Annotated in this window: 51 protein-coding genes (2 of these 51 only partly in view); 33 read left to right on the top strand and 18 right to left on the bottom strand. The window is 73.6% G+C overall.

Features of this window, described 5'->3' with window-relative positions; genetic code table 11:
- Positions 1-150: the 3' portion of a hypothetical protein gene (locus tag IH48_RS0101015; RefSeq protein ID WP_030897742.1), read on the top strand. 60 nt of this gene lie to the left of the window's left edge; only the last 150 of its 210 coding nucleotides appear in the window; the start codon falls outside the window, past its left edge; its stop codon occupies positions 148-150.
- 165 nt (positions 151-315) lie between these two features.
- Here IH48_RS0101015 and IH48_RS0101010 read toward each other — a convergent pair whose 3' ends face one another.
- The 3 genes from IH48_RS0101010 to IH48_RS0101000 all read right to left on the bottom strand — a co-directional run bounded on the left by IH48_RS0101010 (position 316) and on the right by IH48_RS0101000 (position 6130).
- Entirely contained in the window at positions 316-4014 is a 3699-nt protein-coding gene (locus tag IH48_RS0101010; RefSeq protein WP_030897739.1) for a S41 family peptidase, read from the bottom strand.
- Positions 4015-4123: 109 nt separating this feature from the next.
- Positions 4124-4531 carry an SsgA family sporulation/cell division regulator gene (locus tag IH48_RS0101005; RefSeq protein WP_030897737.1) on the bottom strand — a complete coding sequence of 136 codons (408 nt, stop codon included), beginning with the start codon at positions 4529-4531 and terminating at the stop codon, positions 4124-4126.
- Positions 4532-4633: 102 nt separating this feature from the next.
- Entirely contained in the window at positions 4634-6130 is a 1497-nt protein-coding gene (locus tag IH48_RS0101000; protein WP_051838922.1) for an MDR family MFS transporter, read from the bottom strand.
- Between the two features lie 82 nt (positions 6131-6212).
- Here IH48_RS0101000 and IH48_RS0100995 point away from each other — a divergent pair, with 82 nt between their 5' ends.
- Positions 6213-6839, top strand: coding sequence for a TetR/AcrR family transcriptional regulator (locus IH48_RS0100995; RefSeq protein WP_051838920.1), 627 nt, complete (start codon positions 6213-6215; stop codon positions 6837-6839).
- A gap of 66 nt (positions 6840-6905) precedes the next feature.
- Positions 6906-8063 (top strand): serine hydrolase domain-containing protein, encoded by a 1158-nt coding sequence (locus tag IH48_RS0100990; RefSeq protein WP_030897729.1) that lies wholly within the window; start codon positions 6906-6908, stop codon positions 8061-8063.
- A 485-nt stretch (positions 8064-8548) separates the two neighbouring features.
- Here the strand turns inward: IH48_RS0100990 and IH48_RS0100980 are convergent, their stop codons facing one another.
- Entirely contained in the window at positions 8549-9319 is a 771-nt protein-coding gene (locus tag IH48_RS0100980; RefSeq protein ID WP_030897726.1) for an SDR family NAD(P)-dependent oxidoreductase, read from the bottom strand.
- A 464-nt stretch (positions 9320-9783) separates the two neighbouring features.
- Between IH48_RS0100980 and IH48_RS0100975 the strand changes: the two genes are divergently transcribed.
- Genes IH48_RS0100975 through IH48_RS0100930 form a run of 10 tightly spaced genes read left to right on the top strand, consistent with a single transcriptional unit; the run spans position 9784 to position 20355 of the window.
- Positions 9784-10623, top strand: coding sequence for an ABC transporter ATP-binding protein (locus tag IH48_RS0100975; RefSeq protein WP_051838918.1), 840 nt, complete (start codon positions 9784-9786; stop codon positions 10621-10623).
- On the top strand, positions 10595-11428 hold the full coding sequence (locus IH48_RS0100970) for an ABC transporter permease (protein WP_030897722.1): 834 nt from the start codon (positions 10595-10597) through the stop codon (positions 11426-11428). Before IH48_RS0100975 ends, IH48_RS0100970 begins: the two co-directional genes overlap by 29 nt.
- A gap of 15 nt (positions 11429-11443) precedes the next feature.
- Complete coding sequence (locus IH48_RS0100965) at positions 11444-12460, top strand: ABC transporter substrate-binding protein (RefSeq protein WP_030897718.1); 1017 nt, start codon at positions 11444-11446, stop codon at positions 12458-12460.
- A 20-nt stretch (positions 12461-12480) separates the two neighbouring features.
- Positions 12481-13938, top strand: a complete 1458-nt coding sequence (locus IH48_RS0100960) for a UbiD family decarboxylase (protein WP_037840747.1) — start codon at positions 12481-12483, stop codon at positions 13936-13938.
- Positions 13935-14675, top strand: a complete 741-nt coding sequence (locus tag IH48_RS0100955) for a GntR family transcriptional regulator (protein WP_199809866.1) — start codon at positions 13935-13937, stop codon at positions 14673-14675. The genes IH48_RS0100960 and IH48_RS0100955 overlap by 4 nt, the downstream gene beginning before the upstream one ends.
- On the top strand, positions 14672-15211 hold the full coding sequence (locus IH48_RS0100950; RefSeq protein ID WP_199809865.1) for a (2Fe-2S)-binding protein: 540 nt from the start codon (positions 14672-14674) through the stop codon (positions 15209-15211). Before IH48_RS0100955 ends, IH48_RS0100950 begins: the two co-directional genes overlap by 4 nt.
- On the top strand, positions 15211-17571 hold the full coding sequence (locus IH48_RS0100945; RefSeq protein ID WP_051838915.1) for a xanthine dehydrogenase family protein molybdopterin-binding subunit: 2361 nt from the start codon (positions 15211-15213) through the stop codon (positions 17569-17571). The genes IH48_RS0100950 and IH48_RS0100945 overlap by 1 nt, the downstream gene beginning before the upstream one ends.
- Positions 17568-18497, top strand: a complete 930-nt coding sequence (locus tag IH48_RS35605) for an FAD binding domain-containing protein (protein ID WP_030897696.1) — start codon at positions 17568-17570, stop codon at positions 18495-18497. Before IH48_RS0100945 ends, IH48_RS35605 begins: the two co-directional genes overlap by 4 nt.
- On the top strand, positions 18494-19342 hold the full coding sequence (locus IH48_RS0100935; RefSeq protein WP_030897694.1) for an alpha/beta fold hydrolase: 849 nt from the start codon (positions 18494-18496) through the stop codon (positions 19340-19342). Before IH48_RS35605 ends, IH48_RS0100935 begins: the two co-directional genes overlap by 4 nt.
- Positions 19339-20355: an amidohydrolase family protein gene (locus IH48_RS0100930; protein ID WP_051838913.1), complete on the top strand. Its 1017-nt coding sequence runs from the start codon at positions 19339-19341 to the stop codon at positions 20353-20355. The genes IH48_RS0100935 and IH48_RS0100930 overlap by 4 nt, the downstream gene beginning before the upstream one ends.
- A gap of 528 nt (positions 20356-20883) precedes the next feature.
- Here IH48_RS0100930 and IH48_RS0100925 read toward each other — a convergent pair.
- The 3 genes from IH48_RS0100925 to IH48_RS0100915 all read right to left on the bottom strand — a co-directional run bounded on the left by IH48_RS0100925 (position 20884) and on the right by IH48_RS0100915 (position 23641).
- Positions 20884-21678, bottom strand: coding sequence for a GntR family transcriptional regulator (locus IH48_RS0100925; protein WP_199809864.1), 795 nt, complete (start codon positions 21676-21678; stop codon positions 20884-20886).
- Positions 21679-21752: 74 nt separating this feature from the next.
- A complete protein-coding gene (locus IH48_RS0100920; RefSeq protein WP_078849449.1) occupies positions 21753-22184 on the bottom strand; it encodes a YrdB family protein in 432 nt (143 codons plus the stop codon).
- 32 nt (positions 22185-22216) lie between these two features.
- On the bottom strand, positions 22217-23641 hold the full coding sequence (locus IH48_RS0100915) for a CoA transferase (protein WP_420705429.1): 1425 nt from the start codon (positions 23639-23641) through the stop codon (positions 22217-22219).
- Positions 23642-23825: 184 nt separating this feature from the next.
- Between IH48_RS0100915 and IH48_RS0100910 the strand changes: the two genes are divergently transcribed.
- Positions 23826-24728: a GNAT family N-acetyltransferase gene (locus IH48_RS0100910; protein WP_030897687.1), complete on the top strand. Its 903-nt coding sequence runs from the start codon at positions 23826-23828 to the stop codon at positions 24726-24728.
- Positions 24729-24738: 10 nt separating this feature from the next.
- Here IH48_RS0100910 and IH48_RS0100905 read toward each other — a convergent pair whose 3' ends face one another.
- Positions 24739-25605: an EamA family transporter gene (locus IH48_RS0100905; RefSeq protein WP_030897685.1), complete on the bottom strand. Its 867-nt coding sequence runs from the start codon at positions 25603-25605 to the stop codon at positions 24739-24741.
- Complete coding sequence (locus IH48_RS0100900; protein WP_030897683.1) at positions 25602-27305, bottom strand: penicillin-binding transpeptidase domain-containing protein; 1704 nt, start codon at positions 27303-27305, stop codon at positions 25602-25604. The genes IH48_RS0100905 and IH48_RS0100900 overlap by 4 nt, the downstream gene beginning before the upstream one ends.
- 223 nt (positions 27306-27528) lie before the next feature.
- Here IH48_RS0100900 and IH48_RS0100895 point away from each other — a divergent pair, with 223 nt between their 5' ends.
- Positions 27529-28152, top strand: coding sequence for an RraA family protein (locus tag IH48_RS0100895; RefSeq protein ID WP_030897680.1), 624 nt, complete (start codon positions 27529-27531; stop codon positions 28150-28152).
- On the opposite strand, the gene IH48_RS0100890 is transcribed toward IH48_RS0100895, so the two are convergent.
- Together IH48_RS0100890 and IH48_RS0100885 are read right to left on the bottom strand one after the other, a co-directional pair.
- Positions 28140-28514, bottom strand: coding sequence for a hypothetical protein (locus IH48_RS0100890; RefSeq protein ID WP_158710218.1), 375 nt, complete (start codon positions 28512-28514; stop codon positions 28140-28142). The genes IH48_RS0100895 and IH48_RS0100890 overlap by 13 nt on opposite strands.
- A 125-nt stretch (positions 28515-28639) precedes the next feature.
- Positions 28640-29377 (bottom strand): GntR family transcriptional regulator, encoded by a 738-nt coding sequence (locus tag IH48_RS0100885; protein ID WP_030897675.1) that lies wholly within the window; start codon positions 29375-29377, stop codon positions 28640-28642.
- Between the two features lie 117 nt (positions 29378-29494).
- Between IH48_RS0100885 and IH48_RS0100880 the strand changes: the two genes are divergently transcribed.
- Together IH48_RS0100880 and IH48_RS0100875 are read left to right on the top strand one after the other, a co-directional pair.
- Complete coding sequence (locus IH48_RS0100880; RefSeq protein ID WP_030897672.1) at positions 29495-30304, top strand: class I SAM-dependent methyltransferase; 810 nt, start codon at positions 29495-29497, stop codon at positions 30302-30304.
- A gap of 53 nt (positions 30305-30357) precedes the next feature.
- A complete protein-coding gene (locus IH48_RS0100875) occupies positions 30358-31200 on the top strand; it encodes an inositol monophosphatase family protein (RefSeq protein ID WP_051838909.1) in 843 nt (280 codons plus the stop codon).
- Here the strand turns inward: IH48_RS0100875 and IH48_RS0100870 are convergent.
- The 3 genes from IH48_RS0100870 to IH48_RS0100860 form a co-directional block, all read right to left on the bottom strand.
- On the bottom strand, positions 31150-32058 hold the full coding sequence (locus IH48_RS0100870; RefSeq protein WP_051839080.1) for an endo-beta-N-acetylglucosaminidase H: 909 nt from the start codon (positions 32056-32058) through the stop codon (positions 31150-31152). The two genes, IH48_RS0100875 and IH48_RS0100870, sit on opposite strands and share 51 nt — an antisense overlap.
- A gap of 75 nt (positions 32059-32133) precedes the next feature.
- The gene (locus IH48_RS0100865; RefSeq protein ID WP_030897664.1) at positions 32134-33228 is read right to left on the bottom strand and encodes an NADH:flavin oxidoreductase/NADH oxidase; all 1095 of its coding nucleotides are present in this window, start codon (positions 33226-33228) and stop codon (positions 32134-32136) included.
- Positions 33228-34025, bottom strand: coding sequence for an alpha/beta fold hydrolase (locus IH48_RS0100860; RefSeq protein ID WP_030897662.1), 798 nt, complete (start codon positions 34023-34025; stop codon positions 33228-33230). Before IH48_RS0100860 ends, IH48_RS0100865 begins: the two co-directional genes overlap by 1 nt.
- 147 nt (positions 34026-34172) lie before the next feature.
- On the opposite strand from IH48_RS0100860, the gene IH48_RS0100855 reads away from it, so the two are divergent.
- Positions 34173-34754 carry a TetR-like C-terminal domain-containing protein gene (locus IH48_RS0100855; RefSeq protein WP_037840743.1) on the top strand — a complete coding sequence of 194 codons (582 nt, stop codon included), beginning with the start codon at positions 34173-34175 and terminating at the stop codon, positions 34752-34754.
- Between the two features lie 15 nt (positions 34755-34769).
- Here the strand turns inward: IH48_RS0100855 and IH48_RS0100850 are convergent, their stop codons facing one another.
- Positions 34770-36497: a dolichyl-phosphate-mannose--protein mannosyltransferase gene (locus IH48_RS0100850; RefSeq protein ID WP_030897658.1), complete on the bottom strand. Its 1728-nt coding sequence runs from the start codon at positions 36495-36497 to the stop codon at positions 34770-34772.
- Positions 36498-36535: 38 nt separating this feature from the next.
- Between IH48_RS0100850 and rsmI the strand changes: the two genes are divergently transcribed.
- The 12 genes from rsmI (at position 36536) to galK (ending at position 51918) form a co-directional block, all read left to right on the top strand.
- Positions 36536-37585, top strand: coding sequence for a 16S rRNA (cytidine(1402)-2'-O)-methyltransferase (gene rsmI / locus IH48_RS0100845; protein ID WP_078849377.1), 1050 nt, complete (start codon positions 36536-36538; stop codon positions 37583-37585).
- A 465-nt stretch (positions 37586-38050) separates the two neighbouring features.
- The gene (locus tag IH48_RS34670; RefSeq protein ID WP_030897654.1) at positions 38051-38533 is read left to right on the top strand and encodes a hypothetical protein; all 483 of its coding nucleotides are present in this window, start codon (positions 38051-38053) and stop codon (positions 38531-38533) included.
- Positions 38534-38614: 81 nt separating this feature from the next.
- Positions 38615-39433, top strand: a complete 819-nt coding sequence (locus tag IH48_RS0100835; RefSeq protein ID WP_030897649.1) for a TatD family hydrolase — start codon at positions 38615-38617, stop codon at positions 39431-39433.
- A 9-nt stretch (positions 39434-39442) separates the two neighbouring features.
- Complete coding sequence (rsmA, locus tag IH48_RS0100830; protein ID WP_030897647.1) at positions 39443-40327, top strand: 16S rRNA (adenine(1518)-N(6)/adenine(1519)-N(6))-dimethyltransferase RsmA; 885 nt, start codon at positions 39443-39445, stop codon at positions 40325-40327.
- A 68-nt stretch (positions 40328-40395) separates the two neighbouring features.
- A complete protein-coding gene (locus IH48_RS0100825) occupies positions 40396-41340 on the top strand; it encodes a 4-(cytidine 5'-diphospho)-2-C-methyl-D-erythritol kinase (protein ID WP_030897646.1) in 945 nt (314 codons plus the stop codon).
- A 555-nt stretch (positions 41341-41895) separates the two neighbouring features.
- Positions 41896-43719: an ABC-F family ATP-binding cassette domain-containing protein gene (locus IH48_RS0100820; protein ID WP_030897644.1), complete on the top strand. Its 1824-nt coding sequence runs from the start codon at positions 41896-41898 to the stop codon at positions 43717-43719.
- A 197-nt stretch (positions 43720-43916) separates the two neighbouring features.
- Entirely contained in the window at positions 43917-45815 is a 1899-nt protein-coding gene (locus IH48_RS0100815) for a PQQ-binding-like beta-propeller repeat protein (protein ID WP_030897642.1), read from the top strand.
- A gap of 55 nt (positions 45816-45870) precedes the next feature.
- Entirely contained in the window at positions 45871-47601 is a 1731-nt protein-coding gene (locus tag IH48_RS0100810; protein ID WP_030897640.1) for a PQQ-binding-like beta-propeller repeat protein, read from the top strand.
- A gap of 165 nt (positions 47602-47766) precedes the next feature.
- Positions 47767-48456 carry a helix-turn-helix transcriptional regulator gene (locus IH48_RS0100805; protein WP_030897638.1) on the top strand — a complete coding sequence of 230 codons (690 nt, stop codon included), beginning with the start codon at positions 47767-47769 and terminating at the stop codon, positions 48454-48456.
- A 269-nt stretch (positions 48457-48725) separates the two neighbouring features.
- On the top strand, positions 48726-49769 hold the full coding sequence (gene galT / locus IH48_RS0100800) for a galactose-1-phosphate uridylyltransferase (RefSeq protein ID WP_030897636.1): 1044 nt from the start codon (positions 48726-48728) through the stop codon (positions 49767-49769).
- Positions 49766-50728 (top strand): UDP-glucose 4-epimerase GalE, encoded by a 963-nt coding sequence (galE, locus tag IH48_RS0100795; RefSeq protein ID WP_030897635.1) that lies wholly within the window; start codon positions 49766-49768, stop codon positions 50726-50728. Before galT ends, galE begins: the two co-directional genes overlap by 4 nt.
- Positions 50701-51918, top strand: a complete 1218-nt coding sequence (gene galK / locus IH48_RS0100790) for a galactokinase (RefSeq protein ID WP_030897634.1) — start codon at positions 50701-50703, stop codon at positions 51916-51918. Before galE ends, galK begins: the two co-directional genes overlap by 28 nt.
- Positions 51919-52562: 644 nt before the next feature.
- Here the strand turns inward: galK and IH48_RS0100785 are convergent.
- Positions 52563-53009 (bottom strand): GNAT family N-acetyltransferase, encoded by a 447-nt coding sequence (locus IH48_RS0100785; protein WP_030897632.1) that lies wholly within the window; start codon positions 53007-53009, stop codon positions 52563-52565.
- A 248-nt stretch (positions 53010-53257) separates the two neighbouring features.
- On the opposite strand from IH48_RS0100785, the gene IH48_RS0100780 reads away from it, so the two are divergent.
- Positions 53258-54160: a response regulator transcription factor gene (locus IH48_RS0100780; protein WP_030897630.1), complete on the top strand. Its 903-nt coding sequence runs from the start codon at positions 53258-53260 to the stop codon at positions 54158-54160.
- On the opposite strand, the gene IH48_RS0100775 is transcribed toward IH48_RS0100780, so the two are convergent.
- Positions 54113-54616, bottom strand: coding sequence for a MarR family winged helix-turn-helix transcriptional regulator (locus tag IH48_RS0100775; protein WP_030897627.1), 504 nt, complete (start codon positions 54614-54616; stop codon positions 54113-54115). The two genes, IH48_RS0100780 and IH48_RS0100775, sit on opposite strands and share 48 nt — an antisense overlap.
- A gap of 157 nt (positions 54617-54773) precedes the next feature.
- Here IH48_RS0100775 and IH48_RS0100770 point away from each other — a divergent pair, with 157 nt between their 5' ends.
- Both IH48_RS0100770 and IH48_RS0100765 read left to right on the top strand, forming a co-directional pair.
- Entirely contained in the window at positions 54774-55601 is an 828-nt protein-coding gene (locus IH48_RS0100770; RefSeq protein ID WP_030897626.1) for a trans-aconitate 2-methyltransferase, read from the top strand.
- Positions 55601-55978 (top strand): VOC family protein, encoded by a 378-nt coding sequence (locus tag IH48_RS0100765; protein ID WP_030897625.1) that lies wholly within the window; start codon positions 55601-55603, stop codon positions 55976-55978. Before IH48_RS0100770 ends, IH48_RS0100765 begins: the two co-directional genes overlap by 1 nt.
- 6 nt (positions 55979-55984) lie before the next feature.
- Here IH48_RS0100765 and IH48_RS32870 read toward each other — a convergent pair whose 3' ends face one another.
- Positions 55985-56284, bottom strand: partial view of a Uma2 family endonuclease gene (locus tag IH48_RS32870; RefSeq protein WP_324604271.1) — the 3' portion only. The gene runs 72 nt beyond the window's last position; only the last 300 of its 372 coding nucleotides appear in the window; the start codon falls outside the window, past its right edge; it ends in the stop codon at positions 55985-55987.

The raw sequence follows: 56284 nt of genomic DNA, 5'->3' as shown, positions 1-56284 counted from the left end.
CGCATGGGCGGCAAGGACGCGGACAAGTCGTCCGACCGCGCCCAGAAGGGCCAGGGCCAGGCCGAGGACCGCATGAAGCACGGCCGCGACCAGGCGGAGGGCCGTATGGACGACGCCCGCGACGAGTACGACGACCGCTTCGACGGCTGACGGCGGACGCCACGCAGCCGCCGCAGCCGCGGCAGACGCGGGGGCCGCATCCGGGACGCCGGGTGCGGCCCCCGCGCACGTGCGCGGGGCCTACGGTCTGCCGGGCGGCAGCGGGTGGATCAGCCGGCTCGCTGTCGCGCACCGGGCCGCTACGGCACGGTGCTCCTACCGCTCCGGGCGGGGCGGCAGCGGCGGGCGCCTGCGATCGGGCACCGCCTGGTAGCCGGGCGGCTGCGCGGCCGGCTTCGCGGCCAGCAGGTCGAGCGCCACCCACACCGCGTCGTCGAGCTGCGCGTACCGGCCCTCCGCCCAGTCGAGCGGGGTGCGCAGCGCCTCGATGTCCGGCTCGACGCCGTGGTTCTCCACGGACCAGCCGTAGTCGTCGAACCAGGCCGCGTTCATCGGCACGGTGATCACCGTGCCCTCACCCAGGCGGTGCCTGCCGGTCATGCCGACCACCCCGCCCCAGGTGCGCTGCCCGACGACCGGCCCGAGTCCGAGCAGCCGGAACGCCGCCGTGATCATGTCGCCGTCCGACGAGGTCGCCTCGTCGGCGATCGCGACGACCGGCCCGCGCGGGGCGTTCGACGCGTAGGAGACGGGCTGCGCGTTGCGGGTGAGGTCCCAGCCGATGATCCGGCGGCTCAGCTTCTCCACCACCAGTTCGCTGATGTTGCCGCCCGCGTTGCCCCGCACGTCCACGATCAGTGCCGGGCGTGACATCTCCCTGCGCAGGTCGCGGTTGAACTGCGCCCAGCCGGAGCCCTGCATGTCCGGGATGTGGAGATAGCCGCACCGGCCGTCGCTGAGCTCGCGCACGACCTCGCGGCGCTTGGTGACCCAGTCCTGGTAGCGCAGGGGGCGTTCGTCGATGAGCGGTACGACGGCGACGCGGCGCGCGGGCCGCTCGCGCCCGGCACCGGCGTCGGGCGCCTCGGCGCCGGTGTGCTCCGTTCCGGCGGGCGCGGCCGTGCGGAACGTCAGCTCCACGGTCGTGCCGCCCGCCGCGGACAGCAGCGGGCCGGGGCCCGCGACCGGGTCCACCGGGCGCCCGTCGACGTGGGTGAGGACGGCGCCCTCGCGGATGCCCGTACCCGCGAGCGGCGAACGGGCCCTGGAGTCCGACGAGTCGCCCGGCAGGATCCGCTTCACCATCCAACCCCCGTCCCTGCACACCAGGTTGGCGCCGAGCAGTCCCATGGGCCGCTGGTAGTGCGGCGGTCCCTCGTCGCGCCGCGCGGGCGACACGTACGCGTGCGAGGTGCCCAGCTCGCCGAGGGCCTCGCGCAGCAGGTCCGCGAACTCGTCGGGGGAGGCGACCCGTTCGACCAGCGGCCGGTACTGGTCGAGCACCGCGTCCCAGTCGATGCCGCTCATCCCCGGGTCCCAGAAGTACGCGCGCACGATGCGGCCCGCCTCGTCGAACGCCTGGCGCCACTCGGCCTCCGGGTCCGCCTCGTGCAGGATGCGCCGAAGGTCGAGGTAGGCGGAGCCGTCACTGTCGTTCGCGTCGGTGGCGGACATGACGCGCAGCTCCCCGTCGTCCACGACCACCAGCCGCGTCCCGTCCCCGCTCGGCGCGAACCAGTCGAGATGGTCGACGAGTTCACTCCTGCGTGCCTTCGCGATGTCGAAGTGTTCGAGCGTGGGACGCCCCGACGTGTCGGCCGGGTTGACGAACGTCTCACCGAGCGCGCCGGAGATCGGCCAGCGCAGCCAGACCAGACCGCCGCCGCTGACGGGGTGGAGCGAGGAGTACTTGGACGCGGCGACGGGGAACGGTGTGACCCGGCTCGCGAGACCCTCCACCTCGACGATGACCGCGCCGCCCTCCGCCTCGTCGTCGAGGGGATCGAGGCCGCCCGCCGCGGGCCGCCCCTCGGGCGAGAGGGCGAACGGGGACGGGGTCGTGGACGACAGCGGCACCAGGTAGGGGCGGCAGCCCAGCGGAAAGGACAGGTCGCCGGTGTGCACGTCGTACACCGGGTCGAAGCCGCGCCAGGAGAGGAAGGCGAGGTAGCGGCCGTCGCTGGTGAAGACGGGGTTCTCGTCCTCGAAGCGGCCGTCGGTGACGTCCACGACGGTGTGTGCGCCCATTCCGCCGATACGCGCCATCCTGATCTGGCGCAGGGACCGGCCGACGGTGGGCTGGGACCAGGTGATCCAGTCGCCGTCGGGGGAGAAGGCCAGGTCGGTGACGGGGCCGTTGAGGGAGCGCACGACCTCGGTGACCCCGGCGGCGCGCCGCGCCCGCGCGAGCCCGTCCGGGTCGGACGGAGGCATGCCCGTCGCGCCGGGCTCCGCGCCCGCCGCGTCCGGGGCCGGGGGGCCCGCGTCCGCGTCGGTCGCGCCGGAGTCCGCCGTGTGCGGGGCCGGGGGGCCCGAGTCCGGGTCGGTGGCGCCTGGTTGCGTGCCCGCCGTGTTCGCGTCCGCCGTGTCCGGGTCCGGTGCGTCCCGGTCCGCTGCGTCCGGGGCCGGGGGGCCCGCGTCCGCGTCGGTCGCGCCGGAGTCCGCCGTGTGCGGGGCCGGGGAGCCCGCGTCCGGGGCGTCCGCCTCCGCGTCCGGTCCGGCGGTGGGCACGGCACCGCCGGGCCCGACGGCCGCGTCCTCCGTCACGTCGAGGAGGAGCAGCCGCCCGTCGTGGGTCGACAGGGCGACCCGCCCGCCCTCCGGGTCCGGCTCCATCTCGTGGACCCGCCCGAGCAGCCCCGCCGCCAGCCTGCGCGGCGCCCGGTACCCGCTCGCGCGCGGCAGGTACGCGATCTCGACGGCGTCGTCCCCCTCCGCGTCCGTGACGTACGCCACGCGTCCGCCGCTGCCGAGCATCGCGGGCAGCCGTACCCGCACACCCGGCGTGTCGGCGATCGCGCGCGCCGGGCCGTCCCGGTGCGTCAGCCAGTAGAGGCTGCCGCGTACGGAGACGGCGCTCGCCCTGCCGGTGGTGTCGACGGAGATCGCCCCGAGGTGCGCGGCCGCCGGGATCTGGTACGAGCGGCGGCCCGTGCGCGGCCCGCCGAGGCGCACGTCCAGCCTCCTCGGGCGCGAGTCGGCGGCCAGCCCGTCGACCATCCACACGTCGCCCGCGCACTGGTAGACGACCCGGCGTCCGTCGGACGACGCATGCCTGGCGTAGAACGCGTCGTGGTCGGTGTGGCGCCGCAGGCCCGTGCCGTCGGGCAGGCAGGAGTAGAGGTTGCCGACCCCCTCGTGGTCGGAGAGGAAGGCGATGCGGCCGCCGACGAACATCGGGCAGTCGAGGTGGCCGTCCAGGTCGGCCAGCAGCCGCTCGCCGTGCAGCCAGAGGCGGCCGGTGGCGCCGCCGCGGTACCGCTTCCAGTCGGCCGGCTCGTGCGGCGGCTTCCCCGTGAGCAGCAGAGTCCTGTGCTCGCCGCCGATGTCGCCGACGGCGATGTCGGAGACCGGGCCCCACGGCAGCTTGCCGCCGGGGGAGCCGTCGGTGGGGACGCCGTAGGCCCACGAGTAGTACGAGAAGGGCTGGCCGTGCGAGGACACGGCGAGGATGTGCGGGGTGGCCGCGGGGTCGGTCGGCTCGGGGGCGCTCCAGCCGCAGACCCGCGTGTCGGTCGATCCCCAGTAGGTCAGGCGGCGCGACGGCCCGCCCTCGACGGGGGCCAGATGGATCTCCGGATCGAGGCTGCGCCAGTTCGTGTAGGCGATGGACCGGCCGTCGGGGGAGAACCGTGGGTGCCCCACCCTGAGCCGGTCCGCGGTCACCCGCCAGGCGCGCCCCGGCCGTGCGCCCTCGGGCACGACGGGGGCCACCCAGATGTCGTCCTCGGCGGCGAAGCAGACCAAGTCCTCGTGCAGATGCGGGAAGCGGAGATACGCGGCGTCGTCACTCACGGTCCAATGCTTTCCGCGGGCGGTGCCGCGGGCAACTCGTGATGGCGACTTCTTCGCATCTGTTCGAGCGCCGGCGTGCACCGGCCGCCGCACCTCGCGCCCGCCCCGCTCAGACGATGAGGCTGCCGATGTGCTGCTCCACTTCGAGGTGGTCGGCCTCCTGGCCCGCCGGGACGACGGCGAACGAACTCCGCAGGAAGCGCCGCAGCGACGCGTTGTCGAACTGGACGAGCGCGACGCCTTCGGGTGCGCTGAACTCGAAGACCGTCTGCGCCCGGCCGCAGGGCCAGACATGGACGTCACCGTCGCCGGCGGGCTCGCGCAGGCCCACCTCGACCAGCTCACGGGCGAAGACCCACACGACCTCGCTGTCGTCGAGCGAGACCTCGGGCGGGAAGACGATGCGCACGGCGAGGGGGTCGGAGCCGTCGTAGCGCAGCAGCACGGAGACGGTACGGGGATGCGGGGCGTCGCTTATCAGGCGGGCTTTGGCGGACTGCTCGACCACGGGTGACATCGGCGACTCCTCAGAACGACGTCCGGTGGTGGTGACCCGGACTCCCAAAGCACCTCTCAATGGTACAAACAACCTGAAATCTCGCATTCCCGGATCGGTGGATCAGCGGCCCGCCTCCGGCGCGGACGGTGATGCGGACGGGGACGGCGCCGGGGACGGGGCGGCGCCGGGGACGGCCGGCCTGCCGCGGAGCGGGACCTCCTGCACGCACAGCGCCGCGACGAACGCCGCCGCGCACACCACGGAGCCCGCGAGGAAGATCACGTGGGTCGCGTCGGCGACGGCGCCGGGCGCGGCCCCCGTGTCGGCGCCGCCCGTCGCCCGGGCGAAGAGCCCGCCGAACACCGCGACGCCCAGCGAACCGCCCGCCGTGCGGAAGAGGTTGGAGGCGGCCGACGCGGCGCCCAGGTCGCGCGGCTCCACGCTGTTCTGGGCGATGGTGCTCACCATCTGCATCTGGCACCCGATGCCCACGCCCACCAGCACCATGAACCACGCCGTCGTGGCCCTGGACGTGTGCGCGTCCATCGTGGAGAGCAGGAACATGCCCACCGCCATGCACGCGGCGCCCGTCACGGGGAACGCCTTGTAGCGGCCGGTCGCCGACATGACGCGCCCGCCGATCTGCGACACGACGACCACGGGGGCCAGCATCGGCAGCAGCAGGAGGCCTGATCCCGACGCGGACGCGCCCTGCACCGTCTGCTGGTAGAGCGGCAGGTAGAGGGAGCACCCGAACATCACGACGCCGGTGGCGAGGATCAGTCCCGAGGCCAGCGCGAAGTTCCGGTGGCCGGTGAAGATCCGTGGCGGCATGAGCGGCTCCTCGGCGCGCCGCTGCCGGACGACGAACGCGGCGAGGCAGGCCGCGGCGGCCACGAGGAGCCCGATGACCTGCCAGGAGGTCCAGGCGCAGGTGGTGCCGGCCCGGTCGGCGGCGAGGACGAACGCGCAGACGGCGGCCGTCAGCGATGCGACGCCCGGCCAGTCCAGGCGGGCGGACACGTGTCCCGGCCGCGCTTGGACGCGCGGGTCGGGCGCCGGCAGGTGAAGCGTCACGGCGCACCAGACGAGGGCGACCGCGCCGAGCGGCAGGTTCAGCAGGAACGCCCAGCGCCAGCCCGCGTGGCCGGTGACGAAGCCGCCGACCAGCGGGCCGCCGATGGTGCCGAGGGCCATCACCGACGCCGTCATGCCCTGGTAGCGGCCCCGCTCGCGGGGCGGCACGAGCGCGCCGATCAGGGCGAACGCGCCCGCGCCGATGCCGCCGGCGCCGAGTCCCTGGATGACGCGGAAGGAGATCAGCTCGGACATGGAATCGGCGGCCCCGGAGAGCCCGGAGCCGATGACGAACAGCGCCACGGCCGCGAGGTAGGTGTGCTTGCGCCCGTAGAGGTCGCCGCACTTGCCCCAGACGGGCGTCGAGGCGGCGGTGGCCAGGGTGTACGCGGTGACGACCCAGGCGATGTGGTCGAGGCCGCCGAGGTCGCGCACCACCGTCGGCATCGCGGTTCCGACGATCGTGTTGTCGAGCATGGACAGGAGCATGGCGAGCATGACACCGAGCAGCGCCGTTCGCACGTTCTTGGGTTCCGTCATGGCGCACAGAAAAGCAGACTCGATAAAAAAGTGCAATGAATCAACTTTCTGACTCGTGCAACCGAGACGGTAGAGTGATGCCATGAGCGAGACACAGGCAGACATCCGCACCGAGCCCGGCGCCACGGTCGGGCGAAGGGAGCGCAAGAAGGCCGCCACCCGCAAGGCGCTGTCCGACGCCGCGCTCAGGCTGTTCCTCGAGCGCGGCTACGACGACGTCAGCGTCAAGGACGTGGCGGAGGCGGCGGACGTGTCGACCACGACCCTGTTCAAGCACTTCTCGGGCAAGGAGGCGCTGCTCTTCGACGAGGACGAGTCCCTGGAGTCCGCGCTCGTCGCCGCCGTGAGCGAGCGTCCCCCGGGCCAGTCGGTCCCCGCCGCGCTGCGGGAGCACGTCCTGCGCACACGCCTCGACGCGAGGCCCGAGTTCGCGCGGTTCCTCGCGCTGGTCGACGCGACCCCCGCGCTGCGGGAGCAGGCGCGGCGCATGTGGATCAGGCACGAGGCTGCACTCGCGCGTGCCATCGCCGCCGACGTCGGGGCGCCCGAGGACGACGCGTCCTGCCGTGCGCTGGCCCGTTTCGCGCTGGAGGTGCCCAGCCTGGTGCGCGGCACGCGGGACCCGCGTGCCGCCATCGAGCGCGCCTTCGCTCTCCTCGAGCACGGCTGGGGGCCCGGTCCTGACCTCTCAGGAAACGTTGCACCATAGAGGGTGCGGCACCGCACCCGGTGCCGCGCGGTACGCCGAAGTGGAATGACGAGCGGGAGTGCGGGCGTGGACGTCCAGGGCATGGTGGCGGCCGGCTTCGAGCCGGTCAGGGACGCCTTCGTACGGAACTTCGAGCGCCTCGGCGAACGCGGCGCGGCCGTCTCCGTCTACCGCGACGGCCGCAAGGTCGTCGACCTGTGGGCGGGCGCGCGCGACGCCGCGGGACGTGAACCGTGGGCCGTCGACACCGCGCAGGTCGTACGGTCCGCGACGAAGGGCATCGCAGCCGCCGTACCGCTGCTGCTGCACCAGCGCGGCCGGATCGACCTGGACGCCCCCGTCGGCACGTACTGGCCCGAGTTCAAGGCGGCGGGCAAGGAACGCGTCCTTGTGCGGCACCTGTTGTCCCACCGTGCGGGCGTACCGGTGGTGGACGTCCCGCTGACCCCTGCCGAGGCGCTCGACGGCGAGTCGGGGCCGCGGGCGCTGGCCGCGCAGCGACCCGTGTGGGAGCCGGGCACCGACCACGGGTACCACGCGCACACGTACGGCTGGCTGGTCGGGGAGCTCGTGCGGCGCGCGACCGGACGGTCCGTCGGGTACTGGGTCGCGGAGGAGATCGCGCGGCCGCTGGGCCTCGACTTCTGGATCGGGCTGCCGGACGGGGAGGCGCGCAGGGTCGGCAGGATCGGCGAGGTGGCCGAGCCGCCCGCGTCCGGTGGCGCACCGCGGCTGCGGCCGAAGCGGTCGGTGGCGGAGGCGTACGCGGACCCCGGCTCGCTGACGCGACGGGCGTTCGGCGTGATCCGGCCCGCCGTGGACGAGAACGCGCCGGAGTACCACGCCGCGGAGATGCCCGCGTCGGGCGGCATCTCGACGGCTCGGGCGCTGGCGCGCGCGTACGCGGCGATGATCGGCCCGGTGGACGGCCACCGGCTGTTCGCCCCGGCCACGTTGACGCTCGCGCGCACGGAGGAATCGGCGGGCCCCGACCGTGTGCTGGTCGTCTCGACGCGCTTCGGCCTCGGCTACATGCTGCACGGCCCGGCGGCGCCGATGCTGGCGAAGGGGTCGTTCGGGCATCCCGGCCGGGGCGGCTCGCTGGGATTCGCCGACCCGGAGTCGGGGATCGCCTTCGGGTACGTGACGAACGGGATGCGCAAGGGCGTCACGGCGGACCCGCGGGCACAGGCCCTGGTACGGGCGGTGCGCGCGGCGCTCTGACGGCCGCCGCGACCCGACACGGGGGGCGTGGACCGCGAGCGCGGCCATGCGCGCTCGGCCGGCTTGGTCGTTGCGCCGAGTGCGCCGAGTGCACCGCGAGCGCCCGTCGCACCGCGAGCGCCCGTCGCGCCGCGCGGGCCCTTCGCGCCGCGCGGGCCCGGCGGTCGGGTTCGACCGTGCTGCCTGCCGCGCTCAGCGGGGTTGCGCGTGCGCCGAGCCGATTGCGCCTCACGGGCCCGGCGGTTGAGCTGTGTGGCGCGTTCCGCGCACCGTGGCCGGGCCTGCGCCGCGTGTACGCCGGGCCTGCGCCCTCCCCTGCCGCGCCCCGACGGCCGGGGCGGGCGTGCCGCACGCGTCGCGAGGCAGCCGCGCGCGCCCGCGACCCAGGCGTTGCCGGCGCCCGGACCGCCGCCTGGACCGCCGCCCGGGCACGCTCGGCGACGCGCCGCAGCAGGGCGGCGGAGGCTGCCCCGGCGGGCGCTCCATCAGTCCTGGCCGGCCACGGCCCTGCGGAAGCCGAGTTGCGCCGTGAGGATCCCGCCGTCGACCGGCAGCGCCACCCCGGTGATCCACGCCGCGTCCCGCGACGCCAGGAAGGCCACGGCCGCCGCGATGTCGTCCGGCCGCCCCACACGCCCCAGCGGGTACAGCGCGGCCGCCCGTTCGAGCACGGCCTCGCGGCCGGCCCAGCCCTCCGTGTGCACCGTCCCCGGCTCGACGAGGTTTACCCGCACGCCCCTGGGCGCGGCATGACCCGACAGTGTCCTCGTCAGGCTCGCGAGGCCCGCCTTCGCCGCGCTGTAGGCGTGATTGCCGAAGTCCTGCTCGCCGTTGACCGAGCCGATCGAGACGATGGCCCCGCGCCCCGACGCGACCAGGTGCGGCAGCGCGGCACGCGCGCAGCGGAACGCGCCGGTGAGCGTGAGGTCGAGGTCGCGGGCCCAGGCCTCGTCGGTCTCGTCCTCGAACCGCGGCTCGTCGGGGGTGCACGAGTAGGCGTTGTTGACCAGCACGTCGAGCCGTCCGAACCGCTCCACCGCGTGCGCGACGGCCGCCTCGACCGACACGCGGTCGCCCACGTCGCAGCGGAACGGCTCCGCGCCCTCGATGGCCGCGGCGGTCGCGCCGGCCCGTGCCTCGTCCACGTCCGTCACGAGGACCCGCGCGCCCTCGCCGGCGAGCCGCCTCGCGACAGCGGCCCCGATGCCGCGTCCCGCGCCGGTGATCAGTACGCCGTATCCGTCGAATCGCTCCATCGGACGATGAGATCACCGCACGCACCCGGTGCACCAGAGGCCGTGCCGCTCGGTTTGACCGGCACGGGCGGGCGTGGCCGATCCTCATCAAGTGTCGACACTAGATCGTGTGCCGCTCCTGCGTCGGCCCCACTTCCGCGCCGAGTGATTCCCCATCCCGGCGACGGGTGGCGGGGAAGGGTGCGACGAGCCCGGTGGAGGCAGTGGGGCTTGTTTGCTCCGCTTGGTCCCGCTCTGAGGTAGGGCATTCCCGTATTCATCCGCACCATGCGGGTGGCGGCCAGTCGGCGGACGGAAGGGATCCGGCGCGTCAACCCGGCGACACCCGAACAACTTGAACGGGTGTTCGCCGCCCTATGGACATCGACCGAGGCCGCTGCTTGAATCAGAGTGTCGACACTTCGGGTGCGAGACGGCCCGGGTGCTCGGCCGCGTGACCGGCTCTCCCCTCGGAGGAGGTATCCGTGAACCATCCATCCCAGAAACTGGTCGTCGACGACGTACGGCTCGGGCACTGGTCGTCCCGCACCGCAGCGTTCTCCCTCGCGTGCGACGGGCTGTCGTTCGAGATCGCGGAGAACGAGTTCGTGGCCATCGTGGGCCCGAGCGGCTGCGGGAAGACCACGTTCCTGACGGCGCTGGCGGGCCTCACGCCGGTGTCCTCGGGCCGCCTGGAGCTGAACGGCGCGCAGATACAGGGCCCTTCGCCCGACCGATCCCTCGTCTTCCAGCACGCGTCGCTGTTCCCGTGGCGGACGGTCGAGACGAACATCGAGTTCGGACTCAAGGCGCAGAAGCGGCTCGACACGGCCGGCAGGGCGCGCGTCGCCGATCTGGTGCGGCTGGTGGGGCTCGCGGGCAAGGAGGCCACCTATCCGCGCGAGCTGTCCGGCGGCATGAGCCAGCGCGTCAACCTGGCACGCGCCCTGGCGACCGACCCCGACCTGCTCCTGCTCGACGAGCCGTTCTCCGCGCTCGATGCGCAGACGCGCGAGGTCATGCAGGAGGAGCTGACCCGCATATGGCAGGCGGACGGCGCCGGCAAGGGCAAGACCGCCGTCTTCGTCACGCACGACGTGCCGGAGGCCGTGTTCCTCGCCGACCGCGTCGTCGTGTTCTCCAGCGGCCCCGCCCACCTCGTCGAGGTCGTCGATGTCGATCTGCCGCGCCCGCGCGAGGCGGCCGTCAAGCGCTCACCCGAATTCCAGGAGATCAGCGACTACATCCTCCGGCTCGTCATGAGCCAGACCCAACCAGGCCGAAGGGCGAGTGACCATGGCAGCAACGCAACTGTCGTCGGATAGGGTCCAGGCCCCGCTCCGCGAGGCGAGGACGGGCCCGCGCCGTCCGGCCGGCCGCCACCTCAACCTGGCCCTCGGGGCCGTGGGCCTGATCGTGGTGCTGGCGGCCTGGCAGGTCTGCGCCTCCACGGGCATCGTCGACCCCAACTTCAGCAGCTCGCCGGCCGGCGCGTTCACGGCGCTGGTCGACTCGATCGCGTCGGGCACGATCTGGGGGCCCCTCGGGTCGACGCTGTCGATCGTCGCGCTCGGCATGGCGATCTCCGTCGTCGTCGGGATACCGGTCGGCCTGCTGATCGGCCGCAACAGGTACCTCTTCGGGCTGACGGACCCGCTGATCAGCATCATGTACTCGGTGCCCTACGTGGTGTTCCTGCCGATGCTGATCTTCTGGTTCGGCATAGGGACGCAAGCACGCCTGGTGATCGTGGTGTGGAGCTCGATGTTCCCGCTGCTCATCAACGTCATCGCCGGCACGCGCAACCTCGACCCGGCGTACACGCAGGTCTCCCGCGTCTACTGCGCGTCCCGCATGTACACCCTGCGGTCCGTCGCCTTTCCCGCGACGCTCCCGTACATCCTCGCCGGCGTACGGCAGGCGGTGGGGCGCGCCCTGATCGGTGCCATCGTCGCCGAGCTGTTCATGGGTTCGTCTGGCCTCGGCTACCAGGTGCAGTTGCAGACGTCGAACTTCGAGATGGACGACGCGATGGCCTCCATCGCCGTGATCGCCGTCGTGGCCATCGTCCTCACCCGGGGCGTCGGACAGCTCGAGCGGCGTTTCACGTTCTGGTCGGCCACGGACTGAGTGAGGAGACCGTCCATGCGCATGCGCGCCACGAGAAGGCTCTCCGTTCCGCTGGGTGTTGTACTCGCGCTGACCGCCTCGGGCTGCGCGGTGTCGGGATCCGCCTCGGTGCGGCCGGCCAGTATGAAGATGACGATCGGCTACACCGCCATCGGCGCCGCCTACTCGGACCTCTACGTCTGCCAGGACTACGGCGTGTTCAAGAAGAACGGCCTCGACGTCAAGCTCACACTGCTCAACAGCTCGTCGCAGCTGGTGGCCGCGCTGGTGAGCAACAGTGTGCAGATCGGTGTCGGCGCCACCACGGCGACGGCGGCGGGCGCGATGAATCTCAAGGGCGTCGACCTGCGGTACATCGCGCTGCCCATCAAGCGCTACTACATGGAGATGTGGGGCAGGAAGTCGCTGCGCCCCGGTGACGGCATCAAGGGCGCGAAGATCGGGCTGAGTTCGCCCGGCTCACTCGGCGATGCGGCGATGGACGCGCTCATCAAGAAGAACGGCTGGTCGAAGAAGGACGTCCAGAAGGTCTATCTGAAGTCCACACCGGCCGAGGTGTCGGCCCTGGAGAACGGCGCGGTCGACGCGATCGTGACCCAGCCGCCGACCGGCACCAAGACCCGGCGCAAGGGATTCAAGAAGATCATGGACTTCACGGACCTGCCGGTCGCGGCCAACGCCTACACCGTGCGGACCGACTACCTGTCCGCCAACGGCAAGGCCGTCGCCGCCTTCACCAAGTCCGAGGCACAGTGCCTCGCACTGCTGCACAACAACCGTCAGGCGGCGGTGCGCAGCATCATGAAACACAGCGGAGTCGACAACAAGGCGCTCGCCGAGTACTCGTACGACTTCTTCAACCGGCTGTGGGCGAAGGACCCGAGGGTCGATCCCGGGCTCGTCCACGACGCCTTCGCCGCCACGGTCGCCAAGGGCGTCGGCACGATGCCGAAGAACACCGACGTGTTCATCGACAACTCCTACGTCGACAAGCTGAAGGCGTCCGGCTTCATCGGCTCCCTGTACAAGTGACGGAACGGAGGGCGAGTGGCGTGGGATCACTCGACGACATCGACGACCTGCGGGACTGGCTCGCGCTCGCCGAGAAGCTGGGCGAGGTCAGGGCGGTCGAAGGCGCCCACTGGGACAAGGAGATCGGCGCCGTGTCCCAGGCCAACTACCAGCGCCACGACCCGCCCGCGCTGCTCTTCGACGACATCGTCGGCCACCGGCGCGGGCAGCGGGTGCTGACGGCGTCCATGAGCAACGCCCGCCGCCTCGGCATGACGCTCGGGCTCGGCACGGACCTGGACGACAAGGCGCTGGTGGAGGCGCTGCGCAGCAAGCCGGGCGAGTGGGCCGCGAACGCCTCCCGCTACCCGGTGCGCGAGGTGGCGACGGGCCCCGTCGCACAGAACGTCCTCGGGCCCGACGACATCGACCTGCTGCAATTCCCGGTGCCGCTGTGGCACGAGGCGGACGGCGGGCGCTACATCGGCACCGGCTGCGCGGTGTTCACGACCGACCCCGGCACGGGCGTGCTCAACGCGGGCGCGTACCGGATGCAGGTGCAAAACGACGGGCGTGCGGCGAGCATCAACATCGAGGCGGGCAAGCACGGCGCCGCCCACGTGCGGGAGTGGTTCGCCCGGGAGGGCAGGGCGCCGGTGACGGCGTCGCTCGGACACGACCCGCTGCTGCTGGTCGTCGCGGGCACGGAGGTGCCGGCCGGCACCTCCGAGCTGGAGTACGCGGGCGCCGTGCGCGGCAGGCCCGTCGACGTCGTCAAGGGAGAGGTCACCGGCCTGCCGATCCCGGCGGGCGCCGAGATCGCCGTCGAGGGGTGGCTCCGCCCCGGCCGGCGTGAGCAGGAGGGCCCGTTCGGCGAGTGGACGGGCTACTACAGCGGCGGCGCCGAGCCCGTCCTGACCCTGGACGTGGAGCGCGTCTACTTCCGCGACGACCCCATTCTGCTGGGCGCTCCCCCCGGCAAGCCCCCGCACGACTACTCCTACATGCGCAGTGTCATGAAGTCCGCCATGATCCAGGACGCCCTCATCCGGTGCGGGCTGCCGGGAGTCGAGGGAGTGTGGGCCCACGAGGCGGGCGGTGGACGCCAGTTGCTGGCCGTGGCGATCGACCAGCGGTACGCGGGGCACGCCCGGCAGGCCGGCTACCTGGCTGCCCAACTGCCCGCCGCCGCCTACATGAACAAGTTCGTGGTCGTCGTCGACGCCGACGTCAACCCGCGCAGCCTCAGCGACGTGGTGTGGGCGATGTGCACCCGTACGGACCCGGCGGAGGACATCGAGACGCTGCGCAAGACCTGGGGCAGCCGCGTCGACCCGCTGCGCGAGCGGGACGCACCACCCTTCAACAGCCGGGCAGTCATCGACGCGTGCAGGCCCTGGTCCCGGCTCGGATCCTTCCCCAGGGTCGCGGAGGCCGACCCGGCCCTGCTCGACCAGGTCGTCAAGCGCTGGCCCGACGTGCTGGGCGGGCCGCGGTGAGCACTGCGCCGAGCCGCCCGCCGTACCCGAAGATCGGGGACAAGGCCGGGTGGCACGAGCTGACACGGATGCTGGGCCGCGGCGTGCCGGGTGCCAGCATCGCCGACGAGATAGCCGTCGCGGTCGCGGCGGAGATCATCGAGGGCAGGCTCTCGCCCGGTGACGACCTCAACTCGGTCGAGCTGGCACGGACGTTCAACAGCAGCAGGACACCGGTGCGGGAGGCACTGCTCGTGCTGGAGCGCGAGGGCTTCGTCCAGATCACCGCGCGCCGCAGGCCCAGAGTGGCGCGGTTGCTGCTGAGCGAGGTGCGCGAGCTGTACAACCTGCGGGCCGAGCTGTACGCGGTGGTGAGCCACCTGGTGTGCAAGGTCGCCACCGCCGATGACCTCGACGCGCTGCGCCGCCACCAGCACGCGCTCGACCTGGCGGCCGCCGAGGACGATGTGGACCGCTACTTCTGGGTCAACGTCCAGTACCGCAACAAGGAGGCGGCCATCGCGCGGGACGCGACCCTGCGCAGGGTGCTGGACACGCTCGGGCTGCGCGCGCTCCAGCTGCGCCACCTCAGCCTGTCGCAGCCCGGCAGGCTCGGCCCCTCCGCCAAGGACCACGCGCGCCTGCTGCGCGCCTACGAGGAGCGCGACGCCGACCTGGCGTCCGCGCTCACCCAGTCGCTGGTCAGAGGCGGCTTCGCGGCCATAGAGCGGTCCGGCTGGACGGGGGAGGAGCCATGACCGCACGGACGCCGAAAGGCGGCGGCCCGTACACAGGCGAGACAGAGGCGAGGAAGGCGATGTCCGTACCACTGCGTTTCCGGCTCAACCACGAAGACGTCGAGATCCATGTCGACGACCCCGGCAGGCCGCTCCTCGACGTTCTGCGCCACGACCTGGACCTGACCGGCACGAAGTCCGGCTGCGAGATCGGGTACTGCGGCGCCTGCACGGTCATCGTGGACGGGGAGGCAGTGCCGTCCTGCCTGAAGATGGTGGGCCTGCTGGAAGGCAGCGACGTCCGCACCGTGGAGGACCTGGGCGGGCCCGAAGGCCTGGACCCGGTGCAGCGCGCGTTCGTCGAGAAGGCCGGGTTCCAGTGCGGCTTCTGCACGCCGGGCCACGTCATGGGCGTGCGGGCGCTGCTCGACCGCGACCCGGAGCCGAGCGAGGAGCGGCTGCGCGCGACCGTCGACGGCAACTACTGCCGGTGCACCGGCTACGTGAAGATCCTCGACGCGGCCCGCGCGGCCGCCCGCTCCGAGGGGAAGAGCTGATGTCCACCACGGAACTGCCCGCAGCCGGGCTCGACCTCGGCCGGGCCCTGCTCTCGCCGCTGATCGGCCGGCCCGTCGAGCGCATCGACGGCGTGGAGAAGGTGACGGGCCGCTCCTCCTACGCGGCGGACACCCGGCTGCCCCGCATGCTGTACGGCGCCGTCCTGCGCTCCCCGCACGCCCATGCGCGCGTCCTGTCCATCGACACCTCGCGCGCCGAGCGGCTGCCCGGCGTGCTGGCCGTCATCACCGGCGAGGACACCGCCAAGGTGAAGTGGGGCGCGTTCCGCCCCGACGTGTACCCCCTCGCGCTCGACCGCGTCCGGTACGTGGGCGACGAGGTGGCGGCCGTCGCCGCCCGCGACCTGGAGACCGCGCGCCGTGCCTGCGAGCTGATCTCCGTCGCGTACGAGCCCCTGCCCGCCGTGGGCTCGCTCGACGAGGCGCTCGCCGAGGGCGCGCCCCTCGTCCACGACGACGCACCGGGCAACGTCGCCCACGAGTTCGGCTTCGACCGGGGAGGCGCCGACGACTGGTTCGACCGCAGCGACGTCGTCGTCGAGGGCGTCTGGGAGACGGCACGCCAGTGGCACGCCTCCATCGAGACCATCGGCTGCACCGCCGAGTGGTCGGGGGAGCGCATGTCGATGTGGGTGAACACGCAGACGCCGTTCCTCGCCCGCCAGCGCTACGCGACGGCACTCGGCCTGCCGCTGCGGTCGGTGCGGGTCGTGCAGACGGAGATCGGCGGCGGGTTCGGCGGCAAGTCGGGCGACGACAACACGTCCGTCATCTGCGCCATCCTGGCCAGGAAGACGGGCAGGCCCGTGCAGCTCGTCAACACGCGCGAGGACGAGTTCCTCGCGAGCCGCCCCCGCATCCCCATGCGCTACCGGGTCAAGCTCGGCTTCACCGCGTCCGGCCTCGTCACGGCGAAGGACATCGAGGTGATCGCGGACAACGGCGCCTACACGGGCAAGGCGCAGGCGGTGCTCGGCGCCGCGACCGTCCGCCACGACGCGCTCTTCAACTACCGGGCGGTGAAGGCGCACTCGCGTCTCGTCTACACCAACCTCGTGCCCACTGGCGCCTTCCGCGGCTTCGGCAACCCGTCAGCCGACTGGGCCGTCGGGCAGGCGTGGGACCTGGCGGCGGAAAGGCTGGGCATCGAGGTGCCCGACCTGTTCCTGATGAACGCCGTGGAATCCGGCAGCGTCTCCCCGCACAACCACCGCATCACCAGCTGCGAGCTGAAGCAGTGCATCAGCAGGGCGGCCAAGGCGATCGACTGGGCGGGCAAGCGCGCCGCCCCGGCACCCAACCGGGGCCTCGCGATGGGCGTCAGCGTCCACGTATCGGGGCGGCGCAGCTTCGGCGACTACGACGGCAGTTCCGCGATCGTCCGGCTCACGGAGGACGGGCGCGCCGCGGTCATCGTCGGCGAGGGAGAGATCGGCACGGGCGCGCGGACGACCCTCGCGCAGATCGCCGCCGCCGAACTCGGCATCGCCGTCGCGGACGTCTCCGTCTCCCGCCCCGACACGGACCTGACGACGCACGCGCTCGGCGCGCTCGCCAGCCGCGTCACGTACGTCGCGGGCAACGCCGTCAAGCGCGCGGCCGAGCAGGCATGCGAGCAGCTCCTGGACGCCGCGGCGCGCCAGTTGGACCGGCCGGCGTCACAGCTGTGGGTGGCCGACGGGGTGGTGCACGGGCCGGCCGGTGCGGACGGTGAGGGCGCCGTGTCGTCACCGGTCGGCGCGGTCGTGCGGGCCGAGCTCTACCGGCCCGACGGGCAGCCGATCGTCGGGCTCGGCTCGTTCGACAACCCGTCCGACTTCCCCGACCAGTCCCGCTACGGCAACGAGTCGGGGGCCTACAACTTCGCCGCCGAGGCGGCAGAGGTGGAGGTCGACCCGGCGACGGGCGCGATCACCGTCACGGAGTTCGCCGCCGTCGTCGACTGCGGCACGGTCCTCAACCCGCCGCTGGCCGAGGGACAGGTCGAGGGCGGCGTCGCGCAGGGGCTCGGCATGGCGGTCACCGAGCGTTTCGCCTGGCAGGACGGGGCGCCCGCGCGACCCAACTTCTCCGACTACAAGCTGCCCACGGCGGGGATCATGCCGCGCGAACTGCACGTGGAGTTCGCGGATTCCTACGAGCCGACGGGGCCCTTCGGCGCGAAGGGTGTCGGCGAGATATCGCTCGACCCGGTGCCGTCGATCATCGCGAGCGCCGTGGCGGACGCGGTGGGCGTACGGGTCCACGAGCTGCCGATCACGGCGGAGAAGGTGTTCTGGGGCATGGCGAACCGCGCCGCCCCACCCACAGCCGCAGGGAAGGAGGAGGACAGCCGATGACCACGCTCGCACCCGGACCCGCCCCGCTCGACGCACGCCGCGCACCCGTCGGGATCGTCGTACCGGGCACGGTCGACGAGGCGGTGGCGCTGCTCGCCGCGGACGATGCCGCCGCGCTCGGCGGCGGTGTCCGCCACGCGCTCGACCGCCACCACCGCAACACGACGGCGCGCGCGGCCACCCTCGTCTCGCTGGCCGGGCTGCCCGGCCTGTCGGAGATACGGCACGACAGCGACGGGACCACCCTCGGCGCCGGCATGCGCCTCGAAGCGTGCGCCGCCGACGAGAGACTCGCCCGCGTCTGGCCCGCCGTCAGCGAGGCGTGCGGGTCGGTCGCCACCGCCCGCGTACGCAGGCTGGTCACACTCGGCGGGAACATCGCGGCGCGCGACGACGCGCACGATCCGCCCGTCGCGCTGACCGCCGCCGGAGCGGTACTCGCCGTGCGCGGCGCCCGGGGCCCACGCACGCTCGCCATGGGGGAGCTGACCGGCCCCGGCGGGCTGCGGCGCGACGAGCTGATCGAGTCCGTCCGCCTGCCGCTGCCGCGCCCCGAGGACGGCGCCACCGGCTCGGCCTTCGAGAAATTCCTGGTCCGCGGCGTGTGGGAGTACGCGTGCGTGCACGTCGCCGCCGTCGCCTCGCTCGACGCGCATGGCCGCGCCCGCAGGCTCTCCCTCGCCGTCGGCTCCGTCGAGGGCGGTCCCGTCGCCGTCGACCTGACCCGGCTGCTCGGCGAGACGGCAGGCGAAGAGCTCGTCGCACAGGCCGCGGCGACCGCCGCATCCTCCACACACCCCTACGACGATGTGCGGGGATCGGCCGCATACAAGACGCGCATGATCGCGGAGTTCGCGCGGCGGGCGCTCACCACCGCGCTGCGCCGGGCACGCGGCGCCGCACAAGACGAAGGAGGCGGCCGGTGACCGGCACCACGATCGACGGCGAGGCACCCACCCGCGACGGCGTCGCCCTGTCGTACACGCACACACCCGCCGCGCGGGACGCGCCTCCCGACCCGCCGCGCGTCGTCCTCGTGCACAGCCTCGCCCTCGACAGGTCGCTGTGGTCGAGAGTGGTACCGCTGCTCGCCGGCCGCGCCGAGGCGCTGACCTACGACTGCCGTGGCCACGGACGCTCCGGGCGGCCGCAAGGCCCCTACAGCGTCGAGCAGTTCGCCGACGACCTGGCCGACCTGATGGACCACCTCGGATGGCGGGACGCCATCGTCGCGGGCTGCTCGATGGGCGGCTGCGTGGCGCAGGCGTTCGCCGCCCGCCATCGCGACCGCACGCGCGCAGCGCTGTTCGTCGACACCACCGCCTGGTACGGGCCCACAGCCGCAGCCGACTGGGCCGGGCGAGCGGCGAAGGCACGGCGCGAGGGGCTCGGCGCGCTCATCCCGTTCCAGCTGACGCGATGGTTCGGCGACGCGTTCCGCCAGCGGGAGCCCGAGCTGATGGAGCGCCTGCGGGCCGTCTTCACCGCCAACGACCTCAGCGCATACGAGGCGACGTGCGCCATGCTCGGCGCCGCCGACCTGAGGGCATCGGCGCCCACCGTGCCCCGCCCGGCCGCGGTCCTCGTCGGCCAGGACGACCTGGCGACCCCGCCGGCGATGGCGCGGGCGCTGGCGGACCTCGTCGGGGACGGCCCGGCGACGGTGGTGCCCGGCACCCGCCACCTGACCCCGCTGGAGAACCCGGAGGCGGTGGCGGCCGCGCTCGCCGCGCTGGTCCGCCGCTCCTCCAGGGCAGGGGCGGCGTCGTGACGGTCGTCGACGTCCACGCGCACCACGTCGGCGCGCACGCCGTGGACCGCATCCGCGAGGAGGGCGAGGCACACGGCGTGCGGCTGACGTCGCGCGAGGTGGACGGCAGGCGGGTCACACGCGTCGAGGTCGGCGGCAGGCCGAGCGGGCTGCCGCTGATCCCCCGCCTCAGCGATGTCGCGGAGCGGCTCGCGTGGATGGCGGCCGCCGGCGTCGACGTGCAGCTCGTCGCCCCCTGGATGGACCTCGCAGGGTACGAACTGCCGCCACGCGACGGCCTGTGGCTGGCCCGCGTGCAGAACGACTCGACGGCCGCGCTGTGCGCCGCTCACCCGGGCCGGTTCAAGGGCGCGGCGGCCGTGCCGCTCCAGGCGCCTGACCTCGCGGCCGCCGAACTGCGCCGGGCCGTCACGGAACTCGGCCACGAGGCCGTGCAGATCGGCGCGCGCGTCGGCGGCACGGGCCTGGACGATCCGTCACTCGCCCCCTTCTGGCGCACGGCGCAGGAGTTGGACGTGCCGGTCATCGTGCACCCGGCGGAGCTCGACGTGCCCGAGAGGATGCGGCGCCTGTTCCTGCACATCCTGGTCGGCAACCCGTCGGAGACGACGTTCGCGGCGGCCGCGCTGCTGCTCGGCGGGATCCTGGAGGAGTATCCGGGCCTGCGGGTCCTGCTGGTGCACGGCGGCGGCTTCGTCCCCTACCAGATGGGCCGGCTCGACCGTGGCTTCACCGCGGCCCCGCCGGCGGCACGGGCGAGGGGCCGGCTGAGCCCGCGGCAGCTCGCCGGCAGGCTGTACTTCGACACGGTCCTGCACGACGACGACGCCCTGCGCCACCTGCTGGACTTCGCCGGTCCCGGGAGGGTCGCGCTCGGCAGCGACTACCCGTTCCCGATGCGCCTCGACCGGCCGGTGGCCGCGCTCGACGCGCTGAAACCGGCCGAAGAGGACCGGGCGCGCGTGCTGTCGGCGGCCGGGCTGTTCCGGCCGCCTGGGGGAGGGGGCGCGTAACACGACCGTCCGGCACCATCGTCCCGTCCGGACGGGGCAGGCGCCCGCCCGGCCGCCTCCTGGCTCAGCGGGCTCGCGTGCGGTGCCCTGCCGGCGCCGGGGCCGTGTCTGGGTGCCTCCGGCGGCCCGCGGCCGGCCGTCCCCTGGTCTTGGGCCGTATGCGGCTCCCGTCTGGACGGGGCAGGCGCCCGCCCGGCCGCCTTCCGGCTCAGCGGGCTCGCGTGCGGTGCCCTGCCGGCGCCGGGGCCGTGTCTGGGTGCCTCCGGCGGTCCGCGGACGGCCGGGCCCTGGCGTTGGGCCCGAATGCGGCTCCCGTCCGGACGGGGCAGGCGCCCACTGTGGCTCCGGCTCTCGGCGGGCCCCGCACGCGGCGGCTTCGGCCCGTGGAGGTGCTGCCTCCGGGGGTTACCTGCGGCGCGCGGCCAGTCCGGGGCCCCGCGCGCCGAACGCCGGCCCCGGCTGTTCCGCCCGCCACGGCGCCCGTGCGCGGCCGGGCGAGGGGCGAACGCCCCGGCAGCGGGCTGCCCGTCAGCCGGAGAAGCCGCTCAAGACCGAGCCCTCCACCGCCGCCAGGCCCCGGCGGACGATGGAGCGGTTGAGCGCGGCCGCCAGGTCGGCGTCCCGTTCGGTGTAGGCCTGCAGCAGGCGCCTGTGGTCGCCGACGGACGTCTCCACGCGCCCCGGCAACGACAGGCTCAGGTGGCGCAGTTGCAGCGTCCTGATGCCCACCGAGTCGAGGACGCCGCGCACCGTCTCGTTCGCCGCGAGCCTGGCCTCCGTCGTGCGGAAACCCACCACGTGCCAGAAGTAGCGCTCCACGTCGCCGTCCGCCGCCGCTGCTTCCAGGTCGGCCTGCGCCTCGCGCAGCTCGTCCAGGCGCTCGTCCGGGCAGTGCCGCACGATGCGCCTGCTGACCAGGGCGTACAGCTCGGCGCGCAGCTCGTAGATCTCCCTGACCTCGTCGATCCCCAGCGTGCGAACCCGCGGCCGCTTGCGCGCGGCGATCTCGACGAGGCCCTCGCGCTCCAGCGTCGCCAGCGCCTCCCTGACCGGCGTGCGGCTGCTGTGGAAGCGGCGGGCGAGTTCGACGGAGTTCAGGTCGTCGCCCGGCTTGAGCCGCCCCTCGACGATCGAGGCGCCGACGGACACGAGGATCTGCGCGCCGACGCTGCCGATGTCCTCCGCCCTGCCCAGCACGCGCAGGATCTCGCGCTCGCCCGCCGTGAGCCCGGGCCGGTCGAGCACGGCCCTCGCCCGCCCGGGGCGCACCGCGCCGTCTTCGTCCGGGCCCGCGCCGTCACCCGTCACACTTCCGCCCGTCACTCGTCCTCCGCTACCGCTACCCGTCATCGCCGCCGCCCGTCGCGTCACCCGGTTCCCGCCCGGCCCACGGGGCCCTACGCGGCGGTGCGCGGCGGCTGCCTGCGGCCGGCCTCCGCCAGCGTGGTGTTGACGACCACGATCACCGCCAGCGCGACGGCCCACACCGGTCGCCCCGCAGCCCACAGGGCGACAGCGCCGCCGCCCAGCACGACAGCCTTGACCAGCAGCACACCGGCGAGCGGCAGCGTGTACTTGGCGCGGGGCGCGGCGAACATCCCCCACACCACCATGGCCGCGAGCGGCATCACGACGGCGAGCAGCGTGCCGCCCGTACGCAGCCCCCACCAGCACAGCGCGGCGAACGCGGCCAGTTCCACCAGGAAGGCCAGCGACTCGTTCAGCACGAACCACACGGGCCGCCCGGTCCAGTCCCGCACCTGCCCGCCATCGGCGGGGGACCGGTCCGTGCCCGGGACCGCGCCGCGCTCCGCCTCGCCCTCACTCATGCGGTCGACCGTACCCGGACCCGCCGCGCCGCTCACAACCAGTTCGCGGTGTCCGAGCCCCAGGGCGTCGCGAGGTGGCGCCAGTCCGCGGGGGCGCCCTCGTAGTGGACGGGCGGCAGCGCGTGGCGCACGGCGAGTTCCGGGGACGGGCGCTCCGTGACGTACTGGTCGGGCGCGTACGGCGGCCCCGGCAGGGGATCGGTTTCGATGCCGTGCTGGAGCCACCGCGCTGTGCCCGCGAGCGACAGCCGCACATGCGAGCCCGCACCCGTCGCGTGCCGCGCGGTCAGCGAGCGCAGGACCGCGGCGGCGAGCAGGTAGCCCGTCCCGTGGTCGAGGGCCTGCGCGGGCAGCGCGCCCGGCGAGCCGTCGTCCGCCGCCTCCGTCGCCGCGATGCCACTGGCCGCCTGGACGAGGCTGTCGAAGCCGCGGCGCCCCGCCCAGGGCCCCACGGCCTCCTCGGACCAGCCCCACGCGGACAGCTGCGCCACGACGAGGCCGGGGTGGCGCTCCCGTACGGCGTGCGCGGACAGCCCGAGGCCGTCGAGCGCGCCGGGCCGGTAGCCGGTCACCAGCACGTCGGCGGAGGCGAGCAGCGCGTCGAAGGTCTCACGGTCGGCCCCGCCGGGCGCGAGGTCGAGCAGCGTCGAGCGCTTGCCCATGCCGGTGTCGGCGTGTGCGTCCGGCGTTTCCGGCAGCCGCGGCGAGTCGACGCGCAGCACGTCGGCGCCCAGCAGGGCCAGGGTGCGGGTGGCGACCGGCCCGGCGATCACCCGCGTCAGGTCGAGGACGCGCACGCCCTGCGCGGGCAGCGCCGCAGGCCCCAGCGGCCGTGCGCCGGACGCCCCGCCCGGCGCGGCCCCGCCCGCCTGGGCTCCGTCCGCCACCGTCTCCACCAGCGGCAGCGTGGACGCCACCGGCGCGGTGGCGACCCGCACGGCGAGCCCGCCGCCCGTGTACACGGCCTCCTGCACGTCATCGGCGCGCAACCCGGCGAGCTGGGAGGCCAGGCGCGCGACCAGCCTGTCGTCGTCGCCGATGTCCTCGGCGCCGAGCGCGCGCAGCAGCCGGGCCCGGTGGTGCGGGTAGTTGGCGTGGGTGCGCACCCAGCCGTCGGACGTCGGCCAGAAGCGGGACAGCGGCGCGAAGGCCGTCGGGTGCCTGCCGTCGACCCGCAGGTGGCGCTCGCTGACGAACGCGGTGGCGACCGCACCCTCCTTGACCGCCACGGCCGGTACCCGCGCGTCCCCGCGCCGCGCCGCGAGCAGCTCGGCGGCGGCCAGGGACGCGGCGCCCACGGTGGCACGCGCCAGCTCCCGCACGGGCAGCCGCGCGGGCAGGACGTCGGCTGCGCCCTCGTAGGAGACGCGCTCCAGGAGCTCGGGCGGCCCGCCGAGGGCCTGCCAGGCGGTCGCCGTCGCGGCGTCGGGGTGAGGCGTCACGTTCATGGCGCCCATTGTCGGCGCAGGACACCGCATACGTGCGGACGCACGCCATGCGGTATCGGCTTGTCGCGACCGCGCGCGGACCGTTAGCGTCTGCGGGTCGTTCCCGACGAGGAGGTGTACGGCTCATGCGTACGAGTGATCACGTGGCGCGCCCAGGTCGTGAAGTCGTCCGCCGCTACCTCCAGGAGCCACCTTGTTCCCTCGCATCACCCCACTGACCGACGCCCCGTCCGCCGACCCCGCCGTCCCCTCCGCGCCAGGTGCCCGCCGCCTCGCGTGGCTCGCCGACGACGAGGACGGCAACCCCGTCGGCTCCGCTTTCGTGCGGCTGCCCGGCGCCGAGGGCCGCAGCCACCTCGCCGACCTCGACCTGCACGTGCATCCCGCCGAGCGGCGGCGCGGCGTCGGCACGCGGCTGCTGGCCGCCGCCCTCCGCGCCGCCAGGGACGAGGGGCGCCGGACCCTCGCGGCCGAGGCGCGCGCCGGATCGGCCGGCGAGGCGTTCCTCGCCGCGCGCGGGTTCCGTACCGCACTGACCCTGATCCACGTACGCCTCGCGCTCCAGGACGTCGACACCGCCGCGCTCGCCGCCGCCGTGGCACGGCCGCACGCCGGCTACCGGCTGCTGTCCTGGGACGGCGTCGTGCCCGCGCACCTCGCGCCGACCTTCGCGCGCTCGCGCCGCGCCATGGACGACATGCCCATGGGCTCGGTCGACCGCGCGACGCCCGCCTGGGACGTCGAGCGCGTACGGGCGGCGGCGCGGGCGGTCGCCGACCGGGGCGACCTGCTGCACACCGTCGCCGCCGTCAGCACCTCGGACGGCGAGGTCGTCGCCTTCACCGAGCTCGTCGTCCCCGGCGACGGCACGGGTGACGCCCAGCACTACGGCACCGGTGTCTTGCCACGGCACCGCGGCCGCGGGCTCGGGCGCTGGATCAAGTCCGCGTCCATCCTCGACGCGCGCCGCGGCCACCCGCGCCTCGGCGGCCTGCTCACCGACACCGCGGACGTCAACCCCCATATGCGCGCGATCAACGAGGCGCTGGGGTACGAGCCGACGCACCGGATGACGGTGTGCCACAGAAAGCTGTGAGCGCGCCGCGTCAGCCCGAGTGCAGCAGCAGGGCCGTGCCCGCCACCACCAGCGCTGCGGCCGCGATCCTCGGCGCGCCGAACCGCTCCTTGAAGACCACGGTGCCGATCGCCGCGCCCACGATGACGGACGACTCGCGCAGCGCGGCGACCGGCGCCAGGTCGGCGCGGGTCTGCGCCCACAGCACGAGCCCGTAGGCCGTCAGCGACAGCGCCGCGCCCAGCAGGCCGAGCGCCGCCCTCGGGCGGAGCTCGGCCGCCAGGCGCCCCCGCCGCACGTACACCGCGTACGCCGGGATCAGCAGTCCTTCGAGCACCATCAGCCACGCCAGATAGCCGATCGGCGTGCCGGAGCGCCGCACACCCACACCGTCCACCACCGTGTACGCGGCGATCGACAGGCCCGTGGCGAGCGCCGCGCGTATCGCCGCCGCGCGTATCGCCGCCCCGCGCGGTGCGGCGCCCCGGCCGCGGATGCCCCACAACGCCATCGCGATCAGCCCGGCGGACGAGGCGCACACGCCGGCCGCCTGCCACCCGTTCAGCGACTCGCTCAGGGCCACCGCCGCGACCACCGTCACCACCAGCGGCGCCGTGCCGCGCGCGATCGGGTAGACCTGGCCGAAGTCGCCCAGGCTGAACGACCGCATCAGCAGCAGGTAGTAGGCGACGTGCACCACCGCCGACACGGCGAGGTACGGCCACGCGCCCGCGTGCGGCAGCGGCGCCACGCACAGCAGCAGCGCGCCGATCACCGCGCCGCCGCCGCTGATCAGCGTGAACGCGACGAGCTTGTCCGTGATGTCGTGCGCGATCGCGTTCCAGCCCGCGTGGGTGACCGCGGCGACGAGGACCGCGAGTGCGACGAGCGGCGTCATTCGGCGGCGAGCACCGACGCCACCAACGGCCCTGCCGCGTCGGCGCCGTGGCCGCCCGCGTCCACGACGGCCGCCGCCGCGCAGTCGTTCTGGAAGGCGGTGAACCAGCTGTTCGACACCGTCTGCCCGTCGACCTCGGCCGAGCCGGTCTTCGCGCCCTTGTCGCCGCCGAGACCGGCCATCGCATGCGCCGCCGTGCCGCTGACGGCCGTGGTGCGCATCATGCCGGTGATGGACTGCGAGATGGACGACGGCAACCGCCGCTGCGCGCTTGCCAGCCGGCGGTGGTCGAAGGACTGCGGCACGAGCACCGGCTGGCGGAAGGAGCCGCTCTTCACGGTGGCGGTGACGGACGCCATGTTCAGCACGTTCATCTGGACCTTGCCCTGCCCGATGTACTCGGCCGCCGCCTCGCCGCCGGTCTCCGCCGGCACCTTGCCGTCGAACGAGACGACGCCCGTCTTCCAGTTGTTGTTGCCGATGCCGAACACCTCGCCTGCCTCCTTGCTCAGGCCCGCGTCGTCCTTCGTGTCGTCGATCAGCTTGATGAAGGCGGTGTTGCAGGACTGCGCGAACGCGTCGCGCATCGTGGAGCCCGGCTTCAGCGAGAAGCCGCCCTCGTTGTGGAACGTGCGCCCGTAGTACGTCACCGTCGGGGGGCACGGCATGGAGCGGTCGGGCGTCACGAGGCCCTTCTCCATCAGCAGAGCCGACGTGATGATCTTCATCGTCGAGCCGGGGGCCTGCGCGCCCTGGAGGGCCGCGTCGAAGCCGTCCTTGCGGTTGTTGGCGACGGCGAGGATGTCCCCGGTACTCGGCTTGACGGCGACGACCGAGGCGTTCGTGTACTTCTTGACCGCGGCCTCCGCCGCCGCCTGCACCCGCGAGTCGAGCGTCGTGGGGACCTTGCCCGCACGGCCCTTGGTGAGCGTCAGCAGCACCTTGCCGGAGCCGGAGCCGGAGCCGGAGCCGGAGCCGGAGCCCGAGTCCGTCCCCGTGCCGCCGTCGCGCCCCTCGATGCGCAGGGTGACGTCGGGACTGCCACCGGCCTGGTCGCCGTAGCGCTGACGCAGCGCGTCGAGTATCGGGCCGAGCGACGGGTACTTCTCGGCGTCCAGCGTCCGGCCGTCTCGGTCGACGGCCTCGATGGGCGGGGCTGCGGCCTTGTCCGTCACGAGCGTCGTGGCGTCCGTGAGATCGGGGTGCACCACGGTCGGGGACCAGTCGACGAGCGGCCGCCCGGTGGACTTGCCGCGCACCACCGTCAGCTTCGACTTGTACGTCCAGGGCTTGGACGTGCCCCCGTACGTGACGGTGGCCTTCACCGTGAAGGGGACCGTCGCACCCGTGGCCGTGCCCGGCGTGATGGCGGCCTTGGTGATGTGCGCGGAGCCGCGGAAGTCCGTGAAGTACGGCGCGGCCTCGGTGGGCGCGTTGGTCAGCTGCGCGATGTCCCCGGCCGCCGCGCCCGACGCCCAGTCGTGCAGGAACTTCTTGGCTGTGCTGGACACTTCGGCCGCACTCGGTGGGCCCGTCTTTATCGGCGCGCCCTTCGGCGCCGACTGCCCCACAAGTCCGCTGCCCGAGCCGCCGTCGCCGCCCGTAAGGCCCTGGTAGAGGTTGAGCCCACCCCAGGCCACGCCCCCCGCGACGACCACGAACACGCCGCTGACCACACCGATCTTCGCCCCACTGCGCACGGCGCAGCCCTCGCTCCCCCCGGGTCCCCCCGGATCTTGAACGCGTTCAAGAACCTTCCGTTCCAGCACTGTACGGGGCGGCGGGGACGCAGGAGGCGTGCGTTATCCGACTGGGACCACGATCACACCGCCGCGTGTTCCGTGGCCACCGGGCCGGGCGTATCCCGCTCCCGTACCATCACGCACGCGCCGAAACGCCCCCCGCGAAAGGCAGAAGCAGAACATGAACGACGCCACCGCGTTCCTCTCCCTTCCCACCCCCGCGCTCGCCGACGCCCTCGGGGCGGCACAGGTCATGGACTTCCGTATACGGCCGCTGTGGCCGGGCGGCCCGCGCGTCGCGGGCCCGGCCTTCACGGTGCGCTGCCCGCGCGGCGACAACCTCATGCTGCACGCGGCCATCCACCGGGCCGAGCCGGGTTCCGTGATCGTCGTCGAGTCGGGCGACCTCGACCACGCGCTGGCGGGCGGCAACGTGTGCGCGGTCGCGCAGCGCCGCGGGGTCGTGGCGTTCGTCGCGGACGGCGTGATCCGCGACCTGGCGGAGGTGCGCGAGATGGGCTTCCCCGTCTACGCGCGGGGCGTCATCCCCATCCCGGGCGACAAGAAGGCCGTGGCCCCGCTCGGCGGCGAGGTGCGCTGCGGCGGCGTCGTGGTGGCAGCGGGCGACATCGTCGTCGCCGACGAGGAGGGCGTGGTGGCGGTCCCGGCCGCCCGCCGGGAGAAGGCGCTCACCGCGGCCCGCGCGAAGCAGGAGAAGGAGGCCGCGCAGTCCCTCGACGCCTGGGAAGAGGCACACCGAGCCCGCATCGACGGCCTGCTGGCGGCGGGCGGCTACGAGGGCTGAACGCACTCCCACGAGTGCGGTCCGGGATGGCCGAGGAACTCGGCGCACGCCTGAGACCGCGCGCCGTCGGTCACGACGGCCGGGCAGTCGGCCCGGACGACGACAGCCCGGGGCCTGGCGCCGTCCACCCAGCGCGCCCAGATGGCGCCGCCGCCAGCTCCGTCCAACTCCCTTACGACGGCGTGATGTTCGATCCCAGGATGCGCCCGGAGCGCGCAGACGAGGTGGCGCTCGACGCCCCGGTCGTCGTCCTCCCCGTAGGGATCGGGTGCGAGCCGTAGGGCCGTCAGCACCAGCCGCTCGGGCAGCCGGGCGGTCGCGCGGCACGTGCGGGCGGGCCTGTCGGCTCCTGGTTCAGACATGGCGTGACGCCTCCGAGAAGGAAGAACATCCCTAGGGAGATGGAGAATACTTCCCTAGGGATGTTGCTGATACCTGAAGGGGTGATTTCACGCCACTTGCTCGGCCGGCCCGCGACGCCTGCCGGTCAGCTCGTCACGTCGTACACCAGTGTGTACACGCCCGCGTCCAGCAGCATCCAGGTCACGTCGACCGCCCGGCCCTCCGCCGTGTAGGCCACGCGGCAGATCTCCACCACCGGGGTGCCCTCCGACAGGTGGAGGCGGTCGCTCTCCGACGGGTCCGGCATGCGCGCCCGCAGTTCCTCCGTGAAGCCCGCAGGTTCAAGCCCCAGTTCGCCCAGACGCGCGTAAAGGCCCCCGGGTCCCGTTTCGGCCCGGGCGGCGGGCGAGTCCCGGACGAGGTCGGCCGGCAGGTACGACGTCGCCAGCTGGACCGGTTCGCCGTCGACCAGATAACGCCTCCTCCTGACGACGACGGCCGCCTCGTCCGGCAGGCCGAGCAGCGGTGCGACCTCCTCGGGAACGGGCTCCTCGCCGACCTCCAGATCCGTCACGGTCAGCTCGCGGCCGCGAACCTCCGCTGCCCAGATCGACTGTCCGGCGCCCCACACATCGCGGGACAGGCGCCGACCCGCCGTCCGCCGGATCGGCCGGAACTCTCTTACGTAGGTGCCGCTGCCGCGCCTGCGTACCGCCAGTCCCTCCGTCACGAGCATGCTGAGCGCGCGCCGCGCCGTCTCCTTGGCCACGCCGTGCTCCCGCACCAGCGCGGGCTCGCCGGGAAGCCGGTCTCCCGGGGCGAGCTCGCGGGACCGGATCCGCTCGCGCAGCCCGTCGGCGATCTGCCGGGCGGTGACCGACATCGGCGATCCTCACTTCCCTAGGTTGCCTGTCCGGCCACGGTGCCACACTCGTACGCGCCGCGCGCGGCACGAGTGGCCGAGCTGGATCGGTCCGCCCGCGCACACGATACTGCCGCCATGTCGCACCCCACATTGGCGCCGGAGATCGAGCACTTCTACTCGGAGGTCGTCGACGAGAGCGACCGGCTGAGCATGTCGGCCGACGGGCGGCTCGAACTACTGAGGACGCGTGAGCTCCTGGGCCGTTTCCTGCCGCCCGCGCCAGCCCGCGTACTGGACGTGGGCGGCGGTCCTGGCGTCCACGCACGGTGGCTTACGGCAGACGGGTACGACGTGCACCTCGTCGACCCCGTCGCCCGCCACGTCGAACAGGCAGCGACGGTCTGCTCGGCGTCCCTCGGCGACGCCCGGGCGCTGGAAGAGGGCGATGCCACGTACGACGTGGTGCAGCTCCTCGGGCCCCTCTACCACCTGCCCGAGCGCGCGGACCGGGTGCAGGCGCTGAACGAGGCGCGGCGCGTGGTCCGGCCCGGTGGGCTCGTCGCCGCGGCCGCCATCAACCGCTACTCGTCGCTGTTCGAGCACAGCGCCCTCGCCCATCTGCACACGCCACGGCTCGAATCCTCGGTCTCCGACATCCTGCGCACCGCCGTGTACGACGGCCGGCGGGGTTTCACGCTCTCGTACTTCCACCGAGGTGAGGAACTCGCCGAGGAACTGAGCGCGGCGGGACTGTGCGACGTGGAGGTCTTCGGGGTGGAGGGTCCGGCGTGGTCGATGCTCAAGGCGGTGGAGAACCAGCCGGGTCCCGGCCCGGACGAGGCGCTGTTCACGTCCGTCCTGACGGCTGCGAGGACGGCGGAGCCGTACCCGGAACTGCTGGCGGCTTCCTCGCACTTGCTCGCGGTGGGCAGGTCACCGCGCTGAGCGCGCGCACGTCGCCGCTGGGCGGCGAACCGCGTCCCGATAGCCTGCACGGCATGGTCAATTCGTATGCGGGCTACGACGATGCCGCCGTCGCGGCGGCCGGGGCGCGGGCCGGAGCCGATGTGGTTCGTGCCCTGTACGGCCGGCGGCTCGACCGCGTCGACAAGGGCGCCGGGGACTTCGCCACCACCGCAGACCTCGCGTCGGAGGAGGCGATCCTCGGCGTCCTCCGCGCCGCGCGGCCTGACGACGCGGTGGTCGGCGAGGAGGGCGGGGAGCAGGGTGCCGTCGGTGCCGCGCGGCAGTGGCTGGTGGATCCGTTGTGCGGCACGCTGAACTACGCCGTCGGCAACATGACGGTGGCCGTCAACGTCGCGCTGCGCGGCGGCGCCGCCGCGGTCGCCGACCCGTTCAGCGGTGAGGTCTTCCGCACGGACGGCGAGGCCGCCTGGGTGCGCCGCGACGGGGGCGGCGGCGCGCCTCTCGCGCCCACCTCCGCCACCCGGCTCGTGGACGTCAACCTGGACCCGCCGTTCCCGAACGCGCCCGGGTTCCGGGCCGTGCAGCTCCTGGCCCGGCCCGAGTTCGCCGAACGGTTCCGGCCGCGCGTCGTGTCCACGACGCTCGCGCTGGCCTGGGTCGCCGCGGGCAGGCGCGCCGCGTACGTCACCGACGGCGGGGACCTCTCCGGGTCCGTGCACTTCGCGGCCGGTATCGCCCTGTGCCGGGCCGCCGGTTGCGTGGTCACCGGCATCGACGGCGCCGCACTCGGTGAGACGTGCGGTGGTCTCGTGGCCGCCGCCGACCACGAGACCCACGAGCGGCTGATGGCGATGATCCGCGGGTCAGCCGCTGTGCACCGCGTCGCTGCCGTACAGCACGTCGGTGAAGCGTGAGATGTAGTCGTGGATGTCCGTGCTGGTCAGGTTGTACGTGAGGTACACGCCGTATCCGCCGTCCACGGTCTGCTGCGCCATGTTGGCCGCGGTGTCGGCGCTGGTCGAGCCGAGGTCGACGGCCGCGGGTGAGAGGCGGTCCTTGGGGAGGCCGATGCCGGGCACGTCGAACGAGCCGTACCAGGGGTTCCACGCGTAGTCGAACATGCTGGTGACGTCGACTCCGTTGTAGGAGAGCCGCGACGCGGACGGGCCGATGTCGTAGAGCGTGATGAGCTTGTCGGGCATGTCCTGGCGCAGCGCCTGGACCAGGTAGACGAACGAGCTGTCATTGGGCTGGGCAGTGCCGTTCACGCCGTAGTCCGCGTACTCGTCGTCGAAGTCGATGCCGTCCAGGCCGTACTTGCTCACCGTGTCCGACAACTGCTTGGCGAACGCCGCCGCCGCGGACTGCGAGGGGAAGTTGGCGAACCCCGCGCCCTGGTGGTTGCCCAGGATCGACAGCTCGACCTTGATGCCCTGCTGCTGGAGCGGCCTGATCTGGGTCGCCGCGTTGTCCAGGACGCTCTGCACCTGCTGATTGAAGGACAGGTACGCCTGGCTGCCGTCGTAGTTGATGTTGGCGGCGAAGATGACGCCGATGTCGAACACGTTGGCACCGCTGCCGGCGAGCTTGTACTTGCCCACGTTCAGCATGCTGTCGCTGTTGACCTCCACATAGGCGACGGACACCGGCCCGCTCTTCGCCGCCGCATGCATGTGGTGCTGCTTCTTGGCGGGCGCGGCCGCGGGAGCGGCTTCCGCTCCACTCGCCATGGCGGTGCACATCAGCGTCAACACGCAGGCGAACAGGATCATCCATCTCGACCTGGCCCTGGTCATGTCGATCAAGTCCCTTCCTGGGGGTGGCGTGGCATGTCTGCGACAATGAGACTAGCCGCCGAGAGCGCGGTGAGGCAGGGCGCGCTGGTACTGACGGGGCCAGGCCGCCGGGTCCGCGGGGCGCTCGCGCAGGGCGAAGTACGGGTCGCGGAGCAGCGGGCGTCCCACCATCACGGCGTCCGCCTGACCGCTGGAGACGAGCCTCTCCGCCAGGGACAGGTCGCCGATCCCCCCGACGGGGGCGACCGGGAGCCCCGTGGCGTTCCTGAGCGTCGCCGCGAACTCGGCGTGCACCGCCTCCCGCGCCGGCGGGCGTGCCGCCTGGTCGCGCACCACGAGCCCCGACGTGACGTCGAGCAAGTCGATGCCGGCTGCCGCCAGTTCCTTGGCGAACAGTGCCGCCTCGTCGATCGGGATCCCGCCCTCGGCCCAGTCCGTGGCGGTGATCCGGACGAAGACCGGCTTCCGCGCCGGGAACGCCTCCCGCACGGCGCGCGCCACGCGCAGCGCGAGGCGCATCCGGTTCTCGGGGCTCCCGCCGTACTCGTCCGTCCGGTGGTTGGACAGGGGCGAGAGGAACTCGTGCAGCAGGTATCCGTGCGAGGCCTGGATCTCGACCACCTGGTATCCCGCCAGGTCGGCCATCCTCGCCGCGTGCGCGAACGCCTCCACGGCCTCGTCGATGTCGGCGCGGCCCGCCTCCCTGGGCGCGTTCAGCTCGCCGAACGCCACCGGCGAAGGGCCGAACGTCCGCCACCCCCCGTCGGCCGCGCTCACGGAACCGTTCTGGCCCGCGCCCACCCACGGCAGTTGGTGCGAGCCCTTCCTGCCCGCCGCCTGCAACTGGATCCCGGCGACCGTGCCGCGCTCGCGTATGAACGACGTCAGGCGGCGGTGCGCGGCGGCCTGCTCCTCGTTCCAGATGCCGAGGTCCGCGGACGTGGTCCGGTGCAGCGGCCCCACGGCGTTGGCCTCGACCATGACCAGGCCGACCCCGCCGACGGCCCGTGCGCCGTAGTGCACGAGGTGCCAGTCGGTCGGCTTGCCGTCGCTACCCGCGGCGTACTGCGCCATCGGGGACATCCACACGCGGTTGGGGACGGTCACGTCCCGCAGCCGCAGCGGTTGCGAACTCGTCGGCCCCATCAGGCACTCACCCCCGCCAGGAGCCTCGCCGTGGCCTCCGGCGCCTCTGCGGGGAAGTGGTGGCTGCCGAGGTCGACGAGCACGAAGTCGAGCCGGTCGCGGTAGCGGTCGATCGCTTCCCGCGTCACGAGCGAGCGAATCCCGAAGACGGTGATCGGCTGCCGCGTCTCGCGCAGCGCCGCGTCCATGTCCCAGCGCACCAGGCCCTCGATGGCCCCCACCCCCGCGGGCTGCCGCACCGCCGACATCTTCTTGACGTACGCCTCCTTGAGAGCCGGGTCGGTCCCGGCCGGGGAGCCTCCCTCGACGAGCCCACGCACCGCCGCGCCGAAGTCCTCGCGGAACACGCGCGTCGTAGCCTCGGCCCGTTCCTCGCTCAGTGCGGGGAACAGGGACAGGTAGTGCAGCGCGTCGAGCGCGACCACGTGCGACACCGTGCCGGGCAGCAGCCGGCCGGTCTCGACGGCGACCGCCCCGCCGAGGGAGTGGCCCGCCACGACCGCCGTGTCCACCGACTCGGCCTCCAGCACGGCGGCCACGTCGCGGGCGAACTCCTCCATCGTCCAGACGTCCCGCGTCGAGCGTGAGGCGCCGTGCTCGGCGAGGTCGATCGCGAGTACGCGGTAGTGCCCGGGCAGGTGGTCCGTCACGGCGTCGAAGTCGCCGCGGTCGCAGGCCCAGCCGTGGATGAGGGCCAGGACGGGACCGCCGGCGGGTCCGCTTGCCGTGTACCGGATCGTCGTGTGGCCCGACCGCCCGACCTCATGGTTCGTCTTGACTCTTGGCGCGGTTGTCACGGTGCCTCCTGCGGGTCTTCTCGTTCGGGACGGTCCAGGGGGCGCGTCGGCCCGCCTCGCAGTGATCATTGCGTTAACGATTTGAAGGTAGCACAAACGCAGCGATCGCTGCAATGCAAAAGCAGTGATGAATGCGATACTGGCCGCATGACCGATACGACTTCCTCCACGTCCGGCACGGCCAGCCGGCCGGGCGGCCGCTCCGCCAAGGTCCGCGCTGCCGTGCACCGGGCCGTCCAGGTAGTGGTGTCCGAGGACTCGCTCGACGTGCTGACGATCCCGGTGATCGCCGCACGCGCCGGCGTGCACGCCACCACCGTCTACCGCCGCTGGGGCACCGTGGGCGACCTGCTCGCCGACGTGGCGACCAGCCGCTTCAGCGGCGACCTCGTGGTGCCTGACACCGGAAGCCTCCGCGGCGACCTGGAGCGCTACGCGCTCGACCTCGCCAAGGACCTCGGCGACCCGGACACCCTCGCCCTGGTGCGCGCCACCATCGGCACGGGCGGCGAGCAGGGCGCGGCGGCCTGCCGCGGCGAGCGCGAGCAGGGGCTCGAAGCCATCCTCGGACGGGAGAGGGCCAGGGGCGGACAGTCCCCGGCCCTCGAACACACCACGGACGGCATCCTCGCGCCCCTGTACTACCGCGCCGTCTTCACCGACCTGCCCCTGACCACCGAATGGGCCCGCGACCTCGTCGCGCGCCTGCTGCCCGAGCCCGGCGCGTGAGGGCGGCCCCCGGCGTCAGATCCAGGTGTCCAGCCACATCCGGTGCTGCCAGTCGCTGTAGGGGATCGACGTGCCCGTGTACAGCGGCCAGAAGTAGATGAAGTTCCAGAAGACGAGCAGCACCAGCACGCCCGCGCCCACGGCGCCGACCGTGCGGCGGCGTTCGTTCGAGCCCGGTGGGCCGATGATCGCGCCCAGCATCATCGCCACCGCAAGGCACAGGAACGGCACGAAGACGACCGAGTAGAAGTAGAAGATCGTGCGGTCCTGGTAGAGGAACCACGGAGCCCACCCGGCCGCGACGCCGCACGCGATCGCGCCCGCGCGCCAGTCGCGGCGGAAGAACCACCGCCACAGCACGTACAGCAGCGCGAAGCAGGCGAGCCACCACAGCAGCGGGGTGCCGATGGCCAGCACCTCGCGCGCGCACTTGCCGGTCGTGTCCGACGGGCAGCCCGACCGGCCGGGCGACGGCGACTCGTAGAAGAACGAGATGGGGCGGCCGAGGACGATCCAGCTCCACGGGTTCGACTGGTACGTGTGGCCGCTGTCCAGGTGGATGTTGAACTCGTACACCTGGTACTCGTAGTGCCACAGGCTGCGCAGCCAGTCCGGCAGCCACGTGTAGCTGCCGCCGAGGCCCTGCCCCTTCGTCGTGGCCCAGTTGCGGTAGTAGCCGTTGCTGGTGAACAGCCAGCCGCTCCACGACACCAGGTACGTCGCGAACGCCACCGGGATCGTCGAGACGAACGCCGGCACCAGGTCGCGCCGCAGCATCGCGGGCCAGGCCCGCGTCGCGCCCGCCGTGCGCCGCGTGCCGACGTCCCACAGCACCGACATGACGGCGAACGCCGCCAGGATGTACAGGCCGTTCCACTTCGTGGCGAAGGACAGCCCGAGGATCACGCCCGCCGCGATGCGCCACGGCCGCCAACCGAACCGCAGGGTCTCGGCCACGTGCGCGTCGGGCCGCAGGACGCCGTCGTCGTCGACGGGGAGCGCGGCGGCCATCCGCCGTCTCGTCCAGTCGCGGTCGAGCAGCAGGCAGCCGAACCCGGCGACGACGAAGAACATCAGCACCGAGTCGAGCAGCGCCGTGCGGCTCATCACGAAGTGCAGGCCGTCCGTCGCGAGCAGCGCGCCCGCGAGGCAGCCGAGGAACGTCGAGCGGAACAGCCGCCTGCCGATCCGGCACAGCAGCAGGATCGACAGCGTCCCGCAGACGGCCACCATGAACCGCCAGCCGAACGGGTTGAAGCCGAACAGCCACTCGCCGAAGCCGATGACCCACTTGCCGACCGGCGGGTGCACCACGTAACCGGGGTCGTGCGGCACGGGCACCGAGGACGGGTCGAGCAGGATCTTCTTGTCGACGCCCTTGGGCCAGTTGCCCTCGTACCCCTGGTGCCACAGCGCCCAGGCGTCCTTGGCGTAGTACGTCTCGTCGAATATGACGGCCTTGGGGCTGCCCAGGTGCGTAAACCGCATCAGGCCCGCGATCAGCGTGACGAGCAGGGGCCCGCCCCACGCCGACCACCGGGTCAGCCGCAGTGCCAGGTTCGGCGGCACGCGCAGGACCGCCCACAGGGCGTCCGACGGGCGGGTGAACGGCGGGACGAGCCGGTCGCGCAGGCTGACGGTCCGCCGCGGCACATGACCGAACCGGCGCATCCGGGCGGGCCATCCGGGCGGCGTGTCGCCGGCGTCTTGCCCGTGCAGGGCTTCGGGCGCAGTACTGGTCACCGCGCCATCGTAGGGAACGTGTCCGCGAGGCTGGGAGGATGGCGGCTGTGAATGCGAACCAGCCGCACGAGAGCCACCCACTTGACGCGCCCGCGACGACGGAGGCGAGCGTGTCCGCCGCGACCGCGTCCGGCGCGCACGGCGACGCCGCGCCCGGGGACGGCTCCGGCGTGCTCGTGCTCGCCGGCACCCCCATCGGCGACGTCCGCGACGCCCCGCCCCGGCTCTCCGCCGAGCTCGCGCGCGCCGACGTGGTCGCTGCCGAGGACACCCGTCGGCTGCGCAGGCTCACCCAGGCGCTCGGGGTGCAGCCGGCCGGCCGCGTCGTGTCGTACTTCGAGGGCAACGAGTCCGCCCGTACGCCCGAGCTCGCGGACGCGCTCCAGGGCGGCGCGCGCGTGCTGCTGGTGACGGACGCGGGGATGCCCTCGGTGTCCGACCCCGGCTACCGCCTCGTCGCGGCGGCCGTGGAGCGCGGCATCAGGGTGACGGCCGTGCCGGGGCCATCCGCGGTGCTCACGGCGCTCGCGCTGTCGGGGCTGCCGGTGGACCGGTTCTGCTTCGAGGGGTTCCTGCCGCGCAAGGCGGGGGAGCGGATGAGCCGGCTGCGCGAGGTCGCGGGCGAGCGCCGCACGCTCGTGTACTTCGAGGCGCCGCACCGCCTCGACGACACGCTCACCGCGATGGCCGAGGCGTTCGGCGCGGCCCGCCCTGCCGCCGTGTGCCGCGAGCTGACCAAGACGTACGAGGAGGTGCGGCGCGGCGGCCTGGGCGAACTCGCCCTGTGGGCCGCCGACGGCGTACGCGGCGAGATCACGATCGTCGTCCAGGGCGCGCCCGAGGCGGGGCCCGCGGAACTGGACGACGAGGAACTGGTGGGGCGGGTGCGCGTACGGGAGGACGCGGGCGAGCGGCGCAAGGAGGCGATCGCCGCGGTCGCGGCGGAGGCGGGACTGCCGAAGCGGCAGGTCTTCGACGCGGTGGTCGCCGCGAAGAACGCCGCGCGCGGCGTCGCGTCGCCCGGCGTGGCGGGCCGCGACGTCGTGGGCCGCGGGGGCGCCGGTGACCGCGGCGACGGGCTTGGCTGAGCAGCCGCGGACCCGCGAACGGGAGGTGAGCCCGACGGGTGGCGCGCGGCCCGCGGGCCGTGTGGAATCCGGGAGCGTGCGCTCCGTGCGCCTGGCGGGGCGGGGCGGGGCGGGGCCGGTGGCGGCGGCGACGGGCCGGGCCGGCGCCCGTCGGACTCGCGACGTGGGTAAGCCCGGCGGCCGGTGGCAGAAGGTGGCGCGCGGGCCCGCCGGCCGGGGAGATCCGAGCGCCTGGCGGTGTGCCCTCCGGCCGTTGGGCGAGCACTGGCCCGGCGCCCGTCGTGCGCGTGACCGTCGTCACGGTGCGGAGGCCCGCGCGTAAAGACTCTTCACATCAAGGTAAAACGCGTGCCGTCCCCGGCCGCCCGCGGTTCTCGAAAACGCCAAATCCTCGCCATTAAATGCCTGGCCACCCTGCATTCCCCCGCTCCCGGGAGTCCACTGGAAGGGTGGAAAGGAGACGGTATGAGCGAGCGTGAAGGTACCGTCGCAGCCCATGAGGCGTATGCCTTCGCCTGCATGAGGTGCGGGCACGGCTGGGAGCAGTCGTTCGACATCGAGCACCACGTCGACGGCAAGGGGGAGCCCTTTGTTGTGTACAAGTCCGGGGGAAAGACCGTTCCCTCTCCGCTGACCAGCCCGACCTGTCCGACGTGCGAGGCGCACGTCGTGCGGATCATGCGGTCGGGGCGTGTGGCCCGCTACCGGGAGCTGACCCGCTCCTACGGCATGGACGCGATGGCGAAGCAGCCCGCGGGCAGGCAGCCCGTGCGCGAGGCGGTGCGTGCGGCCCGCTCGGAGCGTGCGGAGGCCACCGGCGTGCTCCCCGCGTACGACGCGGGCGCCGAGGTGCCCGAGACGGTCGCGGAGCCGTGGCATCCGCACCTCCCCGAGTTCCTGCGCCACCTGTTCCACCACCAGCACGCGGGACACCCCGGCGGCCGGTGAGGAAGCGGGAGCAGGCCGAGGGGCGCCGGCCGACGATCCGCGGCTGAGGGGCCCGGGCGCCGGGCTCGTAGGATCGCGCCCATGAGTGCGAACGAGACGCCGCCACCGCTGCCCGAGCCCCTCCGGGTGCCGGTGGCGGACTCCCACACCCACCTGGACATGCAGGGCGGCACCGTCGAGGAAGGGCTGGCCAGGGCCGCGTCCGTGGGCGTGACGACGATCGTGCAGGTCGGCTGCGACCTCAAGGGCTCGCGCTGGGCGGCTCAGACCGCCGCCGCGCACCCGTCCGTCCACGCGTCCGTCGCGCTGCACCCCAATGAGGCGCCCCGCCTCGCGGACCTGGACGACGCGCTCACCGAGATCGACGCCCTGGCCACGCTCGGCCACGTGCTCGGCGTCGGGGAGACCGGCCTCGACCATTTCAGGACGGGCGAGGACGGCCGCGAGGCGCAGGAGCGGTCGTTCCGCGCGCACATCGAGATCGCCAAGCGGCACGGCAAGGCGCTCGTCATCCACGACAGGGACGCGCACGCGGACGTCCTGCGGATCCTGGCGGACGAGGGCGCGCCGGAGCGCACGGTCTTCCACTGCTACTCGGGCGACGCGGACATGGCACGGGTCTGCGCGGCGGCCGGCTACTTCATGTCCTTCGCGGGCAACGTCACCTTCAAGAACGCCCAGCAGCTCAGGGACGCGCTGGCCGTCGCGCCGCGGGAGCTCGTGCTGGTCGAGACGGACGCCCCCTTCCTCACGCCGGCGCCCTTCAGGGGGCGGCCGAACGCGCCCTACCTCATCCCGGTGACCCTGCGTGCGATGGCCGAGGTGCGGGGGACGGACGAGGACGCGCTCGCGACGGCCGTCGCCGAGAACACGGCACGGGCCTTCGGCTACGAGCTTTAGGCTTGAGCGGTGAGTACCACTGAGCCCGCGCTCCTCGGCCCCGGCGACGTCCGCGAACTGGCGGCGGCGCTCGGCGTGCGCCCGACGAAGCAGCGCGGGCAGAACTTCGTCATCGACGCGAACACCGTCCGCAGGATCGTGCGCACGGCGGACGTCGGGCCGCGCGACACGGTCGTCGAGGTCGGCCCCGGGCTCGGCTCGCTGACGCTGGCGCTGCTGGAGGCCGCGGACCGGGTCGTCGCGGTCGAGATCGACGACGTCCTCGCGAAAGCGCTGCCCTCGACGGTGGCCGCACGGCTGCCGCAGCGCGCCGACGGGTTCGCGCTCGTGCACGCGGACGCCATGGACGTGACCGAGCTGCCGGGCCCCGCGCCGACCGCGCTCGTCGCGAACCTCCCCTACAACGTCGCCGTGCCCGTACTGCTGCACATGCTGCGGCACTTCCCGACCATCGAGCGGACACTCGTCATGGTGCAGGCCGAGGTCGCCGACCGGCTGGCGGCGGGCCCCGGCTCGCGGGTGTACGGCGTGCCGTCGGTGAAGGCCGCCTGGTACGCGGACGTGAAGCGTGCCGGTTCGATCGGCAGGAACGTGTTCTGGCCCGCGCCGAACGTCGACTCCGGCCTGGTCGCGCTCGTGCGCAGGCAGGCGCCGCCCGCCACGACGGCCACGCGCGAGGAGGTGTTCGCGGTGGTCGACGCGGCCTTCGCGCAGCGCCGCAAGACCCTGCGGGCGGCGCTCGCGGGATGGGCGGGCTCGGCGCCCGCCGCGGAGGCGGCCCTGGTGGCCGCCGGGGTGTCCCCGCAGGCGCGGGGCGAGTCGCTGACCGTGGCGGAGTTCGCACGGATCGCGGAGTGCGGCCAGGCAGGAAAGGCAGGGAAGGCAGGCAGGTGAGCGCGACGGAACGGAGCGCGGACGCACGGGAGAGCCGTGCGGGCACGCGGGTACGGGCGAGGAAGTACATGCGGACCGAGGACGTACAGGTGCAGGCCCGGGTGCGGGTGCGCGTCCCCGCCAAGGTGAACGCGGGCCTCGCGGTGGGCGGCGCGCGCCCCGACGGCTTCCACGACCTGGCGAACGTGTTCCTCGCGGTGGGCCTGTACGACGAGGTGACGGCGACGGCCGGCGCGGCCGGTGAAGGGCCCGTGATCACGTGCGAGGGTCCCGACGCGGCGCAGGTGCCGCTCGACGCGTCGAACCTCGCCGCGCGCGCGGCGATCGCGCTGGCCGAGCGCCACGGCGTCCAGCCCGACGTGCGCCTGCACATCGCGAAGGACATCCCCGTCGCGGGCGGCATGGCGGGCGGCAGCGCGGACGGCGCGGCCGCGCTGCTGGCGTGCGACACGCTCTGGGGCCTTCAGACGCCGCGCGACGAGCTGCTCGCGATCTGCGCCGGCCTCGGCAGCGACGTGCCGTTCTCCCTGCTCGGCGGCGCGGCCCTCGGCACGGGACGCGGCGAGCACCTGACCGCGCTGCCGGTCGGCGGCGCGTTCCACTGGGTGTTCGCCGTCGCGCACGAGGGGCTCTCGACGCCCCGCGTCTTCCAGGAGTTCGACCGGCTGACGGCCGGCACGGCGGTCCCCGAGCCGGCGGCCGCCCCCGCGCTGCTCGCGGCCCTGCGGGACGGCGACGCCGCCCTGCTCGCGGCCGCCCTCGCCAACGACCTGCAGCCCGCGGCGCTCTCCCTGCGCCCGTCCCTGGCGGAAACGCTGGCCGCGGGCACCCGGGCGGGCGCGCTCGCGTCACTGGTCTCGGGCTCGGGCCCGACGACGGCGTTCCTCGTGAAGGACGCGGAGACAGCGCACCAGGTCGCCCAGGCACTCCAGGACTCAGGCACCTGCCGCACCACCCGCGTGACGACGGCACCCGCGCGGGGCGCGGTCGTGGTGGAGGACATAAGGGCCTGACCGCCCGGCGCGCAGCGCCCGGCCCGGTCAGGCAGCCACACGTCAGGTGTCCGGCCGCGGGCCGCGCACGCGACGCCTGCCCGGCGGGGGAGCCGTCCTCGCGCCGGAGGCGCCCGGGCCATGCCCCGGGTGGGACGTGTTGCTGCCCCGCCGCGGGCCCCGCATCACTGTGCCGCGTCCCCATGCGGCCCGCGCATTTGCTGCGGGGCGGCCGCCGCCTCGTCCGCACGGCGTGTCCTCACCGCTGCCCCCGGAGGCGCTCGGGCGCGAGCGTTACGCAGACCGCCCCGGGCGGTGGCGGCCGTTCGTTCCGTGTGGTCCGCATCTGCTGTGGCGGTCGCCGCCTCGTCCGGGCAGTGCCGCCCGCACGGCGTGTCCTCACCGCTGCCCCCGGCGCCGAATCCAGGCCCTACCCGCAGGCGCCCGCCGGCCCGCGGTGAATCGGCTGCCCCGGCGCCCCGCCCGCGCCCGCGGCCCGGTGAAACCCGGCGGGACCGCCGGGTTTCACCGGGCGACTACGCTGGGACGGCGATCCGTCCCCCTGTCTGGAGTGAAATGGCCGTCAATCTGGTCAATGTCGAGTCGGCCACCAAGGTGTACGGGACCCGTGCCCTGCTCGACGGCGTCTCCCTCGGCGTCTCCGAAGGCGACCGGATCGGCGTCGTGGGCCGCAACGGCGACGGCAAGACCACCCTCGTCCGGCTGCTGACCAAGCTGGAGGAACCGGACACCGGACGCGTCACGCAGAGCGGCGGGCTGCGGCTCGGCGTGCTCACCCAGCACGACTCCCTCGATCCGGCGGCCACCGTCAGGCACGAGGTCATCGGTGACCTCGCCGACCACGAGTGGGCGGGCAACGCCAAGATCCGCGACGTGCTCACCGGCCTGTTCGGCGGCCTCGACCTGCCGGGCTTCCCGCAGGGCCTCGACACCGTCATCGCGCCGCTGTCCGGCGGCGAGCGCCGCCGCATCGCGCTCGCCAAGCTCCTCATCGCCGAGCAGGACCTGATCGTCCTCGACGAGCCCACCAACCACCTCGACGTCGAGGGCATCGCCTGGCTCGCGGGCCACCTCTCGGCCCGCCGCTCCGCGCTCGTCGTCGTCACCCACGACCGCTGGTTCCTCGACCAGGTCTGCACCCGCATGTGGGACGTGCAGAGCGGCGTCGTCCACGAGTACGAGGGCGGCTACTCCGACTACGTCTTCGCCCGCGCCGAGCGCGAGCGCATCGCCGCGACCGAGGAGGTCAAGCGGCGCAACCTCGTGCGCAAGGAGCTCGCGTGGCTGCGCCGCGGCGCCCCCGCCCGCACGTCGAAGCCCCGCTTCCGCATCGAGGCGGCCAACGAGCTGATCTCGGACGTGCCGCCCCCGCGCGACACCTCGGAGCTGATGCGGTTCGCGAACGCCCGCCTCGGCAAGAGCGTCTTCGACCTGGAGGACGTGACGATCGAGGCAGGACCCAAGGTCCTGCTCACGCACCTGACCTGGCAGCTCGGCCCCGGCGACCGGGTCGGCCTCGTCGGCGTGAACGGCGCGGGCAAGACATCCCTGCTGCGCGCACTCGCCGAGGCCGCGCGCAGCGACGGCGACGTGCAGCCCGCCGCGGGCCGGGTCAGGACGGGCCGCACGGTGCGCCTCGCGTACCTGTCGCAGGACGTCGCCGAACTCCCGCCGGCGCTGCGGGTCCTCGAAGCCGTCCAGCAGGTGCGCGACCGCGTCGACCTCGGCAAGGGGCGCGAGATGACCGCGGGCCAGCTGTGCGAGCAGTTCGGCTTCTCCAAGGAGAAGCAGTGGACGCCCGTCGGCGACCTGTCGGGCGGCGAGCGGCGCAGGCTCCAGCTGCTGCGGCTGCTCATGGACGAGCCCAACGTCCTCTTCCTCGACGAGCCGACCAACGACCTCGACATCGAGACCCTGACCCAGCTCGAGGACCTCCTCGACGGCTGGCCCGGCACGCTCGTCGTCATCTCCCACGACCGGTTCTTCATCGAGCGCACCACCGACAACGTGATGGCCCTCCTCGGCGACAGGACCCTGCGCATGCTGCCCCGCGGCATCGACGAGTTCCTCGAGCGCCGCCACCGCATCGAGGAGGCCCGCCTCGCGGAGCGCGCACCGGCCGCGGCCCCGGCGAGCGCGGCACCCGCGGCAGGTGCCGTCTCCGCGAAGGACAGCCGCGCCGCGAAGAAGGAGCTCCAGCGCGTGGAGCGGCGCCTCGACAAGATCTCCGACCGCGAGTCCGTCCTGCACCAGCAGATCGCGGACAACGCCACGGACTTCGAGAAGGTCGCCGCGCTCGACGGCGAGCTGCGTGAACTCGTCAGCGAGCGCGAGGAGTTGGAGACGCGCTGGCTGGAGGTCGCGGAGAGCGCGCAGTAGGGGCGCCGCGCCGCCGGCGTGCGGCGCCCGCACACCCCTCCCGCTCTGACGCGCCGTGAGGGCGTAACGGCGCCATCACGGCACGGTTCTCCCTTGGGAACAGGGAGGGGCGCGCTCCGGGCCGGGCTTCCGCGGTGGTGGTAGAAAGAAGGCCCGCTCGCCGCAGCCGGCGACGGAACATAGGGGGAAGTGCGCTGATGACTCAGCCGCCTGGTGGCCGGCGACCACCGCAGGAAGAGCCGGGGAACGAGCCGAAGGCCGAGCCGGGGAGCGGCGGGGGCGAGCCGAGCAACGCCGCACCCGCACCGCCTCCCGTGCCGCCCGCGCCCGCGACACCGCCCGCGTCCGCCGCGTACGGCTACCCGCCGCAGGATCCGCGGCAGCCGGGTCCCTACAACGCGGCCCCCGGCCCGTACGGGCCCCCGCCCGGGCCGTACGGGCAGCCGCAGCCGAACCCGTACGCGCAGCAGCAGCAACCACCGCAGGCGCCCGGCCCGTTCGCCGCACAGCCCGGGCCCTACGGGCCGCAGCAGGGCCCCTACGGGCAGCAGTACCCGTACCCCGGCGCGCCGCCCCAGCCGTGGGGCGCCCCCGGCGGCCCGAACGGGCCGGGGGCGAACAAGGCCGGCGGCGGGCGCAACCCCTTCAAGGGCCGGCCGCTGCTCGTCGTCGCCGCCGTCACCGCGGCGGTGCTCGTCCTCGGCGGCGCCGGCTGGCTCACGTTCGGCACCGGCGGGGACGCGAAACCCGTCGCGCACGCCACCCCCGCGGGCAGCGCCACGGCGAGCTCGTCAGGCGGTGCCTTCGAGGGGAACGGCAAGGGCGACGGCGGCCCCAAGCCGAGCGACGACCCCAACAGGGGGCGCAAGGCGGGCGAGGCCAAGGTCCTGTGGACGCAGAAGCCGGGCAAGGACGTGCCCGAGGCCCACAACACCGTCTACGGGCCGTGGTTCGCCGGCGACACCGTCGTCACCGCCCTCTACAAGAAGGTCACCGGCTACTCGGCGGCCACCGGCAAGCAGCTGTGGTCGCTCACGATGCCGCAGGCCGTGTGCGGAGCGCCCTCGACGCCCACCGACGACGGCAAGATCGTCATCGCGTACCAGGACAGCGCCGCCGAGTCGGCCCACTGCGACCAGCTCAGGGAGATCGACCTCAAGACGGGCAAGGGCGGCTGGGGCAAGGCGGTCGGCAAGAGCGGCCTGTTCGACATCGGCCTGAACTTCAACATGGCGATCAGCGGCGGCACGGTGGCCGTGTCGCGCAGCGGCGGGACGAACGCGTACCGCGTCAGCGACGGCAAGCCGCTCTTCGACAAGATCGCCGGGGACTGCCAGCCGTCCGCGGTCACCGGCGGTCCTGTCATGATCGCGGCGGAGAACTGCCCGGTGGCCGGGGTCGACTCCCCGGCGAAGCAGCAGATCCAGCGGCTCGACCCGGTCACGGGCAAGGCGCAGTGGACGTTCCGTCCGAAGACGGGCTATGCGGTCGACAAGGTCTACTCGACCGATCCGCTCGTCGTGTCCTTCAAGGACGACGACAAGAAGACGTGGTCCATCGCCTCGTTCAACGCCGACGGCACCGAGCGCGCCACGATGCACGGCGGCTCGGACAAGTTCGCCCCGCACTGCGGGGACGGCCTCGGCATCGACGACGGGTACCTGCAGAACTGCGGGGGCGTGGCCGTTGACGCGAACACGCTCTACATGGCGACCGCCCCAGCGGGCAGCGGCTCCCTGGCCAACGCGGTCGTCGCCTTCGACCTCGCCACCGGGAAGCAGAAGTGGAAGGCGCCCGCGCCGTCCGGGCGCGTCGTCTCCCCGTTCCAGCGGCGCGACGGCGGCGGCGTCCTCGTGTACGAGGAGGCGACGTACGAGAAGCCCGGCATGGTCGCCTCGCTCGCCCCGGGCGGCGGCAGGTTCGAGCCGGTGCAGAAGCACCCGGACTCCTCCGCGTACGACGAGAACACCGGGTTCTTCTCGCCGTCGTACGACTACGTGAACGGCAGGCTCTTCATCACCGGGTACTCGGTCACGCCGGCCGGCCACCAGGTGTCGGGCTCGACGTACCTGACGATGATGGCGTTCGGCGACTGACGACGCGTCACCCGCACCCATCGAGCCGCTCCCCGACCGACCGAGGACGAACGCCATGACGCAGCCACCTCAGCCGCCCACACCCCCGAACCAGCCGCCCGCAGGCGGGTTCGGCGCGCCGCAGCCCCCGCAGCCCCCGCAGCCCCCGCAGCCCCCGCAAGCCCCGCCGCAGAACCCGCCGTACGGGTATCCGCAGGGGCCGCAGAGCCCGCCCGGCTACGGCTACCCGGGCGGGCAGCCGCAGGCGTACGGCCCACCCGGCTACGGGTACCCGGCGCCCGCCGGCGCCTACCAGCAGCCGCAGCAGCCCCCGGCCGGAGGCGGCGGCACGGGCGGCGGTGGCGGCCTCACCAGGACGGAGCTGCGGATGATCGTCTCCGCGACCGTCGCCGTGGTGCTGATCCTCGCCGCCGGTGTCTGGTTCTCCAGGAGTGGCGGCGGCAGCGACGACAAGGGTGCGGGCCACCCCGCGAACAGCCCGGCCGGCGGCGCCGCGCACGCGGCCGGCGGGTCGGCCGCGGCGAAGGAGAAGGCGCCGGCGGACGTCCACGCGAAGGTGGCGTTCAAGGTGGCCATGCCGAAGGCGACCGACCTGCACAGCGTGTACGGGTCCTGGCTCACCGACAAGGTGTACGCGAAGTCGGGCCTGTCGAGCATCGTCGGCTACGACCCGGACAGCGGCACGCAGCAGTGGTCCGTCCCGCTGCCGGGTGACGTGTGCGCGGCGAGCCCGCACGTCAGCGACGACGGCAGGACCGCCGTGGTCTTCGACGGCGCCAAGCGCACCAAGAACAGCGCGCCCGAGGCCTGCACCCGGGTCGGCGTGGTCGACCTGTCGGCGGGTCGGCTGCTGTGGAGCAAGACGGTCAAGGTCCCGGGCGGCGACACGGACATCCGGTTCGACGGGGTCACCCAGACCGGGGACACCGTCGCCGCCGCCGGCACCTCGGGCGGCGCGGGCTTCGACCTGGCGACGGGCGAGGTCCGCTGGAAGCCCAAGGCGTCCACCACCGACTGCCACGACGCCGGGTACGCGGGCGGCGCACTGCTCGTGGCCTCGCGCCAGTGCGGGTTCGGCGACGACGCGCAGATCACCGTCGAGAACATCAACCCGAAGACCGGCGCCACGCTGTCCTCGTACAAGATGCCGCCCGGAGTCCAGGACGTGCACGCCGTCTCGACCGACCCGCTGGTCGTCGCGGCCGACGTGGGCGACACCGGTTCCGGCGGAATCTCCGACTTCTTCTCGCTCGACGCGAGGACCGGGAAGCTGAAGGCGAAGATCTCCGCCTCGGGCGACACGTACGCGGCCCGGTGCGAGGACGCCATGGAGAACTGCACGAACGTCCTCGCGGGCAACGGCAAGCTCTACCTGCCGACCGCCGAGCACGACGCGGGCGACGGCAAGGCGCTGGACCGGACGAACGAGATCGTCTCCTTCGATCTCGCCACCGGCAAGAGCACCGCGCAGCGCGCCGACGCGGGCAACGGGTGGACGGCGCGGCTGCTGCGCATGGACGGGCCGAACCTGATCGCCTACAAGACCGGCCCGTACAACAAGGGCGGCCAGGTCGTCTCCGTCGACGGTTCGTCGTTCAAGCAGACGACGCTGCTGCGCAACCCGTCCGACCGGGCCACCATCGAGGACGAGAACAGCTTCGCGAGCAACGGCACGGAGGTGCGCTACGCGGACGGGCGGCTGTTCCTCTCCGCGGTGTTCGTCGACAAGCCGCTGGACGCGCAGGATGCCGCCCACCCGCTGGTGATGGCGTTCTCGACCCGCTGAGCGGCGCCGGCGGTCGCGTGGCGGAAGGGGGCCCGCGGCGGCCCACGGGTCGGCAATCCGGGGGCTTTCGCCCGGTAGGGGGCGCGCTTCGCCGGGCTAGCGTGTAGCTTGCCGGGTCAGGAGACCGGGGGACCCAGGCCGCTGCGGCTGGGATGGGGGATGTCGATGGGCGTGCGGCTCATGGTGATCGATGATCACCGGTTGCTGGCGGAAGCGCTGGCCTCGGCGCTGAAACTGCGCGGGCACCGGGTGCTCGCGTCGGCGGCGCCCACGGCGGGCGCCGCGGAACTCGTCGTGAGCAGGGCGCCCGAGGTGTGCCTGATGGGCACGGCCGCGCCGGCCGAGCCGGGCGCGTTCGAGCCGATCGTCCGGATCAAGCGCGACCGCCCGCAGGTGGCGGTGGTCGTGCTCGGGCCCGTGCCGAGCCCGCGCGGCATCGCCGCCGCGTTCGCCGCCGGGGCGTCCGGATACGTGCGCCACGACGAGCGCATCGAGGGCGTCGAGCGGGCGATGGTGAAGGCGCGCGCGGGGGAGAGCGCGGTGGCGCCCGAACTGCTGCAGGCCGCGTTCGCCGAGCTGCTCAACCCGGTGGCGCCGCCCGACGACGAGGGCAGGCGGCTGCTCGCGATGCTGACGCCCCGTGAGGTCGAGGTGCTGGTCAGGGTCGCCGAGGGCGAGGACACGCGGGCGATAGCGGCGGGCATGGGCATCGCGCCCTCCACGGCGCGCACGCACGTGCAGCGCGTGCTGATGAAGCTGAACGTCGGCTCCCGCCTGGAGGCGGCGGCGCTCGCCGCCCGCACCGGGCTGCTGGACCGCGCGGAGCCGCTCCCGCTCGACGAGCGCCGCGCGTAACGCGGCGGAACGCCGGGGCATCCGGGACCGCACGCCGGGGCACCCGGCCGCCCGTCGGCATGCCCGTTCCCGTGAGCATCGCGCGCCGCGCTTCCCGTCGCAGCAACAAGGTGACGTTGTTTGTTGGTTCGTGATCGGATTAGTCGCGCGAATGTCGCGCGAATTGTGTGTTCTCCCTTGACGCCGCTGGTCCATCAGGGTTTCCATGTGTGCGATTATGTTGGTATGTGTTGCGTGCGAGGTCCGTCGCACACCGAGCAGGAGAGATCATGAAGAAGACGGTGACCACGCTCGCCGACGGCCGTGAGCTCATCTACTACGACCGCCGCGACGACGCCGTGCGCGACGCCGCCGACGAGCGCCCGCTCGGGCAGGTCGCCACGTCGTCGCAGGTCCGGCGCGACGCGCTGCTCGGCGACGCCGTCGCCATCGCCTCGCACCGCCAGGAACGCACCTACCACCCGCCGGCCGACGAGTGCCCCCTCGACCCCTCGCGCGGCGGCAGGCACACCGAGATCCCCGACTCCGACTACGACGTCGTCGTCTTCGAGAACCGGTTCCCCTCCCTGTCGGGCGACTCGGGGCGCTGCGAGGTCGTGTGCTTCACCTCCGACCACGACGCGTCCTTCGCCGACCTCAGCGACGACCAGGCCGCGCTCGTCCTCGACGTGTGGACCGACCGCACCGCGGAGCTCGCCGAGCTCCCGCAGGTCGCGCAGGTCTTCCCGTTCGAGAACCGGGGCGCCGAGATCGGCGTCACCCTCGCCCACCCGCACGGGCAGATCTACGCCTACCCCTTCGTCACCCCGCGCACCTCGCTGATGCTGCGCTCCGCAGCCGACCACCGCGCCGCCACGGGCCGCAACCTCTTCGAGGACGTCGTCGCCCGCGAGCAGGCCGACGGCGAGCGGATCGTCCTGCAGACCGAGCACTGGACCGCCTTCGTCCCCTACGCGGCGCACTGGCCCTACGAGGTCCACCTCTACCCGGCCAGGCGCACCGCGGACCTGCGCTCCCTCGACGACGGTGCCAGGGCCGAGTTCCCCGGCGTCTACCTGGAACTGCTGCGCCGCTTCGACCGGCTCTTCGGACCCGGCCACCCGCGCACCCCGTACATCTCCGCCTGGCACCAGGCGCCGTTCCGCGCGCCAGGGCGCGACGAATACGCCCTCCACCTGGAACTTTTCACGATCCGCCGCACGTCCGACAAGCTGAAGTACCTCGCCGGTTCCGAATCCGGCATGGGCGTGTTCATCAACGACGTGCCGCCGGAGGCGGCGGCGCGGCGACTGCGAGAGGTGGCGAGCGAGTGAGCGCCGAGAAGTACCTGGTCACGGGCGGTGCCGGCTACGTCGGGAGCGTCGTCGCGACGCACCTGCTTGAGGCCGGGCACCGGGTGACCGTGCTCGACGACCTCTCCACCGGCTTCCGCGAAGGCGTCCCCGAGGGTGCCGAGTTCGTCGAGGGCCGTGTCCAGGACGCCGCCAGGTGGCTGGACGGATCGTACGACGCGGTCCTGCACTTCGCGGCCTCCTCGCAGGTCGGCGAGTCCGTCGTCAAGCCCGAGAAGTACTGGGACAACAACGTGGGCGGCTCCATGGCGCTCCTCGCGGCCATGCGCTCCGCCGGCGTGCGCCGGCTCGTCTTCTCCTCCACCGCCGCCACCTACGGCGAGCCCGTCTCCACGCCCATCACCGAGACCGACCCGACCGCTCCCACCAACCCCTACGGGGCCACGAAGCTCGCCGTCGACCACATGATCGCGAGCGAGTGCGCCGCCCACGGCCTCGCCGCCGTGTCCCTGCGCTACTTCAACGTCGCCGGCGCGTACGGCGCTGCGGGGGAGCGGCACGACCCCGAGTCGCACCTCATCCCGCTCGTGCTCCAGGTAGCCCTCGGCACCCGCGAGTCGATCTCGGTGTACGGGGACGACTACCCGACGCCCGACGGCACGTGCGTGCGCGACTACATCCACGTCGCCGACCTGGCCGAGGCGCACCTCGCCGCGCTCGCCGCGGCCGTGCCGGGCGAGCACCTGGTGTGCAACCTCGGCAACGGCAACGGCTTCTCCGTCCGCGAGGTCATCGACACGGTGCGCAAGGTGACGGGCCACCCGATCCCCGAGGCGGCCGCCGAGCGGCGTGCCGGGGACCCCGCGGTACTCGTCGCGTCCGCGCGCACCGCCCACGAACGCCTCGGCTGGACACCGGCCCGCGCCGACCTCGCGGGCATCGTCGAGGACGCATGGAACTTCACACGGAGGAACGCGTGACGAACGGCGAAACGGCCGCGACGACCGCCGCGACGGCGGCCGCCGGGGAATTCGGGCGGCTGTACGGGGCGGAGCCCGAGGGCGTCTGGGCGGCGCCCGGCCGCGTGAACCTGATAGGCGAGTACACCGACTTCAACGACGGCTTCGTGATGCCGCTCGCGCTGCCGCACACCACGGTCGCCGCCGTCTCGCGCCGCACCGACGGCGTCCTGCGCGTGCACTCGGCCGACGCGCCCGAGGGCGTGGTCCGGCTGGACATCGCCGGCCTCGCCCCGCGCTCGGAGTCGGGCGGCTGGGCCGCCTACCCCGCGGGCGTCGTCTGGGCGCTGCGGGAGGCGGGGCACGCCGTCACCGGCGCCGACATCCACGTCACGTCGACGGTGCCGACCGGCGCGGGCCTCTCGTCGTCCGCGGCGCTCGAAGTCGCCACGGCGAAGGCCCTGAACGACCTCTTCGGCCTCGGCCTGCCCGAGGCCGAACTCGCCGTGATCGCCCAGCGCGCGGAGAACGACTTCGTCGGCGTCCCCTGCGGGATCATGGACCAGATGGCGTCCGCCTGCTGCCAGGAGGGCCACGCCCTGTACCTGGACGCCAGGGACCTCACGCAGCGCCAGGTCCCCTTCGACCTCGTGTCGCAGGGGCTGCGCCTGCTCGTCGTGGACACCCGGGTCAAGCACGCGCTCGGCGACGGCGCCTACGCCGAGCGCCGCGCCGGCTGCGAGGCCGGCGCGCGTGCACTAGGCCTGCGGGCGCTGCGCGACCAGCCGTACGAGCAACTCCCGGACGCACTCGCCCGCCTGGAGGCGGCGGGGCAGCCGGAGAACGTCGTCCGCTACGTGCGCCACGTGGTGAGCGACGACGCGCGCGTCGAACGCGCCATCGCACTCCTCGACGCCGGCGACATCCGCGCCACCGGCCGCATCCTCCTCGACGGGCACGCCTCGCTCCGCGACGACCTCCGGGTCTCCTGCCCGGAGTTGGACCTCGCGGTGAGCTCTGCGGTGGCCGCGGGGGCGCTCGGCGCGCGGATGACGGGCGGCGGCTTCGGCGGTTCCGCGGTCGTCCTGATCGAGGCGGCGGACGCCGCACAGGTGACGAAGGCCGTCGAAGCGGCCTTCGCCGAGGCGTCGTTCACGGCACCGAGAATCTTCGAGGCGACACCGTCGCAGGGGGTCCACCGCCTGCACTGACGCGGCCGCGTGGACCCGCGCCGGGCGTGGCGCAGGACACGGCCCGCATCACGCGCGCCGTGTCCTGGCCGCTCGCCGCTCCGGGGCCACGATGCCGACGGCCGCCCGGGCCTGTCCGCGTCGAGGGGCCCGCCCCGGGCCCGGAGTGACGCGCCGGACCGCCTTGCCCGCTCCTGCCTGCCCCGCGTCGTCGGCCGGCCCCAGTATCCGGCCCGCCCGCGTCGCTGGGCTCGTCCTCCGCGCCGCCACGCGCCGCCGCGGGCCGCCCCGCGCTGCCCCGGGGTTACGGTGCCAGCGTCCGTCCGCAGCCGGGCCGAACCGGCCCGCGCCGACCGGGCTGCCCGGCGCCCCCTCCCACCGGCCGCGCCGCGCGGGGCCGACGCGGGACCGGCCCGCGTCACCCGGGGCCGCGTCGGGCCGCCCGCGCCGTCGCGCGTCGCTCCCGGGCCATGGCGCCGACAGGCACCCCGGGCCTGTCCGCACCCGAGTGGCCGCCCCCGGGCTTGGGGCGATGCCCCGACCGCCTTGCCTGACCGTCCCGTTCCGCCTGCTCCCAGCCTGCCCGCGCCGGCCGGGCTGCCCGGCGCGATCGTCCATCGGGTCGCGCCCGGCGCCACGCGCGGGCGCGGCGCGCGACACTCGCGTCAGCCGAGTCGTTTCACCAGCGTGTACTCCGTGATTCCCGGCGGGTAGTCCTCGATCTCCGCGACCACCTCGTAGCCCTGCTTGACGTAGAACCCCGGGGCCTGGAAGTCCCACGTCTCCACCCTGCTGCGCGCGCAGCCGCGCTCCTCGCGTGCGACGCGCTCCGCCTCGGCGAGCAGCCGCGCGCCGAGGCGGGCGCCGCGGTGGCGGCCCTCCACCCACAGCAGCTCCACGTGGAGCCAGCGCGCCCAGGTACGGCCCGTCAGACCGCCCGCGAACAGCCCCGTGGCCTCCTCCGACAGCCAGATGTGCAGGGGCACTTCGTCCTCCTGCGGGGTGCCGCGCAGCGCCCGGAGCGTCGGTGAGCGCTGGGTGTTCGTCTCTCGCAGACGCTCCCGGAGCAGCATGTGCCGGTCCCTGTCGGCCTTCGTCTCCATTCGGAACATACGCCCCACACTAAGCACGGAGATCGGCCAGTTCTGCGTTTTCCCTTCCGCTCGCGGCCCCCACCCGTACCCTGATGTCCAGCACCGGTGGGGGCCGGTGCTGATCAGGGGTGAAGTCGGTCGGGCGCGACGCCCGGGGTGGGTCGGCGGTCTCGGACGGCGGCGGCCGCACCGAGGACCGGCGGACCCGCGTGCCGGGCGCCGCGCCGTCGTCGCTTTCGCTCCCCGCCTTATGGGGGTGTCCTTCAGTGGTACGCATCAGGGTGTTGGTGGTCGACGACCACCGGATCTTCGCAGAATCGCTCGCCGCCGCCCTGGCGGCCGAGCCCGATGTCGAGGTGGCGGCCGCGGGCAGCGGCCCGGCCGCCCTGCGCTGTCTCGAACGGGCGGCGGCCGAGGGCCGCCGTTTCGACGTGATGCTGGTCGACGCCGACCTCGGCGCGGCCCGCCCGGGCGCGGGCCCCTTGGCCGGGGTGCCGGCCACCCGCAGACCCGCGCCGGGGCACGCCGGCCGCTCGTACGCGGGGCCTTACGCGACCGCCACGGCCGCGACGACCGCCGCGGCCGCGGCCGGCGGCGCGCAGCCCGCCGCCCGGGGCGTTCAGGAGCCCACGGGCGAGCTGGTGTTCGTGGACGGGCTCTCGCTCGTCGCGGGCGTCAAGGCGGCACGTCCGTCCGTCCGCACCGTCGTGCTCGCCGAGCGCGACGACCCGCGCCGCGCCGCGCTCGCGCTCCAGGCCGGCGCGTCCGGCTGGGTCGCCAAGGACTGCTCGCTGCAGCGGCTGCTCGCCGTGGTCAGGGGCGTCCTGCGGGACGAGACGCACCTGCCGCCCGCGCTGCTCACGGGCGTGCTCAAGGAGCTGACGGCAGCGCGCAAGCACCGCACGGAGAGCGAGCGCCTGGTCGAGTCGCTGACGCCGCGCGAGCGCGAGGTGCTGCGCTGCATGGTCGCGGGCCTCGGCCGCAAGGCCGTCGCCGAGCGGCTGTTCCTCTCGCCGCACACCGTCCGCACACACATGCAGAACGTGCTCGGCAAGCTCGGCGTGCACTCCACCCTCGCCGCCGTCGCGCTGGCGCGCAGGGCCGGGGTCGGCCCCGCCGAGCTACCCGGGCCCGGGGACGTTGTCGAACGGGGCGGTCAGCTGGCGTAGCAGGCCCGCCAGCTCCGCACGCTGCGCGCGCGACAGCTCGGCCAGGAGTGCGCGCTCCTGGTCGAGCAGCCCGGCCAGCGCCTGGTCGGCCCGGTCCTGCCCCTCGCCGGTGAGCCGGACGAGCACGCCGCGCCGGTCGTTGGGGTCAGGCAGCCGCTCGACGAGGCCCTTCTTCGTGAGCCTGTCGATGCGGTTGGTCATCGTGCCCGACGTGACGAGGGTCTGCGTGAGCAGCTGGCCGGGGGAGAGCTGGTAGGGCGCGCCCGCGCGCCTGAGGGAGGTCAGTACGTCGAACTCCCACGGTTCGAGGGCATGCTCGGTGAACGCGAGCCGGCGTGCGCGGTCCAGGTGCCGGGCGAGCCTGGACACGCGGCTGAGCACCTCGAGCGGTTCCACGTCGAGGTCGGGGCGCTCCCGGCGCCATGCTGCGACCAGTCGGTCGACCTCGTCCTCCATGACGGTCAGTGTAATTGGTGCCTCGACATGAAGTCTCTTGACGTCAAGATATCTGCGGGTGCAGTCTGGTGCCGCACCGGCGCCGCCACCTGGGCCGGCGACGGCCCCGGCCGGCCCGACACCCCGGCCCACCAGCGGCAGAACCGGAGGCACAGCCATGCCCGCACACCCCGCGCCCGCCTGGGACCCCGCCCAGTACCTGCGGCACGAAGGCCACCGCACCCGCCCCTTCCTCGACCTCCTCGCCCGCGTCCAGGACCCGGCGGACCGCACAGGCCCCCTCCGCATCGCCGACATCGGCTGCGGCGCGGGCAACGTCACGGCGCTGCTCGCGGGCCGCTGGCCCGACGCCCGTATCACCGGCATCGACTCGTCACAGGCCATGCTGGACCGCGCGCGCACCGAGTACGGCGGCCCCACGCCCGGCGGCGGCTCCATGGAGTTCCACGAGGACGACGCTGCCACCTGGACACCGGAGAAGCCCTACGACCTGATCGTGTCGAACGCGGCCTTCCAGTGGGTGCCTGGCCACCTCGCGTCGTTCCCCCGCTGGCTCGACGGCCTCGCGCCGGGTGGCACGTTCGCCTTCCAGGTGCCCGGCAACTTCGACTCGCCGAGCCACACGATCCTCGCCGGCCTGTGCGCGTCACCGCCGTGGCGCGACCGCCTCGGCGGCGTGCGGCGCTTCCACCCCGTACGGGACCCCGCCGAATACCTCACGGCGCTGCTCGGCCTCGGCTGCGCGGCCGACGTGTGGGAGACGACGTACCTCCAGGTCCTGCACGGCGAGGACCCCGTACTCGACTGGGTGAAGGGCACCGCCCTTCGCCCGGTCCTGACGGAACTGGCCGACGACGCCGACGCCGTGGCCGCGTTCACCGAGGAGTACCGGGCGCTGCTGCGGGAGGCCTACCCGCCGACCCCGCACGGCACGGTCTTCCCCTTCCGCCGCCTGTTCGCCGTCGCGCGCAAGGACGCCGCCTGATGGCCGCCGCCGCGCTCGACCACGTTCAGCTCGCCGCGCCACCCGGCAGCGAGGACGCGCTGCGCGCCTACTACGCGGGCGCGCTCGGCATGACAGAGGTGCCCAAGCCGCCCGCGCTCGCGGCGCGCGGCGGCTGCTGGTTCCGCGACGGTGACGCCCACCTGCACCTGGGCGTCGAGGAGGACTTCCGCCCGGCCCGCAAGGCCCACCCGGCGCTGCGGGTGGACGGCATCGACGCGTACGCCGCCCGCCTGACGGCCCACGGCGCCGACGTCACCTGGGACGACACGCTCCCGGGCCACCGGCGTTTCTACACCCACGACCCGGTCGGCAACCGGCTGGAGTTCCTGGAGCCGGTCGCACAACCGGACGTCTGAGCCCGGTCAGAGCGTGCGCAGCGCGGCCGGGGAGATGTCGATGTCGATGTCGAACGGCTCCGTGAGCTTCAGCCGGTCGTGATAGATGCCGGTCAGCGCGTAGGCCTGCGTGAGCGTGTCCAGGACGTACACGTGGACGACCGGGTGATGGTCGCTGCCGGCCTTCTCGACCAGCCAGAAGTGAGGGATGCCCGCCCTGGCGTACTTCACGGGCCTGGTCTCCCGGTCCCGTGACTCGGAGTCGGGCGAGACGACCTCGACGGCGAGGGACACGTCCTCCGGGGTGCACCTCGCCCACTCGGCCAG

The sequence above is a fragment of the Streptomyces sp. NRRL F-5126 genome, assembly GCF_000721265.1.
Classification (GTDB): domain Bacteria; phylum Actinomycetota; class Actinomycetes; order Streptomycetales; family Streptomycetaceae; genus Streptomyces.
The sequence above is the reverse complement of the archived record's forward strand: the minus strand, read 5'-3'. Positions and strand labels throughout refer to the sequence as shown.

Excerpts from the sequence above, each read along its gene's own strand:
- IH48_RS0100775 (WP_030897627.1), bottom strand. The coding sequence starts at position 54,616 with ATGGAGGACGAGGTCGACCGACTGGTCGCAGCATGGCGCCGGGAGCGC.
- IH48_RS0100770 (WP_030897626.1), top strand. The coding sequence starts at position 54,774 with ATGCCCGCACACCCCGCGCCCGCCTGGGACCCCGCCCAGTACCTGCGG.
- IH48_RS0100945 (WP_051838915.1), top strand. The coding sequence starts at position 15,211 with ATGTCCACCACGGAACTGCCCGCAGCCGGGCTCGACCTCGGCCGGGCC.
- galT (WP_030897636.1), top strand. The coding sequence starts at position 48,726 with ATGAAGAAGACGGTGACCACGCTCGCCGACGGCCGTGAGCTCATCTAC.
- IH48_RS0100875 (WP_051838909.1), top strand. The coding sequence starts at position 30,358 with ATGGTCAATTCGTATGCGGGCTACGACGATGCCGCCGTCGCGGCGGCC.
- IH48_RS0100880 (WP_030897672.1), top strand. The coding sequence starts at position 29,495 with ATGTCGCACCCCACATTGGCGCCGGAGATCGAGCACTTCTACTCGGAG.
- IH48_RS0100980 (WP_030897726.1), bottom strand. The coding sequence starts at position 9,319 with ATGGAGCGATTCGACGGATACGGCGTACTGATCACCGGCGCGGGACGC.
- IH48_RS0100820 (WP_030897644.1), top strand. The coding sequence starts at position 41,896 with ATGGCCGTCAATCTGGTCAATGTCGAGTCGGCCACCAAGGTGTACGGG.
- IH48_RS35605 (WP_030897696.1), top strand. The coding sequence starts at position 17,568 with ATGACCACGCTCGCACCCGGACCCGCCCCGCTCGACGCACGCCGCGCA.
- IH48_RS0100855 (WP_037840743.1), top strand. The coding sequence starts at position 34,173 with ATGACCGATACGACTTCCTCCACGTCCGGCACGGCCAGCCGGCCGGGC.
- IH48_RS0101000 (WP_051838922.1), bottom strand. The coding sequence starts at position 6,130 with ATGACGGAACCCAAGAACGTGCGAACGGCGCTGCTCGGTGTCATGCTC.
- IH48_RS0100915 (WP_420705429.1), bottom strand. The coding sequence starts at position 23,641 with ATGGGCGCCATGAACGTGACGCCTCACCCCGACGCCGCGACGGCGACC.
- IH48_RS0100885 (WP_030897675.1), bottom strand. The coding sequence starts at position 29,377 with ATGTCGGTCACCGCCCGGCAGATCGCCGACGGGCTGCGCGAGCGGATC.
- IH48_RS34670 (WP_030897654.1), top strand. The coding sequence starts at position 38,051 with ATGAGCGAGCGTGAAGGTACCGTCGCAGCCCATGAGGCGTATGCCTTC.
- galK (WP_030897634.1), top strand. The coding sequence starts at position 50,701 with ATGGAACTTCACACGGAGGAACGCGTGACGAACGGCGAAACGGCCGCG.
- IH48_RS0100890 (WP_158710218.1), bottom strand. The coding sequence starts at position 28,514 with ATGTCTGAACCAGGAGCCGACAGGCCCGCCCGCACGTGCCGCGCGACC.
- IH48_RS0100835 (WP_030897649.1), top strand. The coding sequence starts at position 38,615 with ATGAGTGCGAACGAGACGCCGCCACCGCTGCCCGAGCCCCTCCGGGTG.
- IH48_RS0100970 (WP_030897722.1), top strand. The coding sequence starts at position 10,595 with ATGGCAGCAACGCAACTGTCGTCGGATAGGGTCCAGGCCCCGCTCCGC.
- IH48_RS0100825 (WP_030897646.1), top strand. The coding sequence starts at position 40,396 with ATGCGGACCGAGGACGTACAGGTGCAGGCCCGGGTGCGGGTGCGCGTC.
- IH48_RS0100865 (WP_030897664.1), bottom strand. The coding sequence starts at position 33,228 with ATGGGGCCGACGAGTTCGCAACCGCTGCGGCTGCGGGACGTGACCGTC.
- IH48_RS0100765 (WP_030897625.1), top strand. The coding sequence starts at position 55,601 with ATGGCCGCCGCCGCGCTCGACCACGTTCAGCTCGCCGCGCCACCCGGC.
- IH48_RS0100965 (WP_030897718.1), top strand. The coding sequence starts at position 11,444 with ATGCGCATGCGCGCCACGAGAAGGCTCTCCGTTCCGCTGGGTGTTGTA.
- IH48_RS0100815 (WP_030897642.1), top strand. The coding sequence starts at position 43,917 with ATGACTCAGCCGCCTGGTGGCCGGCGACCACCGCAGGAAGAGCCGGGG.
- IH48_RS0100805 (WP_030897638.1), top strand. The coding sequence starts at position 47,767 with ATGGGCGTGCGGCTCATGGTGATCGATGATCACCGGTTGCTGGCGGAA.
- IH48_RS0100995 (WP_051838920.1), top strand. The coding sequence starts at position 6,213 with ATGAGCGAGACACAGGCAGACATCCGCACCGAGCCCGGCGCCACGGTC.
- IH48_RS0100870 (WP_051839080.1), bottom strand. The coding sequence starts at position 32,058 with ATGATCCTGTTCGCCTGCGTGTTGACGCTGATGTGCACCGCCATGGCG.
- IH48_RS0100785 (WP_030897632.1), bottom strand. The coding sequence starts at position 53,009 with ATGTTCCGAATGGAGACGAAGGCCGACAGGGACCGGCACATGCTGCTC.
- IH48_RS0100920 (WP_078849449.1), bottom strand. The coding sequence starts at position 22,184 with ATGAGTGAGGGCGAGGCGGAGCGCGGCGCGGTCCCGGGCACGGACCGG.
- IH48_RS0100905 (WP_030897685.1), bottom strand. The coding sequence starts at position 25,605 with ATGACGCCGCTCGTCGCACTCGCGGTCCTCGTCGCCGCGGTCACCCAC.
- rsmI (WP_078849377.1), top strand. The coding sequence starts at position 36,536 with ATGGCGGCTGTGAATGCGAACCAGCCGCACGAGAGCCACCCACTTGAC.
- IH48_RS0101005 (WP_030897737.1), bottom strand. The coding sequence starts at position 4,531 with ATGTCACCCGTGGTCGAGCAGTCCGCCAAAGCCCGCCTGATAAGCGAC.
- IH48_RS0100895 (WP_030897680.1), top strand. The coding sequence starts at position 27,529 with ATGAACGACGCCACCGCGTTCCTCTCCCTTCCCACCCCCGCGCTCGCC.
- IH48_RS0100950 (WP_199809865.1), top strand. The coding sequence starts at position 14,672 with ATGACCGCACGGACGCCGAAAGGCGGCGGCCCGTACACAGGCGAGACA.
- IH48_RS0100810 (WP_030897640.1), top strand. The coding sequence starts at position 45,871 with ATGACGCAGCCACCTCAGCCGCCCACACCCCCGAACCAGCCGCCCGCA.